Below are 56,074 nucleotides of genomic sequence, written 5' to 3' on the forward strand. Positions count from 1 at the left end.
AGCAGCGCCGGCCGCGAACCGGCGTCCTTGCCTTGAGAGTTGATCATTCTGGTCACACGACGAAGCTAGGGGCCGGGCGGACCGTCGGTAAGATCCGATTCCATGCCTCTGGAGTGGTCCGGTCTGACGCCCGATCTGCTGTTGGTCATCGACCGGGACAGCGGCGAGCCGCTGCGATCCCAGCTGGAACTGCGGCTGCGGGACGCGATCCGGACCGGGCGGCTGCAGATCGGCGAACGACTGCCGTCCTCCCGGGAACTCGCCCGGATGCTCGGGGTTTCGCGCGGCCTCGTGCAGGAGTGTTACGCGCAGCTCCAGGCCGAGGGATACCTCGTGACACGCGTCGGCTCGGCCACCCGGGTCGCCGCCGGAGCGGGTGCACCGCCGGCGGCCACGTCACCGCCTCCGCCGCCGCCGGCCCCCTTGGTCGCCGACTTCCGGTACGGCGTCCCCGACCTGAGCAGCTTCCCGCTCGCCGACTGGCTGTGGGCCACGCGCGAGGCGGCTCGCACCATGCCGACGGCGGCGCTCGACTACGGCGACCCGCGCGGAAGTGCGGCACTGCGCGAGGTTCTGGCCGGTTACCTGCGCCGCGTACGCGCCGCCGCGGCGGATCCGGAACGGATCGTCATCTGCTCCGGCTATGCGCAGGGCCTCGGTCTTGCCCTGTCCGCCCTGGCCAGGACGGGTATCCGTACGGTGGCGTACGAGGACCCCGGCTCACCGGCCACGATGTCCTCCGCTGCGGCCTCGGCGGGCATGTCGGCCACTCCCGTACCGGTCGACGAGCACGGCATCGACGTGCAGGCACTCGCCAGGACCGACGCCCGTGCCGTCGTCCTGACCCCCGCGCACCAATGGCCCACCGGCGTCGCCCTCGCGCCAGAGAGGCGGCTCGCACTGATCGAGTGGGCCAGGACGCGGGAGGCCGTCGTCATCGAGGACGACTACGACGCCGAATTCCGCTACGACCGGGAGCCGGTGGGCGCCCTGCAGGGACTCGCCCCAGACCGCGTGATCTCCATCGGCACCGTCAGCAAGTCCCTCGCGCCCGGGCTACGCATCGGGTGGATGCTCTGCCCGACCGCGCTCACCGAGCTGATCATCGAGCACAAGCAGTCGAACGACCGCGGGTCCCCGACGCTCGATCAGCTCGCCCTCGCGAGACTGATCGAGTCAGGACGCTTCGACCGGCACTTGCGCCGCATGCGGACGACCTACGCGGCACGTCGGACCGCCCTGATGGCAGCACTGGCCGAACATGCCCCTGACGTCGTGGTGACCGGTCTCGCGGCGGGCTTCCACGCCGTGGCACACCTCGACGGACCGGCCGACGAGCAGGAACTCGTCTCCGCCGCACGCGCCCGGTCCGTCGGCCTCTACGGAATGAGCACCTGCCGCTCCTCCCGCGCGACGGAGCCGGTGCAGCTGATCCTCGGGTTCGGCAACGTCGGCGAACGTGCCGTCACGGCAGGCATCACCGCGATCGGCGACCTGCTCAGGGGCCGATAGCCCGCGTCCCCAGCCGGTCCGGCGCTCGGCGACCACCACCCCCCGTCTACGGTACGAAGATGCTCGCCGCACTCGAGGAAGTCACCCGCTCCGCCGCCCGGCTCACCGCCGCCCTCGACACGCTGACCGACGAGGGGACGCGTGCGCCCTCGGCCTTGGCAGGCTGGACCCGCGGCCACGTCATCAGCCACGTCGCTCAGAGCGTCGGCGCCTACCGGCGGCTGCTCGCCATGGCCCGCACCGGCATCGAACCCGCCCCGAGGACGGATGCGGAGACCTTCGCCCGGGCCGTCCGGGAAGGCGCCGACCGCCCCGCGGCCGAACTCGCCACGGACCTGCGCGGCCGCCTGGCCCGCCTGGCCGAAGACGCCGCATCGATGCCCCCGGAACGTTGGGGCTCCCTGGTCACGGCTCTCGCGGGCTGGCAGCACCCGGCCTGGTACACCCTCCACCGCTGCTGGCGCGAGCTCGAAACGCACCACGTCGACCTGAACGTCGGCTACCGCACAACCGACTGGCCCATCACGTACGTGACCTGGGCGCTCGACGACACCCTCACGGCGCTCGCCGCACGCGACTTCCCGGTCGCCCGAGTCGACGCCCTCGACATCGGCCGGTCCTGGAACCTGTCCCCGAAGGGCCCCTCCATCGCCGGCACCGGCCACGCCCTCCTCGGCTGGCTGAGCGGCCGCGCGCCCGCCTCCCCCCTCACGTCCGACCGCCCCCTGCCGCCCCCACCCGACTGGCCCCTGCCACCGGCCCCATGTCCCAGCCCTCGACACCGGTCATAGCACGGGTGTGATCACCGAAAGGGATGCGAGTGACGGCGGTGGTGAGGGATCTGAAGGCGCCGATGACGAGGAGACGCAGGTCAATCGTCTCCACGGTGGGGGAGAACCGCCGAGGATGGTCCTTTCGACGCCTCAGGCGACGACATGGGGCCAGTGACCTGATCGCCGTTGAGGCAGGCACGGATCGTCTTGCGGTCTCGTCCCAGACGATGTTGCGCGATCGCCGAGATCGTCCACACCTGACGACGCAGTGCGTGAGCATCCACGCCTTCCTCCCGCGGGAGCATCCAGGCCCCCGACCAGGCGAAACCCTCGCACGCAGACTGTCCACGACACACCGATGATCGCCTGAACAGATTTGGGCGATCCAGGAGCCGCGGACCGGAAGAGCGCGGTTCCGCTCGCACCGCATACTGAGCCCTCCGATATGTTCTTCCGGGCTCGCGTCGACGGGTCCCACGCGTATTCGAGGGGGGAAACGTGTCGGGTGAGCGGCTTCATGCCGAGTGGGTCCGGTCCTGGTCGGAGCGGGCCGACGCGGCGCTGACGAACATGATGAAGTCCTTCCTCTCGACGCACGGCTTCCCGCCCGGCCACAACGCCGTAATGCTCGCGACCGACGAGAGCCACGCGGCGACAGGCGCGCTCGTGGACCTGACGCCGATCCCCTCCGACCTGACCACGCTCTACTGGGTGATCAGTGAGGCTTCCCTGCCCGACGTCGACTTCGGGTACTTCATCCACTCGCCTGCGACGGTGGCAGAGCACTTCCGCGGGTACGGCCCCGCTCCGATCGGCGGTGAATCTGTCGCGCTTGTCTTCGCCGGCGACGGCGGGGGCCATCTGTTCGCGATCGGAGACAGCGGACGAGTCTGGATGTCCACCACGGCTTCCTGGTCTGACGATTTCGAGGTCGCCGCGCCCAGCTTGCAGGAGTTCCTCGAACAGCTCGGCCGGCGGATCGCGAACCGTCGTCTCGTGCCGTAGCTGGGAATCGTCAGCAGGTGTGGGGTCACCCCTGAGCAGCGGGTGCCGATTTCAAGGCTGCGGCGGATATTTCGTGACGGACGGTTCTGAGCATCCGCCATGACCGGCAGTGTCCCTTCGCCAGCATGCTGTTCATGGGGGGCGAACGTTACTTTCAGCTGGTTCCGCGGCGTGGAATTCCCCACCCTACGATTCCCCAGGGGGAAGGCGGTCGTGGATGTGCTCCGGAGGTGCCCGGCGTCGCTGCCGGGCGCAAGAATTGCTTAGGACTGCCGCAGAGGGGAGATCTCACGCCGTCGTTGGTGTGGCTCGCAGGCCACCGAGCAGTACGGCCAGGTAGCGGTGCGCGGTGTCGATCCGGTCTGCGGGAGCGCTGCCGTGTACGTCTACGGCGTAGGCGATGCCGCACATGAGCGGGACCAGGTCCGCCGCGGCCAGGTCGGGACGGACCGCCCCGGCCGCGCGGGCCCGGTCGAGGAGCGTGGTGCCTATCGCCCACAGGGACTCCTTGAGTTCCGTGGTGTGCGGCAGGGCGTCGACGGAAGCGGCGGCGACCGGCGCCAGGGAGGCGTCGGTGACCTGCGCCTCGACGGTGTGGGTCAGGAAGCTCTCCAGCGCCCGCCAGACGTCGGCGTCGGCCAGCGCCTGCCTGCCGTGGTCGGTCAGGGCCTCCAGGCGGGGGGTGGCGACGGCCTCCAGGAGCGCCTCGGGCGTGGCGAAGTGGCGGTAGACGGTGCCGACGCCGAGTCCGGTGCGGCGGGCGACGTCGTTGAGCTGCAACGGCGTGCCCTCGTCGACCAGCTCGCGGGCGACGGCCACGATCCGGTCCCAGTTGCGGGCCGCGTCCTTGCGCAATGGTGTCGTCATGTGGACATGCTAATCGGATAGCTCATCCGGATGCTCCCCCCGCCCGTGTCAGGCGGGCCTGGCGGGTCAGGTCGCCACGAGGGGCGCGTACTGCCGGCTGAGTCGGAGCACGGCATCGGCGACGCGGGGGTCGGCGGCCGTACGGAATGGCGCCGCCGGGCGTGCCATGGCGTCGACGAAGATGCCGGTCCGGCCCGTCAGGGACGCGTCGGTGGCGGCCACGATGGAGGACTTCGCGGCCTCGGACGCCGGGCCCGCGGTGGAGCGTTCGAACTTGCGGCGCACCAGCGGCCACAGCAGTCGCAGGGCCGGCGAGACGATCTTCGGGTCGGTCATGGTGCCGTTGGTCATGTCGGTCGCGGCCCCTCCGGGGTCGGCGGCGAACACCGAGACGCCCGTGCCGTCGAGCCGCGACGCCAGGTCGAGCGTGTAGGCCAGGTTCGCGAGCTTGGCGCGGCCGTACCAGTGGAAGCCGTAGTAGCCGCCGGGCGGCTCGACGGCGTCGAACACCCGCTTGGCGACACCGACCGCACCCGAGGTCACGTTCACGATCCTGCTCGGCGCGCCGGCCGTGAGCGTGGGCAGCAGCAGTTCCGTCAGCAGGTACGGCGAAAGGTGGTTGACGACGAACGACGCCTCCACGCCGTCCAGCTCCTGTCGATCCGCGAACATCGCCCCGACGTTGTTCACCAGCACGGTCAGCGGTTCGCCGGATGCGGCATGGTCGTCGGCTATCCGGCCGGCGAGCGCCCGCACGCCGTCGAGCGAGCCCAGGTCGGCGGGCAGGAACCGGCCGGGGCGCGCCGGGTTCACCGCACTGATCCGGTCGACCGCCCGGGCGCCTCGGTCGGCACTGCGCCCGACCACGGTGACCGAGAATCCGGCGGCAGCCAGTCCCAGAGCCGTCTCCAAGCCGATGCCGGCGGTCCCCGCCGTGACCACAGCTGTCTTCCCCATTGCGTTCCTCCAGCCCGGTGATCCGGATAGATCATCCGCTTAATGAAGACGTTAGCACAAGCGGATGAGTCATCCGTTTGTGTTGGCGGACGGGTCCTGCCGCCTGCGATGAAGCCCCCAAGCACCAGACCCCGGAGCCCTCAAGGAGCGCGGGTGCGAGCGCTCCGCAGCAGGGCCGTCTCGCGGGGCGCCGTAGACATCCCCCGGCCGACGTCTCCGGCAGGCACCTGGGGAAGTGCGCGGCGTTTGCTCGAGCTGACGATCACCACACCGAGACGCTTCGGGACCAAGGCCTGGTAGCCGCGGGGATGCTGGAGAACGGGTTCACCGTGCGGGCGATCCGGCCGGCCCTGCCCGCCCGACCGTTGCGGGCCACGGTCGGCGCGGTCGCCGGCGGCGGTCGCGGAACGTCATCGCGGTTGGTCCGGTATCCGGTGTCCTGCCGTTCCCGCCCAGCAAGGACGCGGTGGCTACGACCTCGTGCAGCGTGAGACCGAGGACGAGAGCGCTAAACCGGTCCCGCCCTCCCAAGCGCGCGCAGCTGGAGGCGGAGGTCTGGGGCACCGGCCGACACCGTTCCTGCGCCGGGGGCGAGGGCATGTGCCCTGTCCTCGCCCTGCCCGGCCTGGACCTGTGCGCCGTCTGCCTTGACGGAGAACGGCCCCCATGCGCCCACGGCGGCACGACGTCCGAGTCCCGCTCGCGCTCGGCGTCGCCGGCGATCGCACCTGGTCCCCGACCTCCCGAGTGCCGCACCAGGCGAGCCCCGTGAACTGAAGCGCTCAGTCCACCGCCCAATGAGCTGAAGCACGGATTGCACGCAGGCGAGCTTGTCGTCACCAAGGGCAGGTCAATCAACACAAATGCCGTGTGGCTTCGTGGGTGGCAACGGAGAACGTTGGTCGTGGAGTTCTGGCAGCAGAAGGTGATCAACCGGCTGCGCAATGTTGGTGAGAATCAGTACCACCAACCCCTGCGCCGTATGTGTCAGCCATCAATCGGCTCAAGAACTCCCGAGCCGTCGCCACCCGCTACGACAAGCGGGCCTACGTCTGCCACGGCACCGTCAACACATCAGCAATCCGCCTATGGTTCCGCCTGTGATCTACGAGGCACCCTGTCGTTCTAGAGTCTCGCTGTGGACGTCAACAGCTGGTTCGAGGTCGAGGACCCGGAGGAGTACGGCGAGGAGCCTGGGACTTCGACGAGGCCGAACTCGGCTTTCCGGCAGCCCTGCGGGCCCGGGCCGCTGATTGGCGGGTGCCGTGGGCTCCCAGCCGGGTCGGACGGCCCGAGAACGAGTCGTCGTTCCTCGTCCATATCAGCCTTCTCGATGAGTCGCGCCGAGTCGTGCTCGCCGAGTGGGCCGTGCGCTTTTGCGGCACACACGTGCTGGCCGGGAAAGCCTGCGACCAGCTCTTCAACCTTTACGAGTCGCCCGAGCACGGCTTCTTCCGGGCTTCCGGCACGGTCGAGGAGCTCGCGGAGCGGTGCGCCGGCTGGTTCGAGAGCCTGTTGAGTCGCCCTGTCGGCCGCGTCGAATGGCCGTTCAAGGATGGGAAGCGTGCGACCCGCTGGAGTTCGCCGACACAGGCGAGATCCTGGCGACGCGCGGCTCCGCGTGATCACCGGCAGGTGATCGACGCGATCGCGTTCAAGTACCGCACCGGCACGCCATGGATCGACCTGCCCAAGCAGTTCGGCTCATGGAAAGGCGCCCACAACCGGCTGCGGAAGTGGGCCGCCGACGGCACCTGGGAGAGGGTCTTCACCACCCTGCTCGCCAAGGCAGACGCCGAAGGCGACCTCAACTGGATCGTTTCGATCGACTCCACCATCGTCCGAGCCCACCAGCACGCCGCCGGGGCCCGTCAAAAGGGGCCCCGGCCGGCGAGCCGGACGACCATGCCTCGGACGGTCCCGCGGCGGACTGACCACCAAGATCCACCTCGCCGCAGACAGCCACTGCCGGCCACTGGCGTTCGTCCCCACCCCAGGACAGGCCGGTGACGCGCCCGCGTTTCCCCAGGTCATGGCCCGCTTAAGGGTGCCGCGACCGATCGGGCGCCCCCGGACCACTCCGGAAGTGGTCCTGGCCGACAAGACACCCCATGCAGCTATCGGGTCAAGCGGCGGTGGCCAGTTGGGGCTTCGCTGGTGGGGCGAAGGCGGTGGCTTCGTCGAATTTCTGGCGGGTAGTCAGGCAGTGGTGGAGCTGGCCGATCATGCGGTTGAACAGGTGGCGGAGGGCTGCGTAGTAGCGGTCACCGGTCTCGCGTCGGCGGTTGTAGTGGGCGTGGGCTCCAGGTGAGGCGGTCAGGGCGGCGAATGCCCAGTGCCGGCCGGTCGCTGCGAGTCGGCTGTTCTTGATTCGGCGGTGGCTGACGCGGCGGCTGCGGCCGGATTCGCGGGTGACCGGGGCACTTCCGGCATAGGCTTTCAGGCCGCGGGCGGTGTCGAAGCGGGTGCGGTCGTCGCCGATCTCGGCGAGGATCCGGGCGCCGGTGAGCACGGCCAGGCCGGGGAAGCTGGTGATGATCTCCGCGTCGGGGTGCTGGAGGAAGAGTTCTTCGGTGGCCTGGGCCAGGTCGTCGCAGGCCCGGCAGGCCGCGTCGAGCTGGGCGAGGAGAGCGAGGGTCTGGCGTCCCATCGCGGCTTCGACCAGGCCGGGCTGGCGGAGCCGGTGTCGACGTAGGTGGTCGGCAGCCCCGAGAGGTCCGCGGCCAGCGCGGGCGAGACGTACTCGGGCACCTCGCCCTCGCTGAGGCCGCCGAGGACACTGCGCCAGCCGAACTCGTTCATCTCGCGCGTCCAGACGCCGGGTGTGCCGGCGTACTGACGGCTGGAGGTGCTGGTGTTGCGGTGGTCGAGCATGGGGCAGATCAGCATCTGGGCAGCGATCGCCGGGGTGCCGCGGTCGCGGGCCAGCAGGGTGACGCCGGCAGCGAGGCCGCCGCCCGCGCTGGCGCCCGCGACGACGATCCGGGTCGGGTCGATGCCCAGTTCGGTGGCGTGCCCGGCGATCCAGAGCAGTCCCTGGTAGCAGTCCTCGACCAGTGCGGTGCCGGTGGCCTCCGGTGCGAGCCGGTAGTCCACGGAGACCACGACCGCGCCGAATTCGTCGAGCCACTCCAGGGGGATGTCGATCTGCGCGAAGCGGTCACCCATCACCATCCCGCCGCCGTGCATCCAGTAGACGCAGGGCGCGGCGGTGGTGCGATCGGTGTTCGCGGGGCTGAAGACCGACAGGGGGATCAGGGTGCCGTCCTCGGCGGGCACGGTGACATCGCGCCGGTCGACCTGCCGGTGGGCGAGGAGGGATTCGACGGGCGCCGAGGGGAGCCCGCGCAAGTGGGCGAGTACGTCCGGGCTGAGCTCGGACATCAGCGGCATGTCGCTGAGCAGCTCGTGCAGTTCGGGGTCCAGGGCGGGGCGTGCGACGGTCATGGCCTTCTCCTTCACGTGGGGCGGGTCAGAACGCGGCCTTGCCGCGGACCGGGACGTAGTCGGTGTACGCGGACTCCTTGGCCAGCAGTTCACCGATCTGGGCCACGATGGCCTGGGCGGCCTCGCCGGCGAAGATCCGGTGGTGGTCCTCCTCGCTGGTCCAGCCCTCGGTGACGTGGACGACGTCGGGGTCGGACGCGGAGCGGGAGACGAGGTAGACGGCGCAGTGTTCGCTCGCGCCGGGGCTGCCCTCATCCAGGCCGGTCAGCAATAGGTCGACGAGCCGGTCGCCCATTCCGGGCCGGGCGGTCAGGGTGGCGTTGAAGCCGTATGTGGCATTCATGGAATCCTTCTTCTCTCTGCTGGAGTGAGGTGATTCCATTGAACTGGTCTGACCTGCGAAAACGTTAGAACGATGCTCGCACGCAGTTGCACGATCCTCCCGAATGCGGGAGCCGTGACTCGGAGTGGTGCTGCAATGGACACATGTACCTCGAAGAGCTCCGCACCCTGCTGGCCCGTCATGTCCGCCCCGACTGGACCACGGCGATCGACGGCGTACTGATCTCGAAGGTCGACCGGTCGGATCCGCCGGAGCCCTCCATGTCCGGCACGGTGCTCGCGGTCATCGCCCAAGGCGCCAAACGCCTCGCCCTGGGCGACAGGGTCTACGAGTACGGCGCCGGGCAGTACCTGATCGCTTCCGTCGACCTGCCCGTCACCGGGCAGTTCACCCAGGCCGATCCCGAGCATCCGGCGCTGGGGTTCGGCCTCATGCTGGAACCCTCCGCCGTCGCCGAGTTGCTGCTGCAGGCCGGTCCCGGGGACACCCCCCGCACCGGCACCGGCGTGCCGTCGGGGATCGCCGTCAGCGACGCCCCGCCCGCCCTGCTCGACGCGGTGGTCCGGCTGCTGCGCCTGCTCGACGAACCCCGTGACCGCGCCGTACTGGCCCCACTGGTCAAACGCGAGATCCTGTGGCGGCTGATCACCGGCGAGCAGGGTGCGGCGGTGCGCCAGCTCGGTCTCGCGGACAGCGGTCTCAGCCATGTCTCCCGGGCTGTGCGCTGGATCCGGCAGCACTACGCCGAACCCTTCCGGGTCGAGGACGTGGCACGGCTGTCGGGCATGAGCGTCTCTGCCTTCCACCGCAACTTCCAGGCGGTGACGGCCATGAGCCCCATCCAGTTCCAGAAGCAGATCCGGCTTCAGGAGGCCCGGCTGCTCCTCGCCACTCACCCGAACGACGTCACCGGCGTTGGCCACCGCGTCGGCTACGACAACCCGTCACAGTTCAGCCGCGAGTACCGCCGCCAGTTCGGCGCACCGCCGAGCCGGGACGCGGCCCGCCTGCGGGACTCCGTACGGACGCCGGCGCTCATCCTGCCCTGATGGTGGTGCTCCCGACGGTCGAGGAGGATCGTGCAAGTGAAGGCGAGGATAGTTCTACTATTTGCGCAGGCCAGAGCGATTCAATGGAACGAGAAGTTCTCCCGTGGAGCAGGAAAATGCTTGTCGCTCCGCGACTCCGTCCCATCACATCGCAGAGGTCACACCATGAAGAGAATCCTGATCACCGGCAGCGCGTCCGGCTACGGGCGGGAGACCGCCCTCCACTTCCACGCCCGGGGCTGGGACGTCATCGCCACGATGCGTACGCCGCGCACGGGCGTCCTGCCCGAGTCGGACCGTCTGCGCATCGTCGGGCTCGACGTGACCGAGCCCGAGAGCATCGCGGCCGCGTTCGAGGCGGCCGGCCCCGTCGACGTACTGGTCAACAACGCGGGTGTCCCCTCCATCAGCGTGTTCGAGGGGACCCCGATGGACCGCGTACGGGAGGTCTTCGAGACCAACACGTTCGGCGTGATGGCGACGACGCAGGCGGTGCTGCCCCAGTTCCGCGAACGCGGCTCCGGCGTGGTCGTCAACGTGACCTCCAGCGTGGTGCTGGGACACATGCCGCTCTCGGCCGTCTACAAGGCCAGCAAGATGGCCGTCGAGGGGTTCACCGCATCCCTCTCGCTCGAGCTCGCACCCTTCGGCGTACAGGCGAAGACGGTCGAGCCGGGCGCCTGTCTGACGACGAACTTCGCGGCCAGGGCGACGAACGGCGTCGCGCTGGACGAGCTGGTCCCGGCGCCGTACGCGCCGTGGGCGAGGAAGGCCATGGACGACTTCACGAACCAGGACCTCTTCACCAAGGAGAGCGACGTCGCCGAGGCGGTGTGGCGGGCCGTGCACGACACGACCGGCCAGCTGCGATTCCCGGCCGGTCCGGACGCGGTCCTGCTCGCCCAGGCGAAGTGATCGAGGCTGCGCCGCGACCTGGACGGCCTGCGGAGCGCCTGCGACGGCGCCCTCTGCGAAGAACGGCGCCCGGACCCGGCGTGCGACTCCGACGCCCGGTACCCCATGGCAGCCCTGCAGAGAGCCAGTGCCGCAGCTTGAGGTGCCCCCGGGTTCCGGTTTCGTGTGGCCCGAGCCGACCCTGATCAACCAGAATCAGGACGCGACCTCTGAGCCGCGCGCCCATTCCTCGCGCGGCCGCAGCTTCGCCAGGGTCTGTCGGGCTTCGCCGCGGACCCCGGTGTCGGGGTCCGCAGCCAGCTCTCGGTACTGCTTGATCAGCCGGTCCGCACTGTCGGTCGTCATCCATTCGGGATTGCAGTCCAGGGCAGCACCGAGATGGTCCACCGCGTCGTAGTTCCCCGCCTGGCTGTAGGCCAGCAGGACATGGCGCAGGCCGATGGTGTCTTTGCGTTCGAGCAAGGCCTCGGCCGTTTCCTGGATGACCCAGGTGTCCTGGGCGTCCAGGAGAAGACGGTGGATGACGTCCGCCACCTCCTCGATCTTGTCCGAACCCGCGAGCTGCCGCCCAGCCGCCCCGCGGACAGACCATTCCGGCGAGTCGGCATCCTGAATCGCGGTGCTCAGTTCTTGATCATCGAAGGGCGCCATGCCCCCAGCCTGCCACGGAATGTGTCGATGCCGAGTCGTCGACGACCGCGCTGTCACCACAGCGACGTCCTTCGCGGCCGCCGACGACCTCGCGCCGGCGGTGCCGGAGCAGCGCGGGCGATGGCGGCGGGCGGCATGAGTCCCGTGCCCTGTCGCGGCCGGCTTCGTTGAGTACGGCATGACGATCTTCAACCACCGCGTCCTTGCCTCCGCCGCTGTCGCCGTCACCGCCGTCCTCGCCTCGGCCGGGGCTGCTTCGGCCGACAGCGTCGGCAACAACCTTCCCGGGCTCGGACTCCTGTCCCAGAGCTTCGGAAACGGCGATCAGCAGGACACTGCCGCCCACACCCTGCCCACCCACAACGCTCTCAACAACGTCACCCTCCCCTGATCGAAGCTGTCCCTACGCCCTTTCCAGCAAGGCACTTGATTGCAGGTCCGGGCGCCGCGGGGCGTGGTAACCCTCGGACCGCGCGGCGGACGGGACCACCGGCTGTGTAAGGCGTGCTGACCGAGCGAGCCGCGACGGCAGAAGGGCGCCGCGCGCTATTCGGCCAGGCCCGATGGCTTTGTGCCATTCGTCAGCAACCCGCCTCCACCATCACCAAGGTGCCGCTAGACAAGATGGCTGGCGGCACCATCCAGCCGTCCGTGGGGTGAAGCCGATCGGCGGGAGGTCGGGGCGGTGGGTGACCATCAACGTGGCGGTGCGGCTCGCAGTCGTCGTCATCTGGCGGCTTCGGCGGCGTACGGAGGCCCGCAGCCGCTTCGACGAGAAACTGACCGTCGTCATCGTCCTGGCACTGGGAGTCCTGCTCGCCCCCACCCCGGCCGGTCAGGGGATCCTGAACATCCTGGGGCAGCTCACGAGCAGCGTCACTCAGGCCAGCCGAGGAGCCCCCGCCCACACACCGCCCGGACAGCAGCCGCCGGCGCGCACTGCGGATCACCGGCCCAGGGGGCGGGGGAGTGATGGCGGCACGTCGACGGCGCCGGCGCTCGAAGAAGCAGGCCCGCAGGCAGCTGCAGGGCTGGGGCGCGGTGGCGGCGCTGGCCGCAGCGGTGTGGGTCGCCGCGAACTGGTCGACGGTGTGGCCCGTCCTGGTGACGATGCTTGCCGCGGCCGCACTGGGCGGGGCCGGCTGGGCACTGCTGCGGGCGCACCGCGAGGCGGTCAGCCGGGACCACGCGTGGCGAGCACAGGAGGAGGCCCGGGCACGCGAGTTGTCCATGGCCCAGGTCGACGCCCTGACGTGGCAGGAATTCGAGAAGTACATCGCGGAGCTGTGCCGGCGGGACGGCTGCACGAAGGTCGTCGTCAGCGGCAAGAGCGGCGACCTGGGCGCGGACGTCGTCGGCTACCTGGCCGACGGCCGCAAGCTGGTCATCCAGTGCAAGAAGTACGCGCCGCACCGAAGCGTGCCCTCGCAGGACATGCAGAAGTTCGTCGGCACCGCCCGTCTTGAGCACGGCGCGGACGTCGCCCTGTTCGTCACCACCTGCCGCGCGTTCACGAAGGACGCGCTGGGTCTGGCGCTGCGCCAGGACATCGTGGCCCTGCACCGCGACCTGCTGGGTTCCTGGGTCAAGGGCGCTCACCTGGAGAGCCTGATCCCGCTGAACGGCAGCGGCGGCGGCACCAGGCGGCGCCCCTCTGCCTGACCACGACACGCTGCTGAGTGCAAGGCGACCGCGCCAGGTTACGTGCACATCGCACGTGCCTGGGGGAAAAGACGGGTTCGGCTGCCGATGTTGCCATGGGGCTTCGCGGGCTTCGGGGAGCGTGGACGGCGAGATGGCGCGGACTGTGATGTCTGGGTCGCCTGTCCGAACCACAGCCGTACGAGACTCTGTGAGGCGTACCTTCTGCAGAGCTGCTCGCGATCCTGCAGCGCCTGCACGGTCTCGGTCGGCGGCCCCGGGGAGGGGGTCTGAGCAGGTATGAACGGCGAGCAGGCGTTTCTGGCGGGTGAATTCGTCGGTCTGTACGCGCGCCGGTCCGCCCGCCTGCTGCGCGACGCCCACGAAGCGATCACCGCCGTCCACCGGGCCTGCTTCGAGGCCGGCGCACAGGTCGCCATCACCGCCGGCTACCAGGCCACCAACGAAGGCTTCGGCCGCCTGGGCATCTCCCGGGCCGAGACCACGACCCTGCTGCGCCGCAGCGTGGGCCTTGCCCGCGAGACCGCCGCCGGAAGCGGCTGGGTCGCCGCTTCCGTGGGACCGTACGGCGCGATGCTCGCCGACGGCTCCGCATACCGCGGCGACTACGGCCTCACCGTGGCCGAACTGACCCGCTACCACCGCCCTCGCCTCGAGGTCCTAGCCGAGGCGGCCCCCGACGTCTTCGCCGTCGAGACGATCCCCGACACGCGGGAGGCCGAGGCCGTAGTGACCGCCCTCGACGGCCTCGGCATCCCCGCCTGGCTCGCCCACAGCATCCGCAGGACGACCACGAGCGCCAGCCAGCCCTTGGCCGAGGCCTTCGCCCTGGCCCGCAGCAGCACCGCCGTCGTCGCCACCGGCGTCAACTGCGCCCCCGCCACCGAGGTCGCCCCGGCCCTCGCCATGGTCGCCGACCTGCCCGGCGTCGCCCACCCCGACGGCGGCGTCTGGGACCCCCAGGCCCGGACCTGGCAGGGCGCCGAGGACGAGATCGCGAGCCTCGCCCCCGCCTGGCTCGCCGCAGGCGCGGCTCTCGTCGGCGGCTGCTGCCGCGTGGGCCCCACCGGGATCAAGGAGCTGGCCGCTCGCCTCCGCTCATCGACCGAAGCCGACTCAAGGCCGAGCCATGCCCGTTGTCCGTGCAGGTAAGGCCCCGACCCATGTCGTACGCGAAGGGGACCGGCCCGCGACCTACCGTGCCCCCTTCTCGTACGGCGCTCCCACGAGGACCTGCTCAGCGTCACCTCCGTGTCCTGTCGCGCGGAGCAGCGCTGAACCGACCACTCCACGTACCCGCCCAGCATCAAGGGACGCCCTCCATGCCGAAGCGCACAGCCCTCCCCGTGATCGACCTCTCCGTACCCGACCGCGGCCAGCTCCACCGGGCCGCCCGCGACGTCGGCTTCTTCCAGCTCGTCGGCCACGGCATCCCCCGCCGAGCAGACCCGCCTGCTGAGCACGGCCCGCGAGTTCTTCGCTCTCCGCAGGCCGACCGGCACGCCATCGACAACCTCAACTCACCCCACTTCCACGGCTACACGAGGATCGGCAACGAGCAGACCTCGGGGCTGCCGCGACTGGCGGGACCAGGTCGACATCAGCAACGAGCTGCCCGCCCGCATGCAGGGACCCGGCGAGCCGCCGTACTGGTGTCTGGAGGGCCCCAACCAGTGGCCCGACGCCCTGCCCGCACTGCGCGAGGTCACGCTTGCGTGGATGGACCGCCTCAGCGCCCTCGCCCGCCGGCTGCTGCACGAACTGCTCGCCGCCGTCGGCGGCCCCGAGGACTTCTACGACGACGCCTTCTCGGGCAACCCGCGCCACCACCTGAAGCTGGTCCGATACCCGGGCCGAACCCCGGAAGGGGACGACAGGGAGTGGGCGTCCACAAGGACTACGGCTTCCTCACCCTGCTACTCACCGACGAGGTCCCCGGCCTCCAGGTGGGGTCGCCCGACGGGGCTGGCCGTCCAGCAACAGATTCGCAGCGCTCACGCTCCTGCTCCCTGGTTGCGTGGGGATGGTCCTTTTCTGAAGTCCCGGGAACGCCCGGCGGCCAGCTGTTCCCTGCGCCTACGGGGATGGTCCCCGGAAGTCGCCGTCGGCGATGTCCGCCGTGGGCTGCTCTCCGCGCCTTCAAGGATGGGTGCGGTGAGTGTTGACCTTGTCCATCTCCAGTGCTGTGACCGGGAAGGTCCACCGGGGTGGGAAGTGATGGGTCTGGCTGTCTCGTTCGGGTCGTGGTGTCGCCGTCAGTTCATCGTCGAGTGCCGGTGATGAGAGCGTCGACCTCTTCGGCGAGAGTGGTGATGTCGACGGGCCGGCCGGTGTCGACGATCAGAGCGTGCCCGCCCAGTCCGAGCGGCCCTGGGTGGGTGGCCCAGACGGTGAGGCGGTCACTGATCTCCTTGAGGGTGAGGTCCTGGTCGAGGTGGCCTGGGTGGCGTTCGCGTGTCCGGAACCGTTCAGCGACAAGTCCGGTATCGCAGTCGCAGAACACCTCGACCAGCTGGGCGTCGAGCTGGCGGAGCCGGGCGGGGGCGGTGTCGCGATGCCACCAGTTCACGAGGACGGCTCGCCCGGCGTCGGCAGCGAGCGCGAACAGGATGTCGTCGCTGGCCCGGCTCAGTCGGTGGCGCCATGACTGATCGCCGACGCCGAGGGAGTCGTAAAGCGATTCCAGGATCACGTCTTTGTCGATGACCGGTAGGCCGAGTTCCGCGGCAAGTCCGCGCGCCAGAGTGCTCTTGCCGCTGGCCGGCAGACCGGAGACGATCACGAAGGCGTTGTCGATCATCACGTCAGTGTGTCGCAGCCTGACTTCCGGGCTGCCCGCAGGGTGAAGTCGCGCTGCTTCCGTCCTGCTCAGGTCGCTCTTGGTAGTGGTCTGCCGCCCCAGCGAATGGCTTTCTCGATGCGGATGCGGATGCGGGCGCGTTCGCGTCGCTGCGCGGGCAGGACGTCGGGGTGACGGGCGTTCTTGTTGCGCCAGCGCAGGTAGGCGTGCAGGACCCCGGTCTGGACGGCGTGGTTGGGATGGTCGGGTCGAAGCACAGCTCGACCTCGTTCTTGGCCGCCCACCGTTTCATCCGCCCGCTCGCGTGGGCGGAGACTGGCAGCGCTGACGGCCGGGTGTTCGCGGTTGGGTCTCCGACGGAGGCTGCCGGGGCCCGCAGACACCCCCGGCGGCCGGAGCGGGTGGCCGGGCTCCTGGCCCTGCGGCCGGGCATGAGGGCCGGGCTTCCGGCCTCAACCTAGGTGGGGGTGTCTGTCGCGGTGGTGCGGACGTCGAGAGGGATGCCGCCGGTGCGGTAGCCGTGTTCGTCGAGGAGGTGGCCGCTGAGCTTCAGTGGCCATAGTGCGACGGCGCGGTCGGTGATGTGCAGGCCGGGGACGCGTTGGGTGAGGCGTGTCTCGAAGCGCTGTACGTCGGTGAGGGATTTCACCCAGGCGACGATGAGGATGTTGTTGCGGCCGGTGACGCCGGCGCACAGGCGTACTTCGCGGGCTCCGGTGACTGCGCGTGAGACGCGTTCCAGTTCGCCCGCGGCGGCGCGTCCCCATTGGATGACGGTGACGGGCCACTCGGACAGGGGGCGTGCGACCTCGCAGCGGGTGTGGAGCATGCCGGCGGCGAAGAGGCGGCCGACTCGTCGGCGGACGGTGTCGGGGCTCGCCCCGCAGGTGTCGGCGAGTGCGCGGTAGGTGGCGCGGCCGTTCATGGAGAGGGCGGCGACCAGGGCGTGGTCCAGGTCGGTGAGCGGGAAGACGGGTGCCCCGGTTCGGGCGGTGTGGGTGTCGGTGAGGCGGTTGATCTGGGTCCGGTCGAGGGCGCGCAGCCGCCAGCGGCTGCCTTCTGTGTAGACGGTGCTGGCGAGGTGGGTGCGGCTGGCGGTGACGCCGGGCATGGCGCCGATGCCGCGGGTCATCCAGTGGGTGAGTGCCGCGAGGTCCGGTGCCATGACGGTGAGCAGCAGGTCGCGGTCTCCGCTGACGTGTTCGACGGCTGTGACGTGGGGGAGCTGGGCGAGGGAGTGGGCGACGGTCAGCAGGCTGCCGCCGGCGCAGTCGACTTCGACGAAGGCGAGCAGTCCTTGTCCGGCGGAGGCGAGGGCGGGTGAGGGGGAGCAGCTGATCCAGGCGGCGCCGGCCTCGGTGAGCCGCTGCCAGCGTCGTGCCACGGTGACGGCGTCGAGGCCGAGTACGGCGCCGATCTCGTTCCATCCGGCCCGTGGGGCGATCTGCAGTGCGTGAACGAGGGCCTGGTCGACGTCGTCGAGCGCCCGTACCGCACCGTGTCCGGAATGCTGCGTCATGCGATACCGCCTCGCGTTTTTCCTGCGATTCAGAGCCGGTGGGCTGGTGAGTACTTCAGCCTTGCCCCACCGAAAGCCGGAACCATACCAGGAGGTCGACACCGCATGTCTGTACTGGAACGTGCCCGGGAGCTCCAGCCCGATCTCGTGCGGCTGCGCCGCTCGCTCCACCGCGAGCCGGAGCTCGGTCTCCGGCTGCCGCGTACGCAGGAGAAGGTCCTTGCCGCGCTCGAGGGTCTTCCGCTCGAGATCACGCTCGGCCGGGCCCTGACTTCCGTCACGGCCGTGCTGCGGGGTGGCCGGCCCGGTGGGGCGGTCCTGCTGCGGGGTGACATGGACGCTCTGCCGGTGGATGAACTCACCGGGGTGGAGTACGCCTCCAGGGTGCCGGGCCGGATGCACGGCTGCGGGCACGATCTGCACACCGCCGGACTCGTCGGCGCGGCGATGCTGCTCGCGGACCGCAGGGAGAGCCTCCGGGGCGATGTGGTGTTCATGTTCCAGCCGGGTGAGGAGGGACACAACGGCGCGGGCGCGATGATCGACGAGGGTGTTCTGGACGCGGCGGGCAAGCCGCTCGATGCGGCCTTCGCACTGCATGTGTCGGCCAACCGGCTGCCGGGCGGCTGGGTCGCGTCCCGGCCCGGCACTGTCATGACGGCGTCCGACGTCCTGCGGGTGACGGTACGCGGTGAGGGAGGGCACGGTTCGGCTCCGCACCATGCCAAGGACCCGGTGCCCGCGGTCTGCGAGATGGTGACCGCGCTGCAGAACTGGGTGACGCGCACCTTCGACGTCTTCGACCCGGTGGTGGTGACCGTCGGACGGTTGCACGCCGGTACGCAGCACAACGTCATCCCGGACAAGGCCGAGTTCGAGGCGACCGTACGCAGCTACTCGCAGGCCAACCACGAGCGGCTGGCCCAGGGGCTGCCGCGTCTGGTGCGCGGGATCGCGGCCGCGCACGGCCTGGAGGCGGACGTGGAGTACCAGATGCTCTATCCGGTCACGGTCAACGAGCCGGCCGCGACCGAGTTCGCCCTGGAGACGGCGCGCGACCTGTTCGGCGCGGGCGAGGTGTGGCACGCCCCGCAGCCCGCCAGCGGTTCGGAGGACTTCTCCCTGGTGCTGAACGAGGTGCCCGGCGCGATGCTGATGGTCGGCGCGGCGCCCGAGGGCGTGGACGTGGAGAAGGCGCCGCAGAACCACTCCCCGCGGGCCGTGTTCGACGACCGGGTGCTCCACCGCCAGGCGGCGCTCCTCGCCGAGCTCGCGCAGCGACGGCTCGCCGCAGGGGCGTCCGCATGACAGCGCCCGCCGCGACGCGGGAGGCGGCGGCGCCCCGGGTCACCGCCGTCGTGGGTCTGCTGGTCGTCTTCGAGCTGGTCAGCGGCTTCCTCCAGGGCTCGGGCCCGGCGCTGGTGCCCGCCGTGCAGGACTGGCAGTCCATCAGCGCCTCGCAGGCGCAGTGGTACATGGCGGTGCAGTTCCTGGCCGCCGCGGTGGGGGTGCCGGTGTTCGGGCGCCTCGGCGATCTGTACGGGCACCGTCGACTGGTCCGGACCGCGCTGGTCTGTATCGCGGCCGGCACTGTCCTCGTGGCCTTCGCACCGAATCTGACGGTACTGCTGGTGGGCCGCGCTCTCATGGGCCCGCTGGCGGCGCTGCTGCCGCTGGAGATCGGCCTCGTACGCGACCGGCTCGACCTGGCCGGCGCGCGGCGGGCGGTGGCGCTTCTCGTCGGCGCGCTCACCTTCGGCTCGCTCCTCGGCCACGGCCTGGCCGGCCCCCTGCTCGAACTCACCGGGGGCGTCCAGGCGACGCTCTGCGTCCTCGCCGCGATCGCCTGCGCCTGTGTGGCCCTCTCATACTGCGCGATCCCCGAGTCCCGAACGCGCGCGCCCGGCCGGATGGACTGGGCAGGAGCGCTCCTGCTCGGCCTGGCGCTGGTGCTGTTCCTCGGCACGACGGCGCGCGGCCAGGCGTGGGGCTGGACCTCGCCGCTCACCCTGGGCGGCCTCGTTCTGTGCCTGTCGCTGCTGGCCTGGTGGGTGCGGCTCGAACAAGGCCGGCCGCACGCTCTGGTCGACGTCCGGGCGGTGGCCCACCCCCGGTCCGCGCCGTATTACGTGTCCGCCTTCGCGTTCGGCGCCGTGATGCTGGGCGGGCAGGCGGTCGGCATCTCGTACATGGCCGCCTCGACGGCCGACGAGGGCTACGGCTTCGGGCTCACCACCTGGGAGATCAGCGCGTGGGGCGGGGTGCCCTACGTCCTGTCCTTCGCGGGGGCGAGCCTGGTGGCCCGAGTGGCGGCCCGTACTGGCTACCGTCGCGTCCTGCTGCTCGCCTTCGCGCTGATGGCGGCCGGCAACGTGGGGCTGATCGCCGGCCACACCACGCTGGTGCTGTTCGTCCTGGCATCGGCCGTTTCCGGCTTCGGTATGGGCCTGGCCCTGGGCGGCCTGCCCACGCTGATCGCGGAGCGCAGCACCCCGGACCGCACGGCCAGTGCGACGGCCGTCTACAACAACCTCAAGACCCTGGGGGGCAGCCTCGCGGGCGCGGGCTCGGCCGTCGTCCTCGGCTCCCTGGTCGTCGGGGACACCGACCTCCCGGCGCTTGCCGCCTATCTGACGATCTGGGCACTGAGCGCGCTGCTGTGCGTCGGCGCGGTCATACTCCAAGTTCTGACCAACCGGCAGACGGATGCCCCGGCTGCGGCAAGCAACCGCCGCTCAGACACCCGTCCGCACAGCGACGCGGGCACGCCCCCCGGTGCGTAGCGGGCGCTACCGGAGATCTGTCCCGGCGCCTGGACGAACAGCTGCCGGTTTCGTCAGTGAGCCCCTGCCGACCTGGTTGCGCAATCGAGTGGTTGCGGTGGTGGGCAACGAAACCTCAGGTAGATGGGTTGTCGGCCAAGATCAACTTCGCTGCCTGGAACCCGGAGTCATTGCCCACCCATCCGGGCTGCATCTGTCCACTTCCGCACCGGGCTGTTGCGACGACAGATCGGCACCCGGCGACTGAGCGCCGGCGGCCGCCAGGCGATGACTTCCCTGGCCCACCCAAGACCGAGCGGCAACTGGTGGGTGGGGCAGCCCAGGCGGGCCCGAACGCAAGGCAGGCACGACCCTGAGGGATCATGGAGTTTTGACGCTCTGTGATCACCCGGCGGGCTCGTGCCTGCGGTCCCAGATGCCCTTCGGAACCCCTGTGGGACCACTTCGCCGTTCTGCTGCCGCGTGGAAGGGATTCGCCAAGAGCCATCCGCTGTTTCCACCGGCGACGGATGCCGGACCGGACCGTCTTCGGGTACACCGTACTCGCGCTGGTCCACGACTCCGGCTACGCGTCGTGGACTTGCACCTCTACCTCGCCGCCGCTCTCGTCAGGCTCCGCATGCTCATCCGACGCTCGACGAGCTGCTACCGCTGGGACGGCCGCCCCACCACCCGACGCCCCAAAGAGATTCATCTGCCGGTCGGCCTCAGCCCCAGTCCTGCAGCTGCTGGAGCAGGTCGGCGTCGCCGTCGATCCGCAGCGAGCCGGCCGGGATGCGCATGTACATGAGCAGGGCCATCTCGCTCGCCGTGCCGTAGATGGCGGCGGTGGGCTTACTCTCGGCGGCGTCCGCCGCGGTGAGGCGAGTGAAGCGGGAGCCGGCGGCGTCCACCGTCTGGCGCCAGGAGCCGGCCTCGGCTGCGTGGTAGTCCATCGTGGCGGGCTCGCCCGGCCACGGGGCCGTGACGGTGCAGACGGTGGCGAGGAACTCCTCGATGGCGTCGACCGCCTCGGTCGTCGGCAGCTCCTGCGGGTTACCCGAGGCCAGCTGGGCGTCGTAGGTGTGGATCAGCGATTCCGGGACGCGGCGGCGGGCCACGGCGGCCACCGTGTGCGGCGAGGCCAGCGGCTCCCACCAGGCCCAGCAGCCCCGGTCCGGGCCGGCCTCGCGCAGAGCAGTGAGCAGCTGCTCCGTCGAGTCGGCCAGCCAGGTTATGAGCTCCTCGCGCTCCTTGGGCGCCGCCAGCCCGTCCTTGCTGGGCCGTTCGTCGCCCGGCGCGGTGTTGAGCACGATGTATGCCCAGAAGCGGTCCCCCTCACTGAGGTGGTTGGCCAGGTCGTACAGCGTCCAGCCCGGGCAGGACGGGACGTCGGCGTCGAGGCTGGGGGCCGCTGCGACGGCGGCGCGGAACGCGGCGGAACGCTCGTCAATCATCCGCAGCAGGGTGGGGAAGTGGAGATGATCAGTCACGCGGACCTTGTATCACCCGGACCGGGACTCTCGCACTCGATTAGGACCGACGGCAGGTGGATCACTTGAGGCGTCGGGTGGTGGGCGGCCGTCCAGTGGTAGCGGCTCGTCGAGCGTCGGATGAGCATGCGGAGCGTGACGAGAGTCGCGGCAAGGTGCAGGCAGAACTCGACGACCGCGCCCCCTTCCGCCCTGTGGACGCCAGGCAGGAAGCAGAAAGAACCAGCGCGGGACGTGCAGGCGCACGAGCTGATGCGCCGACTGCTCTACGCCCGCCGGACCGAGTACACCGACCTGGCGCAAGAGGTGTGCCGCGAGATCGACGAGCTGGCCGGGGTGAGCCCGCAGCTCCAGCGCCAGCTGGACGCCGCCCGGCGCAACGCGCTCCTCTGGGCGAAGAAGGAGACGGAGGCCCGTCGGGAGCTGTTCGCCCGCCTGAACCAGGCCATGGCCGATCAGATGACCAGGAGCGTCAAAACGCTCCTGACGGAAAGCAAGACGGCCACCCGGGACGGCCGGACCGAGGAGGAAGAACACACGATCCGCGCGGCCGCCTACCTGACCGCAGTCGAGGCGGCCACGTTCGCGCGCCTGGACACCCTCCTCGCGGACATCAGCTGCCTCCCGGCGAACGAGGACCCATGGTTCCTGAAGTCCAGGCTCGAGGCGCTGCTCCGGGCAGCCACCGGGGCCGGCAGGATCGGGGAAGACCGGAAGGCTCAGCTCGAGCTGTGGAGCACACGCCTGCGATACCTGCCTTTCCCGCCCCGGTCGACCATGCCGCTCAGGCAGCAAGAAGGTGTGCCGCTGCACCGCCAGGTCGGTCGGGCGTACTGGACGACGAGGCCGTGCCCCCGGTGCGCGGCGGACTGCGGCCAGCAGTGCGTGGTGAACGACGGGCCACGTGCCGGCCGCGTACGGCAAGTACCGCACGCCGATCGGCTGCGGACCGTCATCAACGAACTCCAAGAGCAGCAGAAAAAGCACGTGGCGGTCCGGACCACGTGGCGGGCGTACGACGTGACCTGTCCCGACTGCGGCCAGGAAGCCGGGGCCTGGTGCCTCACGCCTGGCGAACCGCACTCCTCGCGGTCCAAACGGGCCAGGAAGTCCACCGAACAGCAAGGGCCAAGTCTCTGAGGACGGTCGGGTACGTATGGCATGTTCGGGACGTCGACACCGAAATCAAGTCGTATCGGCTATTCGTGAATGGCCGCCATGGATTGCTTGTCGCTCTCACTATCGGCGCGTTCGTATTCGGCGGGGTCGCCTGTGCTTCCGGAGTCGAAGGCGTCAATCCCGTACGGACACAGGAGAGCCCGGCGTCGGCTCCGACCACCCCTGCTCCCGCCACGGAGCAGACGAGGTCGGTAACGCCGTCACCGAAGCCGGGTAACGAGCGAGCGGACCTTAAGAGCTTCGAGATCGATGATTCAAGGGCGTTCGGGGCCGACCGCATCTGGGTCGTGTGGACGGTCGTCAACAGCACTTCGGCGAAGGCGAACTATAGGTGGGGGTGGGAAGCCGTTGATGCCCATGGTGTCCGCGTCGCCAAGGGCACAGAGCTCGCCGTTGGTGTGCGGCCAGGAGAGAAGTCCATCGGCGGCTCCCCTACGACCCTTGAGACCGCCAATGTGAAACTGCGCATCACGGCGTTCGACCGCACAACCACGCCGTGAAGGCGGGCAGGCGGCGGGCGAGGTCGGCGGCGAGCTGCCCGGCCCCCTGGCCGCGTCCGTCCGGGTCGAGCCGTTCCAGGACCGGGAGCAACTCGACCGTCTCGCGCGCTTCGGTGGCGGTGAGCAGAGCGAGGCGGCTCATCGGAGTAGGTGCCACCAGGGCGCCGGTCACGGGATCGGTGTCATGGTCCACCCCGTCTTCAACGGCACCCGCCCAGCCAGGGCACGGGTAAGCGAGCCAGGCAGGATATGGGCCAGGCCGCACCGGAACGGCACCTTCAGGCAGGATGGATGACCAACGAGGCTCCAGAGCAGCGTGGTTGAGACGTCAGACGTCTCCATCAACAGCTCGGGTGCCTCGCTCGTTGCGCTCCTGAACGGTCGCCTGATCGGTGGCCACCTCGAAGAAGCTCAGTCTCCTGTAGGCCTCAACCGATGTCGCGTCGCATCGCAGTACCCGGCGCATGCCCGCGGGCGGGGAGTGGCCTCCCGTGCTCTGCAGGCACTGACCAACTGGGCTTCGACACCTTCGCGGACGGGATGGAGCGTCTCGAACTCCTCCACCAGGTGGACAACCTGGCAACGTGCCGGGCTGCACAGAAGAGCCACTACGACTTCCACACCCTCCTGCCCGCGGCACCGCCCTCCTTCCCCGCGATGGCCACCGGCACATGCGGTGCGCGAGTGCCTGAGACCTCCCGGCTTCTGCGGATCGGCTGAGACTGCTCATGCCGAGAGGGTCTCGGAGCGTTCAACGAGGTGGCCGCGTTCGAAGCGGGCCCCGGCACGGACCAGCGCGACGAGGTGGGGTGCGTTCACAGCCCGCCAACAGTCCTGGGCTGACTCGACCAGCTTGAAAAGCCAGCCGGGCGGCCCGGCTACCGCCCCCTTCGTCACCTTGGTCCGCAGCCGCACGGTGGCGAACCTCGACTCGATGGGCTTCGTGGTCCGCCGATGAATCCAGTGCTCGGCGGGGAGGTCGTAGAACGCCAGCAGCTCACCCTCATCGTCCACGATCTTCTTGACCGCCTCGGGGTACTTCGCGTTGTACTGCTTGGAGAAACCCGCCCCCAGCCGAAACCTTCGTCCGTGAACGTCCGGCCGAGGCCCCGCCGACCCGAGTGCACGCATTGCTGGACGACTACACTGATCCGCTCATCACCGCCGTGTCGGCGGTCATTTACCACGCATCGCTGCGCTACGGCGGCAAGTTCCAGGTCCTCGCGGACGGTCAACGGCTGCTGACCGACGACAAACTCGATGTCCTGGAACGCGGGGCGACAGCTGTGGGGCTGGTACAAGGCCTGATCAAGCAGAGCCACCTTCAGAGCCTGGTCCGCGGCCGTTCGGTGGACCACCCTTCCCTTCAGCTCGCCGGCCTAGTGGCAGGCGCCGGCCGGGCGGTTGCGCGATGGCACGACAGCCAGGACGACATTGGAGGACAGGATTTCCGTCCATGGTCGCGCCACTCGTGGATCCCGCAGCCTGCTCATGGACGGGAAGCCCGAGGATTTCACGCGTGTCGACACCACGCGCGCGAAACGCCGCTGACGCCGTCCAACGCCTTGGAGCCGCCTTTGGTTCGAACGCCAGATCGGACGCTCGTCTGCTTCCTGTCGGCCCCCTCCGTAGGCAGTTCTGCCCCGCTCGACCCCACCGGCAACGAAACAACGGAACGTTGTTTCTTTGGTTCGTGGGATAGGGTGGTGTCATGTCGGACGGCACAGGGACACCCGCCCCCCGCAGGAAATCCGCCTTCACGGACCGCGCTCCTGCCAGCGATACCGCCGTGTCTTTTCCGTCGGCCGAAGGTGCTCTCGGTAAGAGCCTGCAGCATGACGTGGCCCTTTTGGAGGGGCTGCTGGCGCACGCGGCCCCTACCGGTACGGCAGGGCAGCACACGGTCCCCGACGAGGACGTTGCTGCGGCTCTGGGGCTGTTCGAGGACTTGCGTACCGCGCTCGACCGGCTGGAGACGCAGGTCGTCATCGAGGCCCGCCGTCGCGGGATGGAGTGGCGGGAGATTGCGCGCCATCAGGGGATGAGATCGTCGCAGGCCGCGTCTCAGCGCTATCAGCGGCTGGTGACCCGTCTCGAAGAGATCCGTCAGGGCATTCGGTAAGAAGAGGCAGGAGACACCCCTTTCCCCATGAGCAACCAGCCTTCCGACCCGCTTGCCGCCGTCGACGCCCTCCTCGCCGCCGTCGAAGCCGGCCATGTCCTGCCGGCCCCGGCGGAACGGATCCGGCTGCGTGAAGCGGCCGGCCTGACCCAGGCCGCGGTGGCGCAGGCCCTCGGTGTGCGCATCGCCAGCATTCAGGCGTGGGAGGAAGGCCGTGCCGAGCCGAAACCCGAACGCCTCCCGGCCTACCGCCGCCTCCTCGAGGGTCTGGCTCAGCGCCACCCCGTTCCCACCACCCCGCATACGCTGCACGCCGCATCTCCAGCCGGCACCACACACCCCCAAGCGGCGCCCGCCCACACCCCCCGCCACGTGCCGGCCTGCGCACCAGCCCTCCGGTCCGCCCGCCCCGCCCAGCCGGCCGCGGCCCCCGCGCCCGCAGCCGCTGCAAAGAAGACCGCCGCGGCTGTGTTCGACTCCCGTTTCCCGAGCGGGCCGCTCGCTGTCCTGGACGGTGACGGGGCGGCGTACGGCGTCGGCGGGATTGTGCTGGACTGCCCGGCGACCTCGATCGTGGACCTGGTCGAGTGGACCCTGGGCCAGTCCGGCCTCGGGGCACCGAGGCTCCACCGCTACGGGACGGATTCCGACCCCCTCGTCGTCCTGACCGCGACGGCGGCTGCGAAGTTCGCTCTGCCCGAACGCCTGGAAGACCGGCGCGGCCTGCGCCTGCCCCCGGACCATCCGGTCGTCAGACAGGTGACGAAGGCCAAGTGGCAGCTGACCCAGCGCGGCTTCGGCCCCTGGCCCCGTATCTACCGCAAGGCCCAGGGACGCGACCGCCAGTGCGTCCAGCTCGCGATCCTGCCCTGGGACGCTCTCGACTCCCGCTCCTGGCCCGGTGTCACCGAGGCGGAGATGCACCCGGCCGACATCGCCCGCGTCCTTGGAATCTACGCACAGCGCGTCATCACCCCCCGCGGATCCACGGCCGTCTGCGGCCTGGAGCTGATGACCGCGCTGCGCCCGCCGACCCGCCCGGTGCGCGAGGAGGAGACCGGCAACTGGACCCGCGGCCACCACGCCGGAAGCCTCGGGACCGAGCCGCTGCCACCGGCACCGCCGGAAGCCCGCCCCGAGCACCCGGTCGTCGTGAACTCCGGCTGGACGGGCGGCTTCGTCAACGAAGAGGCGTACCAGTGGGTTCGCGACATCGACCTGCTCACCGGTGATGAGGCTGCGCTGCCGTACGCGGTCGGCCTCGACCTCAACACCGCCTTCCTCGCCTCCACCGCCCGCCTGATGGTCGGCCTGTCCGAACCTGATCATTTCGTGCGCCCGAAGTTCTACCCTAAAGTTCCCGGCTCCTGGCTCGTCGACCTTTCCCACATCGACCTGGACCCGCGTCTTCCGTCGCCGTTCACGCCGACCGGCCAGCGGCCCACAGGACCGGCCTGGTACCAGACACACACCGTCGCCTACGCCCAGGAACTCGGCTACGACGTCGAGATCCTGGAGGCGTACCTGCGCCGCGAGAGCGGTGCCTACCTCGACCCGTGGCACGACCGGCTCAAGACCGCCTACGCCCAGACCCTGGCCGATCTCGGCGTCACCCCCGACCTCACCGACGCGGAGTTCCTCGCGGCGATGGAGGTCCACAAGCAGGTCGACCCGGCAATGGCCGCCGTACTTGCGGCTATCAAGGCGACGGTGAAGGGCGGCATCGGCAAGCTCTTCGAGGGACCCCAGGGCGCGGGCTACAAGGACGGCGAGGAGTGGCCGGCGATGCAGCGGCCGACCTGGGCGCCCTGGATCCGCAACGCGATCATCTCCAAGACCAGGGTCAACATGCACCGCAAGCTTGCCAACATGGCCAAGTTCACCGGCATGTACCCGCTCGCGGTCCTTTCCGACTGTGTCGTCTACCCCGCCGCGAGCGCCAGCCCGCTCGACTTCCTCCCCTACGCCGAGTCGGGCAAGCCGATTCCTGGTGCCTTCCGCCTCGGCTCCACACCGGGCCGGGCGAAGCTGGAGGGTGCGCAGCCCATGACATGGGCGGTCGACCTGATGGAACAGGGCTACAACCCCGCCCGCCACATCAAGGGCGGCGACGCCGTATTCGACGAGGGCGAGTAGTCGTGCCTCAGTGCCCTGGCCCGGGTCAAGTGGTTTCGTGCACACGACCACCGGAAAGCGCGCGTGGAAGCGGGGCACTGCTCCGTGCACAGCCATGGCCCGGCTTCATGCTGCGAGCCGAGCCGCTGCTCCGGCGTCTCTGTGCGGGGTGAACTCGGCTGTGCTGGCCGTGATGGTTCAGACCTCATCTGTGGAAGGGAACTGACGCCCTGTGGGACAGATTGACGATGCCCTGGAGCGGGCCGATCGCGAGCATGTCACCAAGGAGCCGCCCATGACGCTTCAGGGTCGGATCAACTTCTTGCTCAAGTATCTGAGCGCGAAGGAGATCGGCCAGGAGATCGGCGTCACCGCCGACTCCGTCAACAGGTACCGGCGCGGTGCCCGCAAGCATCCACCCGGGGATGTCGCGGCACGGATCGACGCGGCGGTGCGGGCCCGGTGGCAGCCTCGTGTCCGTGGGCGTCGGCGCAGGCATGCGGCGGCAACGGGCGGGATCACTGTGGAGACCCGTGCTCGTTTCGGCTACACGGCCGGGCCGGGCACGAGCGACGACGGCCGTTTCCGCCGTCTCACCGTCCATCTCCCTCCGGCCTTCGCACAGCGTCTGTTCGAGGCTCGTGAACAGGGTGTGGGCGAGCAGCAGATGAGGCAGATCGTCGCGGAGGGGTTCAAGGAGGTCTATTTCCAGGACGGCGGCCGGCGCGCTGGGGGGCTGTCGGACGTGACTCTGAACGACATCGACTACCTCGACGTGGAGTACTGATCCGGAGACGAGCCGGCCACTGCGTGTGCGTCTCACTGTGCGGAAGCGCGATGGTTGCCACCATGGCGCGGTGGTTGTCACCGAATCGCCTTGGCGGATCTTGACGCGCTGGGCTGTCCGCTGCCGGGCACGGCGGCTGGGGTTCGCAGTCGTGGACGCTGCTGAGCTGGTGGGCCGCGCCGATCATGACCTTGCGGATGGCCTTGGCCTGCCCGAGGTGGTGGTCGCCGATCTGTGGTGCTCGATACGGGTTTTGCAGTAGGTCGCGTCCAGGTGCACGTACGAGAACGGACACGTTTCAAAGGGCGGCCGGGACTGCGGTGAGCTGACCGGCCGGGTCCTTACGGATCCGCGGGACCTCGCTCTTGGAGCATCAGTCCTTGGCGTTCACCTGCCCGCCGTCGAACTCCGTGGGAGCGGTCATCGATGGTCGGATCGACGGGGGCGCCGCCGCTCGGTGTTCAACCGGCGGTCTCCATAGTGGATACGGTGTTGCTGTTATGGTGCTGGCCGAGGAGGTGGATGTTTCAGTGGCAGCAGCTGATCCTGCGCGAGCGACCCCGGCATCGGCTCGGCGCCCGGGGCGTCCGCCCGTGCCGCTGGAGCGCATCGTCTCCACCGCGCTGCAGATCGTGGACGACGAAGGGGCCGACGCTCTCTCGATGCGGACGCTGGCCCAGCGCCTGGGCTCGGGCACGGCGACGCTGTACCGGCATTTCGACAACCGGACGGCACTGGTGGCCCATGTCGTGGACCGCATGTTCGGCGCCGTGGAACTGAACGGCGACGAACTCCGCGCGATGGGCTGGCAGCAAGCGCTGCGGACGGTCGCGCACACCATGTTCGAGGCCCTGGCCCGGCACCGGAACGCGGCGCGCCTGATGGCCGACGAGATCCCCCTGGGGCCGAACGCCATGGCGCTGCGGGAGCACTGTCTCGCGGCGCTGCTCGACAGCGGCTTCCCGCCGCGGCTGGCCGCGCACGGCTTTGCCACCCTCGCCCGCTACGTCCTCGGATTCGCCATACAGGTCAGCGGTCATGGCGGCGGCGGGCAACTTGACGATGCGCAAGTGTCCGCCGTCTTCCAGAGCGTCGATCCGGCCTTGTTCCCGGCAACGGTCACCGTTGCCGGGTCGATGCCCGTTCCGATCGAGGAGGAGTTCTCCTTCGGGCTCGAACTTCTTCTCAGCGGGCTTGCCCACCTGCGCGACGACGCCTGACCAGCCAGGACGATGCGAATCTGAGGCCGTCGGCGTGTGAAGTCACAGCGCGGGGCAGCATTGCTTTCAGGGCGAAACTGCCGGAGGGGCCCATCCGTGGAGGCGTGGACTTGATCCGCGGCGCTTCAGGCGAACGAGGCCGCGAGGTATGAGGCGACAAGCACCGCGCACACGGTGGCGGGCGCGAGTTTGGCATGTGCTCCAGGGCGTCGCGCAACGCCTGTTCAGCGCGGGCTGGCCGGTGACGACGCGGCCGGAGAAGTCGACGGCCTCGGCGTCGGGCGCATCGATGACGTCGCCGACGGCTGCCATGGTCTCGCCGTCGAGAGGATGTCGACATGCTCGGCGTCCGGCCGGTGGGGCGTCATCGGGATGACCTGCGCCCCGCGCAGCAGTATGCGGCTCATCCCGTGGCCCGCGGACCGGGGTGGGTGTGGCTCGGCTGGGACATGGTGCGGCTCCTTGTCTGCGGCGTCATTGCCCGCACGGCGGCCTGTGTGGTGGTGAGGAGATCCCGGGTGGCGATGTGCCCGATGTAGCCGTCGGGACGGATCAGCAGCAGAGTGTCGCCGGTCAGGCCGTAGGCACTGCGCAGCGTGTTCTCGGGGTCGGAGAAGGCGCGGCCGTCGCCCGCGGTCGGGCCGACGGTCAACCGCTTCAGTGGGGCGCCCGTCGTCGGCCAGTCGAGGAGTTCGAGGTCCCGGGCGGCGCCGGGGCCGTAGGCGATGGCGGTGAAGTGCGGTCCCTGGAAGAGGTTGAACAGGCGGGTATCGGCGCCGTCGGCGCCGAGCAGTCGGGCGTCCGGGGCGCGGTCACCCACGCGCAGCGCGCCGGTGTCGCTGCCGTCGCCGTCGGCGGGGGCGAGCGGGCCGCCGTAGTAGGTCAGGGAGAGCTGCTGCTCGTCCTTGCCGCGCTTCATGCTGGAGGGATCGAGCTTGGCGATGCCGCCCCACTTCTCCGTGGACAGGCCCAGGACGCCGGCGGCGATCGGCTGCCGCTCGGTTTCGTAGGTGGCAAGCAGGTCCGGGTCGGCTCCGGCGAGGACCTGGCCGAGCTTCCAGCCGAGGTTGTAGCCGTCCTGGATACCGGTGTTCAAGCCCTGGGCACCGGCCGGGGTGTGGACGTGCGCGGCGTCGCCGACGAGGAAGACACGTCCGCGGCCGTAGTGCTCCGCAAGACGGATGTTGGGCCGGAACACGGACTTCCAGTGGATCTCGTGCAGCTGGATGTGCCGGTTGCGGGTGTGGGAGTGGATCCGGCCGATGACGGCGCCGATCTCCTGGGGCGGCTCCTCGTCGGGCGTGAGCCGGATCATCCACTGGAACACGTCGCTGTCGGGGAGCGGGCAGGCGGCGATGAGCTTTCCGCCGAGGCCGGGCCACATGTGCCACCGGTTGCGGGCCAGGCCGCTGACGGAGGCGTCCACGATCAGCACGCGGTCGGACTCGTCCGTCGTCCCGAGGAAACCGATGCCGAGCTGCTTGCGCACCGCACTGGAGCCGCCGTCGGCCCCCACGGCATAGCGGGCGACGATCTCCTCGGCCCCGTCCGCGCCCACCACCTTGGCGAGCACCGTGTCCTCGTTCTGCGTCAGCTCGGTCAGCTCCTTGCCGAACTCGACCTCGCGGCCGAGCTCACCGAGCCGGGCGTGCAGGGCGCGGTCCGTGCGGAACTGCGGGATCAGCCAGGTGTTCGGGTACGGGACGTCCGGGGTCGCCTCTTTGTGGGGGAACATCTTCCACGGCACGCTGAGGGGTCCGGCATGGAGCCCGAGCTTGGGATAGGTGTCTCCGCCGGCCAGTACGTCGTCGAGAGCGCCGAGGTCTTCGAGGACTTCGAGGCTGCGGGGCTGGATGCCCTTGGCGCGCGAGCCGTCGAAAGCGTGGGGGGACCTGTCGACGATCCGGACGTCGAGTCCGCGGCGTACGAGGTCGATCGCCAAGGCGGAGCCCGAGGGGCCGGCACCGATGATCAGTACGTCGATGGCCTGCGGGTGGTTGTTCATGGGTCGAGCCTTTCGGTGCGTGCGGACACGAACGGGACGAGCTGGTCGGCGACGTCGCGCGGCCGTTCGAATGGGGCCATGTGCCCGCATTTAGGAATGATGTGATGTTTCTGGGGCTTCAGCAGGGCGCGCGCTGTGTCGAAGTGCGTCGGCGGTGTGACGGTGTCCGCGTCGCCCCACAGCAGCAGCATCGGAATGCCCAGCGCCCCCGTCTGCCGGAAGAGGTCGTCGCGGCCGGTGACGGGCAGGTGCTGCAGGGTGTCGAAGACCGCGTACAGCGAGCCCTCGAAGCGGAGGGTGTCGAGGACCATCTCGGTCAGTTCCGCGCCGAGCCCGGGGTCGCGGACGTTGTGCCCGAGGTGTCCCTGGAGCAGCTGGAGGCCGCGACGGCGGGCGACCACTCCGGCCAGCAGGTCGCTGCGCAGCAGCCGGTCGGGGGAGGCCGACCGCGGTTTCGCGAGCCCGGCGGGTCCGACGAGGGTGAGCGTGGACACCGACGAGCGGTACTGGGCCGCGTACGTCATGCTGACCAGCGCGCCCATGGAGGTGCCGACCAGGTGCAGAGGCCGCGCCGTCAGGCCGAGCCGGTCCGTCAGCTCGGCCAGCTGCCGGGTGAACAGCGTCTCGTCGTACCGTGCCTGTACCCGGTCGGAGTAGCCGCGGCCGTAGGCGCTGCAGGTCAGGGTCCGCAGCCCGCGGGCGTGCAGCTCGCTGACGAGGCCGTCCCAGTAGAACAGCGGGATGGTCAGACCGCCCGCTATCAGGACCACGTCCCCGTCCTCGGGCCCCGTCAGCTCGTAGTGGGTGACGCCGTCGGACAGCTCGATGAAACTGCCGCGCAGCGCCTTGCGCGAGTCGGCGGTGAGCTTGCGGTCCTCGCCCGGGGCGACGAAGTACTTCATGGAACGGGCCTCCTTGCCCTCAGGTCGTGCCGGCGCAGGAGCCGAGGAACTTCGCGATCGCGTCCGCGACCCACTGCGGTTCCTCCTCCGGCAGCAGATGTCCGCCGTGGGGGTGGACGAGCTCCTGGGTGCCGGGGATGTCGCGGGCGAAGTGCTGGCCGTCGATGCCAGCGCTGCGCAGCACCAGCGTGGGCACTGTGATGCGGGGGATCCGCGCGCTGCGGTCCGGCTGGTCGGTGTTGCAGAAGTCGACGAAGGCCGAGCGGTTACCGGGGCGGCTCATGAGCTGATGGGCGCGGTCCACCATGGCGTCGTCCACGATCCGTGCATGCGGCCCGACGGCCTCGCGCAGGTTGCGCTCGATGGCACCGCGCGGCATCACCCGCCTCAGCAGCGGCCGCACCAGCGGGTTGCGCGCCAGGCGCATCCCCGCGGGCACCGCCTTCTCCGGGTAGCCGGTGGCGTTGACCAGCACCAGGCCGGTCAGCCGCTCCGGATGATCCAGCGCGACGTTCCAGGCGATGTTGCCGCCCAGGGAATTGCCGGCCACCGCGTAGCGCGGCACGCCCAGCGCCTCCAGGAAGCCCGCCACCGTCGCGGCGTACGCCGGGATGCGGTAGTCACGGTCCTTACGCGGGCCCGTCAGCCCGAACGCCGGCAGGTCGGGGCGGATGACGTCGAACGAATCCGACAGCAGATCCGTCACGCGGTCGAAGTGCTGCAGGGATGAGGCACTGCCGTGCAGCAGCACGAGTGCCGGGCCGTGCCCGCCGCGCTTGTAGTGGATCCGCAGGCCGTCCAGCTCGACGAACCGGGAATCGGGCTGGGGCTCAGACCACGTACTCATAATGGATACACTGTTGCCGATATGGTGGTCCTGTCAAGTGGAAGCCCTTGCCGTGGGCACGGCGCTCCGTCTCGGCCGACTCCTGCGCGACGGCCCCGAACGCGACGACGCAGAGGTGGCCGACCAGGTCACCGAGGATCCGCTGCGGATGTCCCGAGATCTGCCGGCAACCACTGTCCGACCTGGAAACGGCGGCCGACTGCCGAAGGCCGCGACACCGAACGAAAGGTGTGCAGTACATGACACTCCGACGCGTTCTCGGCGGACTGGGCGCCGCAGCGACCCTCGGCGCTGCCGCGGCGATCAGCACGCGTCGCCGCGCTCTGGCGGCAGTCCCCCGCGAGCTGCGGCACCCCCTGCTCTACCTCCCGCTGAACTTCGGCAACCCGGTCACTCTGGCCATCGCTCGCCGCGTCGTGCCCTTGGCGGGAGCCGCCTCAAGGCCCGGCGTCCGCATCGAGCGGCGCACGCTGCCGGCCACAACCGACGACCTCCCCGTCGAGGTGCTCACCTACCGGGCATCAGGCCAAGCGCCGCACGCAGCGCTGCTCTGGATCCACGGCGGAGGAACCGTCATGGGTGCCGCACGGCAGGAGAACACCTGGTGCAGCCGCGTCGCCGACGAACTCGGCGCTCTGGTCGTCAGCGTCGACTACCGCCTCGCACCCGAAAATCCGTACCCCGCAGCTTTGGACGACTGCTTCGGTGCGCTCCGCTGGCTTCACGCCAGTGCCGCCGCCCTCGGCATCGATCCCACCCGCATCGCCGTCGGCGGCGAAAGCGCCGGAGGCGGACTAGCCGCCGCCGTGGTCCAGCGCGCCCACGATTCAGGAGTGCCGGTCCGCTTCCAACTCCTCGTCTACCCCATGCTCGACGACCGCACGGCTCTACGCGTCGACCCTCCCAACAGCGCCGTCTATACGTGGACCCCGGACTCCAACCGCTTCGCCTGGACCTCCTACCTCGGCGGCCCGCCACAGGACCGCGACGATCGCCCCTACATTGCGGCGGCAAGGCGGAGGAACCTCGACGGGCTGCCGCCCGCGTGGATCGGCGTGGGCGACCTCGACCTGTTCCACGACGAAGACGTCGACTACGCCCGACGCCTGAACGAGGCCGGCGTCGCATGCGAGCTGCGGCTCGAACCGGGCATGTACCACGGCGCTGATGCCTTGCTCGACGGCAAAGCACCATCGATGACCGCTTTCCGCGCTGCCGCCCTCGACGCTCTGCGAACTGCCCTGGCAAAGCCCTGACCGCCCCGGACATACCGAACCAGCCTCGGCGACCAGGCCAGCTCGGGTCGCACGCCGAGTGCTTCAGTCGGCGGATGAGCCCTTCAGTTGTTGAGGTTTGCGGTCAGTCGTTGCCAGCGCCGGTGTTCGGTGAGAAGGGTGCTGGTGGTGAGCACGGTTACGGGGACCGCTGTCCAGGCGGGCGGCGAGCCATGAGGGGATCACAGCTGCGGTGAGTTGGAGCAGCAGCAGGATCGTGGCCCAGGCGGGCACCGCATTGATCACGTTGGCCTTGTCCCCCCCCCAGGTGGGGAAGAGAGTGGGAAGACCGATCAGGACAACGACGGACAGGGCGGCAAGCGGCCGCGGGTGGCCGGCCAGGGCCCAGGGGGTGGCCACCCGGGCGACGAGCTCGGTTGCGAAGCGCAGCGAGGACGGACGCGGCGCGGTCGTCCGGTCGCCCCGAGGTTGTTTCTCCACCAGCGGCGTCGGTCACCTGCGGACGGTCTCACGGCGCGTGGCCGGCTGTCAGGGGTTCTGGGGCGCCACCGTCCCACCATGGATTGCCGCATACCGCGCGCAGCCGGGGGCGCTCGGGACTACGGCGGGCGGACAGATAATGCTGTGTGACCGCTGTGGTCCCGTTCGGCTAGCTGTGCGGGGTCATGTTGTGGGGTTTCAGCCGTTCAGGCGGCTGAAGCCGGCTTGGATGGTGTGGACCGTGACGGGGGCACCGCCGAGCATCTCGGCTTTCTGGCGGAGCTGGTTCACCACTGCCGGGCTCGGTGTGCCGTACAGGTCGATGGACCTCATCCGGATGAACGGACCGAAGCTGCGGAACTTCGGCCCGCCGATCTCCAGGTGGAGCTCCATCGACGCCGTGTCGGGATGGACGGCGATGACGCTCATCGTCGATTCGGTCTCGTCGATGTAGAAGTGGTAGGCGATCAGCTGCGGCTCACGCTCCTTGGCGAACGCGGCCAGATCGCGCATCCTGACCCTGACGTCCTCGACGCTGCCGTCGAGAATGTCCGAGCGGTCGATGTAGAAGAGGGGCTCCGTCATGGCGTTTGACGTTAGCGCCGGACCTGCTCGCCCGGGCCGCGCGACGCGCGGCCCGCGCTCCGGCAGCGCGGCACACTGCTCGCGCATGGCTTCGCCGCGCTGGACGAGGAAGACGACTCTGTCGAGTTCGCGGATTTGCGGTCCTGGGGCGCCCACGCCTACTGGTGGCCCCTTGACTGGAGACTGGCCAAGAACCCGTTGGCTGATGCCTGGACCGCCGGCACGGTCGAGGGGACCGTGCAGGCTGTCGCGGCTGAGGCCGCCTTCTGGCGACCTCGAGTGCACCGGAGGTCCGGAGTCTCTGCGGGGAACACGGGGTGACCGCGCGCCTGTTCACCGGCGGCCGGTGCTTTGGCACCCTCTGAAACCTGCTGTCCCCGCCCCCCGGGCACAGCGCGGGGCCTACCGCTGGAGCCGGCACCGGCGACCACGGCGGTGACCAGGACGGCGGCCCTGCCGGGCTTCCCGCCCGTGTCGACCGAGGCGGGCCTGACCGAGCCGGCGGCGTCGATGTCGGCTGGCGGGGCGGCCCGTTCACCACCCGAGCCGGTGCGCCCGGACTCCGGCCCTCGCGGAGGGCGGGACGGGAGGTGTCAAGGCTCCGTGGGAGCTTGTAGAGCAACGCCTGGCCCAATCGAAGGCGTTAACGCGCCCCGGCGTCTTGTGAAGGAAGGCAGACACGGGGCTCTGCCATGGGATCTCGGGCGGCGCGTGCCGGCCTCAGCCGGTGCCGGGTGAGGAGTCGGTGACCCCCGAGGAGGGAGAGGAGGGGTGGGAAAAGCCTGTTGTCGCTGCCCAAGGAGGGGGCGCGGTTTTGTTCCCTGCCCGTGGTGCGCCCATCTGGCTGTTTGGGCCGGTCGGTCTGCTGGGGGGTGTTGGGCTCACGAGGGTTCTGGGGTCGGGTGCGGGGGGGGCGTTGTGGGAGGCTCTCTGGCTGTTTTTCCTGGTGGATGGCGGGGCTGAGAGGCGAGGGGCGGGTACTCGCCGCGGGCGCGAGGTGCTGGGCTGGGAGAGTCCTCGGTCAGGATCTGGCGGTAGTTCGGCGGGGGTGCCGGGGGCGGTGGAGCTGGCAGGGCGAGCGGCGGGCTGGCGCCGGGTTGGAGCTCCTCGACGTCGTCGTACGGCTGTACGGCTCAGCAAAGGAGTGCTCCGGATCGTCGTGTGCGACGACGTGGACCTGCCCGATGGCTGGTTCCAGGAAGCTGTGATCGGAAGTCTGGCGTCCGGCGCTGGGGCGGTCGCACCGCGGTTGGCCCCGTGGCTGGCTCGACCGCGCTGCCAAGCAGGCCCGGCAGTACCGGACTGGGTGCTGCCGTCCGAGCGTGAGTACGCCCACGAGCGGAGGCAGGTCAGCTGCGCACGGGGCAGAGTCGGCGACAGGCGCCCGCCCGCCGGGCTTTGCCGGAGCCCATGTGTGCGGGTGCCAGCTGGCCCGGATGCCCGCGGGCGACAGTCGGCGTGTGAGAGGCAGGCCGGCCGTGCTGATCGGGCTGGAGCACGACACGCCCGGTGACCTGGCAGCCGACGTCGTCGGCGAGAGCCTGCGCGAGCGTGGCGCCGAGGCCCTGGCGACGGTCGGCCTCAGCCACCCGGATCAGATCGATACATGTGTGCCAGGTGCCGTCCGCGTCAACGGACTCTGGGCTCTCGGCCCTGTTCGAGGGGCGGTGACGTACGGCCCGCAGATGACGGAGCGGGGTGAGGGTGCGGGGATCGGGTCCCGGCGTACGGAGGTCTCGCCGTGGAGCCGGTCCGCGCCGAGGCGCTCATCCTGCCCCGCCCGGCATCTGTCACCTCGTGGATCGTGCGTCGGCGTGTAACGCTCACGGACCGGGAAGGGGGAAATGTCAGGATCGCCGGCCGGGGCATGGTCCGGGCATGTGACCTGGCCAGGTACTTTCGCGGCTTGCTGGACCCGGCGGCATGCGGCTGGAGTGGATCTGCCGGGCCGGGCAGGAGGCTCCCGCCCTGGTCAGCTCGTTCGCCGGCTTTCTCGCCGGGATTTCGACGCCGTGACTGCCGGTGTCACTTTCGGCCACAGCTCTGGCAGGGGTGAAGGAAACGGAAACCGAGTGAAAACGATCAAGGGAGTCATGCACGGCCGGGTCTCGTTTCGTCTTCTACGAATCCCCGTCCCGCTCCAAAACCGGCGCCCTGCCTTGCTGTCGGCGCGCCGCTCGGCGTTTGGTCTTTGCCCGTACGCGCTCTCGCAGCAGGGCCTGGTAGTGCGCCGACTTGTGATCGCCGAGGTCGTAGTACTCGCAGAGGTCGGCCATCGTCTCGGCGTCCTGCGCGCTACCGGTGAGACCGGCCTGCATGAGCAGCCAGAAGCCCTCCTGGACCATCGCACGGTACTCGTCATGCGCGCGCGCCGTCGGCGACGCATCGTCGTAACCCGAGCCGTAGGCCGCACTCAGCAGCGTCTCCAGGAACTCGCTGCGGACCGCTGGCGAGACCTCACCGGCCAGCGCCGCGAGGATGACACCGATCGCCGGCCCGGTGCACTCGGCGATGAAGCAGCTGTCCTCGACATGTCCGGAAAGGCCGTAGCCGAACGCGTCGTGGGGACTCTCAGCGGTCAGAAGCGTCTCGAACAACAGCGGCACATGCTCTGCCGAGTCACCGCAGGCGCAGCTCAGCGCGGTCCAGTCGTGCCGCGCCAGCTCGGCGCGCACCAGTTCGCTGACGCCCATTCCCGTCCCGTTCGCCGGCCTGCCATTTCCACGAGCGGCCATGATCCCGCATCCGGTCCATGCCCTCCCCGCGCCGGGCAGGTCACGCAAACCGAGGGCACGGCCGTTTCCGACGAGCCCCAACCACCGCACGGCTACTCGACCGGCTCCAGGAAGAGCCGGACACGACGACGGACGGACAGCTCTGCTACGGGACGTACAGCGCCCTGCCGCACTACACGCAGAGGCAGGTGCGCCTGATGCTTCGGAAGATCAGGTGGGCCGCTTGGTCCGAACAAGATCAAAGGGGGCGGCTTTGAGCCTCATCCTCCCGGTGCGCTGGAGGTCCGCGCCCGGCGCCCCTGCGGCTGTCGGTGGTGCCTGGGAGGCTGGCCGGTATGGATGGTGACGAGCAGCTGCTGCGCGGCCGGGTCTACGGCCGTGACCACGATGATCCCGACCCGGGCCCGCGGCCGGACCGGACCTACGCCGAGCTCGTCGGCGGCCCGTTGGACGGTCTGCTGCTGGACATCCACGGCCGGCGGGCTGAGGAGGTCGAAGACGGTGTCGCCCTGGCCACCGAGTTGTCGAAGTGGCCTGGCGGCCGCGCGCTGTACGGGCCGCGTGCCGGTGATCCGCGCGGACCGGGCCCGGGGATCGTCTGCCGCTTCCACTACACCGGCGACATGCCCTGACCGGCGTCTTCCCGCAGGGGAGGGCGGGTCGTCCGCAGCCCCCGGAATACTCGCCTCTTGGGCAGGTGGTGCGGGTGGCCCTGCCGCTCCTGCGCGCTGCGGCGAGAGGGTTCGTGCGGCGCCTTGCCGCACTCTCGGGGTCTCGCAGGCGGAGCACGCCCCCGGTCTCGCGGCCGCGCCCCGGCTGGGCCGGCCCGTCCGGTCGTGGGAGGAAGGGAGCTCGTGGTTGAGGTGTCCGGGAGCACGGCACGGAAGGTGCGGCGGTATGCGTGGGGGTGACGCCGATCCGCTGGGGGTATGGAGGTGCCGGCGCGGAGACACCGGTGCCGAATCCGGCGCGGTCGACGGCCAGGTCGACGGGCCAGTCGGTGGATTGCAGCAGGTGCCGGGCCAGGTCGACGCGCTGGAGGATGAGCCACCCCCCGGGGCCGGTGCCGACCTCGTCGCGCAAGCGCCGGGTGAACGTAGGCACGCTGACGCCCGCGTGGGAGGCCATGCCAGCCAGGGTGCCGGGTTGACTCGGCCTGGTCACACTGCCGCGGCCACTCCCGCTGCCCGACGTCCCCCTGTACCTGTTGTGGCACCAGCAGCAGCACCAGCACCAGCGCTACGACGATGACCGCGCCCGCACCTGGCTACGCGAAACGGCGCCGCCGAAACCGCCCAGGCAGTGTTCAGCTGACCCCGTACTCGTCAACACCGTCTATTGGCCCGAGCGTGCGACGCCCCATGCCATGTCAAAAACGACGCCGCTACTCGCGTACAAAGCCCCCGCGGGGGTGGACCCGCCCCGCCCCACCCGAACGTCGCCCCCGGCTCCTGCTCCCTGCTCCCTGCTCACGCGGGGATATCCCTGGAACCGATTGTTTCTAGTGCCCGGCGGCGCCTGTCCCTGCTCGCGCGGGGGTGGTCCCCTGTGCGAGGGGCCGGGCTCGTGGACTGCCTCCTGCTCGCGCGGGGGTGGCCTCAAGGGTCTCTCTTGCGAGAACGGTCGCATCTGCTGCTCCCCGCTCGTGCGGGGAATGGTCCCGGCCAGCAGGCCGGTCAGCTGCGCGGCGTCGACGGCCTCGTCGAGGATCCGCCTGCGGGCGAGTTCGCCGCTGGCCGCCGGCTCGTGCACCGGGGCGACGAGCCGCTGGGGATGGGTGGCGGCCGCAGCCCTGTGCGCCGGACCCGGAGCGCAGATCCGGTAAAACCGTGATGCGAGGGCACGCGGGCCGCCACGATGGTGGCGTGAGCGAACAGGACGCGGGGCCGGGGGAGTGGCCGGTGCTTGTGCGGGTTCCGGTGGAGCCGGTGGAAGCCGCGGTGGAGGCTGATGCCGCCCATGCGGTGGCCCGCTACAGTGCCCTGGCGGTACGCGGCCCGCTGTTCGGTGTCGCCTCACAACACCGGGCTCGGGACGCCCTGCGGCGATGGCGGGTGGTCGTCGGGGTCACCCAGGGCTGTCCGCAGCAGGCCCGCGACGCGCTGAACTCCCTGCTCTGGTTCCGCGCGAAGGACGAGGCGAAGAGCAGGCAGGAACGGCGTGCGCTGCTGGCGGCGGTGGCCCGGCTGGAGAAGGAGTACGTCGACGAGCTCACCGTGCTCGGCACCCGCTACCGCGTGGTGCGGGCCGAGGAGTACGCGGCGGTGGACGAGCACGGCGGCATCGAAACGCCGCGTCCCACCGACCCCGAACCCCTCGCCCCCGAGTGGAGCCCCGGCGCCGGCGCCGGCAGTCCGCGGGTCGACGACGGCCTGGTCCTGGACCCGGACGCGCCGCTGTCCCCGCCGCAGGCGGCGGAGCGCATCGCCCTGCGCCCCCTGGCCTACAGCGGCCCGAACTTCCCCGCCCCCGTTCTCGCCGACTCCGCACGGGCCGTGGAAAGTCATCCGGACGTCCTGCTGATGCCGGCGGCGTTCCTGATCGTCGAGCGGACCGGCGACGGCCCCTGGTCGCCGGGCAGCGGCCTGCAGGCCACCGCCCACGACGCACGCCGCACCCTGGACTTCGCCCTGACCTGGATGGAACCACGCACCCGCGGCCTGATCCCCTACGACGCCGACCGCACCGTGGATGCCCGCCACCCGCCCGCCGGAATCACCGAAGCGACAGCCGCCAAGCTCAAGGAACTGGCAAAGGCCGCTGACAGACTGCGTGCCGGCCGCTGCGACCAGGTCGAGGCCCACGGCACCATCTACCGGATCGCCCGCTCCCGACGCCTGGTGCGCTGGGGCCGCGGCGGACCGGAAGGCCCGCGCCCGTCCGACATCAGCATCCACGCCCCCGCGGTGCTCCACCCGCGCCTCGATGAGGACGGCACCGTCCATTTCGACGAGCCCGCGGGTGACGAATCCGCCCGGTGAAGCGGGAGCGGGGTGGCCCCCCGCTTCAGCTGAGGAGGCCGATGTCGGCGTCCGGGGCGGGAAGATCGCAGGGATTCCTCCGCCCAGCTGTGGGTGCTCCGGTCCGCGATCCACAGTGGCCTGCGCAGAGAGGAAATCCACGTCGACGAATGGGTCTCCCATAAGCCGGGCCGCTACAGCGCTTACCCATTCGTCCTGCAGCGACAGCCAGACGGGGGGAAGCCCTGGGGCGTTGCTCTGTCCCGCGGCTCAGCGTGGTCGGCCGGGAGGGACGGGGCGAGACCATGGCCAGGGGGTTGTGGCCGAGTTGAGCCGGCGAGGTCTTCGCGGACACCATGGCGCCAGACCTTCTGGAGAATCCCGGAGCAGCGCAGTCGATCCTTCGCGAGCCTCGCCCGCACGACCTCGTCTTCCTTGGCCTCGCTCGGCCTTCTGCCGGGCTTCCCCGTTGCTGGTGATGAAGCGGGTGCCGGGGTAGAAGGAGAGGTTTCCGCCGGAGGCGGCTGCCCAGATGGTGGGTGGCGTCGGGGGTTTCCCGTCACGCGGCCGATTGGAGTCCGAGGGACTTCGGCCCGTCTTCGATCGTGCCTCGGGCCCCCGCCGCCTCCGAGCGTCCCGCCCCTGACGCGTGGGCGAGGGCCGCTGCAGACAGCGCCACCGGGGCGTAGTCGCCGTACCCTCGCCTTGCTCGCGGGCCTCGCCGTAGCGCGTCCGGCCCGCGTCTGCTGCTGCACGGTCCGGCTCCTGTGGATTCCGTCTTCGGTGATCCCGATAGGTCTGTGTGGCTTCGCTCATGAAGACGGACAGCGTTTGTCGATGGCTTTGGGCATTCAATCGATGATCACCGGGCCTCAACATGTCGACGAGATTTGACGGCACTGGAGGACTCCCCGGATGCCGCTTGTGCCCGGACTGCCGCGAGGTTCAGGCGACGGATGGACGCCTTGGATCGATCGGAACGATCGCGTGCTCGTCGAAGAGCTGTTCAAGGGCCTCGTGGCCGTGCTCACGGCGGAATGCCATCTCGGCTGCGGTGACCGGCAGAGCCCAGAGAATTCGGGCATGGCCGTCCGGCAGCGGGCAGTGCTCCAGGTCAGGGCCGTGCAGGTAGGGGAGGCTGATCAGCAGGTGGTCGCAGCAGGACCCGGGCAGCCACGGCTCCCCGATGGGCAGGCTGTGTTCGAGATCGAGATGGTGATCGGCGTGGTAGTAGGCGGTCATGGCCAGGAGCTCAGCGAAGCGTTTGTCGTGGACGGGCGCGGTGAGGACGAATTCGAGGCCGTGGCCGTCCGTCTCGACCGTGGACCAGCAGCAGCCGGCGGTGATGTAGGCCCAGCTGTCGGCGCGCGGCCCTGGGCTGACGGTGAGGATCCGCAGGTCGGGAACCGCTTCCCTTGGCCCAGGTCCCAGGTCGTAGTCGCTGACTGTGATCATGTGGCCGGTGAAGAAGTCGCGAACGTGGGCCTCGACGCCTGCTATCGCCCGCTGGTTGCGCTCGCTCTCGAACATGATGGAGAGGATCTCACGACGGGCCCAGGTGTCCTGGCTGGAGTCCGCCCCCGCCGCAGGCGGGGGCGGACTCGGATGGATGGTTCAGCTGGCCTTGACCGGTTCCTCCGCTCGGGCTCGGGTGCTGGCGAGGCGGTTGGAGTCGGTGCCGGTCTCGATGATGGTGCCGTTGAAGGTGAGCCGGTCGACGATGGCCGCGCAGAGCCGGGGGTCGGTGAAGGTCTTGGTCCAGCCGCCGAAGGACTCGTTGGAGGCGATCGCGACGCTGTTCTTCTCCTCGCGCTCGGTCAGGAGACCTGGAAGAGGAGTTCGGCGCCGTGAAGTCGAGTTCCATGTAGCCGAGTTCGTCGATGCAGAGGAGGTCGACGCGGCCGTAGCGGGCGATGGTCTTGTTCAGCTGCTTCTCGTCGGCGGCCTCGACCAGCTCGTTGACCAGCTTCGTGGCGAGGGTGTAGCGGACGCGGTAGCCCTTCATCGCGGCCTCGGTGCCCAGGGCGATGAGCATGTGGGACTTGCCGGTGCCGGAGTCGCCGATCAGGCAGAGTGGCTGGCTTTTCTTGATCCACTCGCAGCTGGCGAGGGTGTGGATGGTGGCCGGGTCGATGTTCGGGTTGGCGTCGAAGTCGAAAGACCGCAGGGACTTCTCCCGCGGGAAGCCGGCTGCCTTGATCCGCCGTTCCGAGCGGCGGCGGGCCCGGTCGTCGCACTCGGCCATCAGCAGTTCGGCGAGGAAGCCGCGGTAGGTCATCTGGTCCTTCATCGCCCGGTCGGCGATGTCGGAGAACTCGTTACGGATCGACGGCAGCCGCAGCAAGCGGCAGGCGGAGTCGATCGCGGTGTCGCCGGCCTGCTCGGTCAACCCCCGCTGTCGGGGCATGGTCACTGCGCTTCTCCCTCACGGTGGCCGCTGCCGCTGGTGCGGCGGCGTCGGAGCAACTGGTCGTAGTGAGACACCGAGGGCAGCGGCCTGGTGTCCGGCGGAAGATGCGCCAGGCGCCACTCGTGCAGGGACGTCACCGCCGCCGGCGGCTGGCCGGGGACCCGGACATCCGGCGTGGGCTCGGTCTCGGCCTGGGCGGCCTTGCGGGCCTCCAGCGCGACCGCGTCCGCGGTCATGGCCCCGGCCCGCAGGGCTGCGGCCAGGCCGGCGACGACGTGTTCGTGCGTCATGTGGCGTCCGAGCAGCAGCACCTCGATCAGCGCGCGGGTGCCGTCCCGCTCGCCGTGGATCTTCATGGCCTGGGCCCACCAGGCGTCATGGACCGGGGTGAACTTGCCCGCCGAACGGGCCTGTTCGAGAGCGGTCGAGCCGGGGAAGGCGCCGGGTTTGCCGACCAGGACCTCCAGGTAGTGGTCCAGCTCCAGACGGACGACGCCTTTGGCGATCAGCCGCTCGTGCCGGGCCACTTCCACGTTCTGGTCGTAAACCACCAGGTGAGAGGCGTGAAGGATGACCCTCACCCGCTTGCCGATCAGCCGGATGGGGACTGAGTAGCGGTTCGTGCGGACCGGGATCTGGCCGTAGCGGTCGACTCGCGGGGTAAACAGACGCCCGGTCTCGAACGGCTCCTGGGGCAACGGCATCAGCAGCGGTCGTTCGAGCGCGAAGTCCTCGGCGATCGTCCTGGACCTGGAGCCGATCCGGCGGGCGTCGTCCTGCCGGTCCCACTGCTCGACCATCTCGTTCAGCTCGGCGAGCGAGGACGCCTCGGGGACCGGGACGAAGTGGTTGCGTCGGAAGTAGCCGATCTGCCCCTCGACGCCGCCCTTCTCATGGGCGCCCTCGACGCCCGGGCGGCAGTAGAAGCTCTCGATTCCGTAGTTCGACTTGAACGCGATCCACCGGTCCGCCTCCACCCTCGCCCGGCTCAGCCCAAGCACGCGGGCGACGGCCGCCTTGAGGTTGTCGTAGCGGACCTTGGTTCGCGGGACTCCGCCCAGCGTCCGCAGCGCGTGGACGTGGCCTTCGAAGAACGCCTCCTGGCCGCAGGAGGCGAACACCCGGTGGACGGCCTTGCCGGAATACGACAGGCGGAAGGAGAACAGGTAGCAGGTCACCAGCTCGCCGGCGAGGCGGATCGTCACGTCACCGAAGTCGACCTCCGCCTCGTGACCGGGCTGGTGGGTCTGCGGGACGAACGCCTCCAGCGGCGCCTTGCCCGACTCGACCAGGATCTCGGGCTTCCGGGCCGCCACGTAGTAGCGGACCATCCCGTAGGAGACGTCGGCGCCGTGTTCCTCGACCAGCCGATGGAAGATCCGGGTGACCGTGTGCCGCTGCTTGCGCGGCGCGTCCAGGTCCGCCCGCAGGATCTCATCGATCACCGGCTTGTAGCGGTCCAGTCCGGTCGCCCGCGGCGGCAGCTTCTTGCGCGGCTCCGGCCAGGACGAGTCCAACGCCTTCCGCACCGTCCGCCACGTCACACCGTGCTTGCGCTCAAGCTCCCGCATCGACATGCCGCCACGGTGGTCACGCCGGATCGCCGCGTACAGCTCGACCTTCGACATCCGCGGCATAACCAGCACCTTTCACCAGGAGCATCTCGATGCTGCCCTGGCAAGAACCCCGGTGCCTCCCAAACTCGTCGACATCACCCATCCGTGGAACAGGGCGCCTCCCAAACCCATCGACAAGCGACGTCGCTACTGCTCGATAAAGCCAGGCTGTGGCCCTGGAAGCGGCCGTCGGCCTGAAGGGGGCTGTCGGCCAGGGGGACCAGTTCGGTGGGTGATCTCAAGGATCGCGCCGGGTTCTGGTCGGGGGCAGGAGATGGTTTGGGAGCCGGCGGCCCAGGTGGTGTCGATGGTCAGCCGCCGGGACGATCGAGGGGTAGCTCTCGTGGGGGAGCCTGATCGTGCGTGCAGGCGATGCAGTGTCGTTGAGGTTCGACGAGGGTCAGGGCCATGCCGATCACACGTTTCGCGCTTCCGCTCGGCGACACCGAGCGCCCCGTCCCCGTCTGGGCCCTGCGACTGGCCAGGGCCCTCCCGTTCGTCGTGCTGCCGCATTGTCTGTGGCGGCTGCCGTTCGCCGTCGACTTCCGTATGGGCATGATCGACCCGGAGGCCCCGGCGGCCGCTCCGTGGTGGGTTCCGTTCTACGTCGTCGGGCTCAGTGTGCTCACCGAGGCACTGGCGCTGCTCACCACCGGCTTGATGAGCGGGTGGGGCGAGGGCGAGGTGGTGCCGCGCTGGGTGCCGTTCATCGGGGGGCGGCGGGTGGCGCCGCTGGCAGCGGTGATACCGGCGGTCCTGGGCGGCCTGGTGCTGGTGGCGATGTTCGACCTCTACCCGCTCGCCTGGGCGGGCGTCTTGCCCGAGGCGGGGTACAGCAACGGATGGTGGATGGCCCTGGCCCGGGTGTGCATCAGCCCGGCGATGCTGTGGGGGCCGATCGTGCTGGCCCTGGCCTGGGCCTACTACCGGCGGCGCCGGCCTGCATCTGCCGGTTCCGCCCCTGCCACGAGGGCGAACCACGCAGATGGATGACAACCCGGTATGCACCCCGGGGGTTGAGGGTTGTCCCCTTGCTGCTGGTCACGGGTGAGATGGTCTTGGTGCGGGTGGTGTGATGAGGGTGTCTGAGCCGTCCTGGACGGCCCGGTTCACCGGGCTGAGCCCGCGCGCCTCCGGCAGGCTGGTGAGATTGTGCGGCGCGAGGGTGTGGACGCGGTCCGCAGGGGCCGGCCGTGGAGCCTGCCCCGGGAGTTCCGGGCACTGCCGGTCGCGGCGTACTGGCGAACGAACCTGACGATGCGCCGGCTCGGGCCCTGTGCGGGGTGTCCGAGTCGGCGGCGGAGCGGATCACCGACCACCTCGGGCCGATGCTCGCGCTCCAGCCCCGCAAGCGGTTCGCCAAGGACATCGTGCTCATCGAGGGGTGCACCCTGGTCCCCACCCGCGGCCACAGCATCGCCGAGCGGTCGAAGAACACCGGTACTCCACCCACCCCCAGGTCGTCATCGACGCCGGCACCCGCCTGGTCGTCGTGGTGGGCCGGCCGCTGCCCGGAAACCGCAATGACTGCAAGGCGTGGGTGTGGTCGGGGCGGTTCTCGTCGGTGTTCACCGCCGGCGGCGGGCCGGGCTCGGCGTGCGGGAATTGCGCCTGCCCGTCCGGGGTGATCAGGAGCGGAGGGAGACGGCCGGTGGTGTTCCATGCAGCGTCCAGCCGTTCGGTGCGGGTTCGGTGCGGGTTCGATGCGGGCGAGGCGGGCGAGGCGGGCGAGGCGGGCGAGGCGGGCGGTGGTGACCGGTAGGTCGGTGATGGTCTGCAGGGCGCGGTCGAGCCGGTGCAGGGTGGCGCGGGGCGGGGGGAGCCGCTCGTCGAGCAGGGCGCGCAGCATGCTGCGGGGCTGGGGCCATCGCGGCGGCCGCATGCAGGTCGGGCCGATGACAGCGGCGCAGGCGTTCTCGGGCGGCCGGATCACGTCGTACCGGTTGGCGCCGAGGCGGCCGGGGGCGGTGTCCGGGCGGCAGATGGCCGGAGGGTGCGCCGGCGCCGTATGCGGTCCACCGGCGGGGCTCTGCGACGCCCGAGGTCCTGGCCCAAGGTCGAAGAGGATCGGGAGCGCCCGGGGGAAGACCGACAGGATCCGGACCGGTCTGCTGCACCAGGCGGCGCAGGACGTCGTCGGGATCCCTGTCTACTTCACGAGCCCTGTTGACGACGTCCGGCGGGGGGTTGTGGGCGAGCGTCCGTGGCGGGTGAACGGTCAAGGAGAAGCCGGCCGGCTCGGGCGAGGACCTGGGCTTGGGTGTGTCCGGGATGGTCGGCGGCGACCAGGTGGCTGCCGATGGCCATGCAGAAGGCGAGCAGGCTGCGGGCCTCGACCTCCTCCGGATCGGGGCAGAAGGTGCTGATCGCATCACGCAGCAGCTGCATGCGCCGGTTGTCCACGCGGCGCAGACGGTCGGCGACCGCCCGGTCGCGGCGTGCCCAGTCGCGGACGGCGAGGTCGATGGGCAGCAGACGGGAGCCGGAGAAGGTGAGTTGCCCGGCGAGCTGCACCCTCTCCAGGAGGTCGTCGCTGACCCGCTCGATCCGGTCGATGACGTCGTCGACGCTCTCTCGCTCCCAGGCGTCGAGCATCTCGGTCAACAGCGCCCCGCGGCTGGCGAAGTACCCGTAGAAGCCGCCTCTGGTGACGCCGAGCGACTTCGCCAGGGCATCGATGCGTACGGCCTCCACGCCGCCCTTCGCCAGTGCGCGCAGTCCTTCTTCGACCCAGGTCTCGCGCGGTGTGCGCAGCGCACCCATCGTGTGGTCCACCTCATGCAGTCGCTTGTTGTACAGGGCCGTATAACGGCCTAGTCTCACGTTGTACATGACTGTATAACCGTTGGGGCGGGCAGCGGCGTGCGGGACGGGACGGCGTCCTGGGCGGAAGTCCCAGACCCTTGCCCTCTCGTTGCCGTGATCACGAGAAACGGAGAACTCGAATGATCAAGTGGGCGGGTTGGATCATCACGCTGGCCGGTGTCGGGCATACGCTGGGCAGCCTCGCCGAAGCGGCTCCAGATCACGCCGGGACCTGGTTCGACGGCGGCTGGAACCTCGGGGACTACCCCGAGATGAGCGACGCCACCGTTGCCTGGTGGTATTCGGTCTACAGCTTCGGCCCGCCGCTTCTCCTCATCGGCCTGACCGTGCTCTGGTTCGCCCGTCGCGCAATGACGCCGCCCCTGTTCATCTCCTGGACCATGGTGGCGTGGGTCGTCCTCGGTTTCGCGGTCGACGGGCCCTCGCCCTTGTTGATCATCCTCGTCGCGGCCTGCCTGCTGCTGGTCGCAGCCCGACGTGGTGAAGGTCAGAGGGACACCCCTTCCGCGGCTTAGGCAGCGGCATCTGTCCGCTGAGCACCGTTCCGGGCGACATCGTCCGCAGGCGCCGAGCCGACTGCGGACAGCTCGCTCCAATCCCAGGCCGACCATGCGGCCGTACGCCGGCGGGTGCGACCGCAGCGCCCCAGCCGACGACCCGCTGCGCGAGCCTGGACCGAGAAGCGGACCGGGCATTCGGCGGATGGATGCCGAAGAGGCCGGAGAACCCGACCGGCTCCGTGGCTTCGGCAATCGGCCACGCTCAGGCCGTCGCAGGCCCTCTCGCCCTGACGCCGAAGGACACGTTCCGCAAGGTGGACGACACCTGGCTGCTCACCACGCCGAGCCAGGGCGCCCGCCGGTAGCAGAACCACACCGAGGGCACCCCGTCGCTGAGCATCCGGTCGAAGCGGGCCTTGATGCCGTGGGTCGTGATCGCGGACAACTGAGCTTCCAACGCGATGCGCCACCGACCGCCGGGATCGCCGGCTGGCACGTCCGCCCGCCACGCCTCGTTTGGGCCCGTCACCTCGCCGGCCGCTATCGCGCCGGCCTCCTGCGCCGCCGTCAGCAGACACCACTTCAGGTACAGGTGCTCAGGTGCCCTCGTCCCCCGGCAGGCAGTCGTCCGGCGCGCCGGGCTGGTGCGCGAAATGTGGCACCTGCCGCCTAGACAGTCGAGCGTGCATCAGCCAGCCGCAGCCCCTGCACGTGAGCCGTGACGGCTTCACCCTGTAGACGTCGCCCCACGATCGACCGCATCCCAGATCGGGAAGACAGGCGTGGAGCCGTCCTCATTCCTCATGTTCGGCATGGAACATCAAGCTCGCCCCCTCAAGCCACGGACTGCTCGCAGCACCTGGTGTGACTTGCCCCGCGCACAGCTCTACCCCTCCTCCTCCGATGTCCGTCCAGGCCTGGCGCAGCGGGAAACCGCCCTCAGCACGGCCGCGCCCGAGCTCGTCGGACGTCTCTGGTCCGTGTGCTCGACGAGGACACCGGTCCGCCTGGACGTCGTCCCCAGCACACCTGCAACGCGCAGCTCACCGCAGGTCACTCTGGCGGAGGGATTCCGCAGACTCTGTCCGCCATCCGTGTCCGCCGGGCGCAACGGCTCCAGCTACGGAGAGGGCAACCGACGGACGAGGTCGGCGGCGAGCTGCCCGGCCGCCTGGCCGTGGCCGTCCGGGGCGAGCCGCTCGAGGACCCGGAGCAGCTCGACCGGCTTACGAGCTTCGGTGACAGCGAGCAGCGCGAGGCGGGGCTCGTCGGAGTAGGTGCCTGTGACGGGATCGGTGTCATGGTCCACGCCGTTTTCAACGGCGACCGCCCGGCCAGGGTACGGGTAGGTGACGGAGGCCGTTTCGTACGCGGGTCAGGCTGCTCCGGCCGCCTGTGGACCACCCTTGTGGGTCCAGCTCTTCACCGGGTGCCTCTCGCCCTCGATGGTGGCGGTCAGGGTGAGGACGGTGCCGAGCTGCGATAGCCGTTCCTGAGGAGGGGCGAAGACGACCATCGCCCCCTCGGTCCACTGGATCGCGTATGAGGCGATGCGACTGTTCCACCGTGACCTGGGGCAGTTCTCCAGTCGCCGGATGGTCCGGCGCGGGGAGGGAGAACCCTGATGAGTCGAGATCTGAACGCCGAGCTGTCCCGCATCTACGAGCGCTGCATCGAGCAGGTGCGCACGATCGCCGCGCTCGACCCGACCAAGCCTGTCGAGGAATGGGGCCGCTACACCTGCACGTCCGCCCACGAGTTCGCGACGGACGTCGAAATGGCGTGGATCGAAGCTCACCCCAAGCACGAGGCGCGTGACACCTACTCGGCGATCATGGGCGGCGTTCCCGTCGAGCGTGAAAGCGTGCTCGGGGACTCGCCTACGCGATACATCACGTACGGGCTGACGTCCTTCGGCCGTGTCCTGCAGTGCATCGAGGCTATGCGCGTCGGCCGGTTCGACCCGCACGTGCCAGGTGGCATCCGAAACGACGAGAGCTGAACCGGTACTTCTTCGCATGAGTGACCTGAGGCTGTGGGCGATCGAGCAGCTGGAGGAGGGGGCCTGGCGGCGGGTGGCCTTGCCGAGCAGCTGCCTGGTTTGGCCCGTCGGTTCCCACACGCCGGGATTGGACCAGTCGGGTTGACCCCGGCCGGACCCATGTTGCAGGGGCGCGGCCCCGTGCCCAGCCCCGCATACGGTGGTGTTCCAGCTGCGGAGGTGGGCGTTGAATGGATCCGATCGTGATGGCCGCAGGTACGGCGCTGGTGTCCGCCATGGCCACCAGTGCGTGGGCGGATGCCCGGGACGCCGTTGTCGCGTTGTGGCGGCGGGGACAACCGGAGCGGGCCGAACAGGTCGGCGCGGACCTCGAAGCGGTCCGGGCCGACGTGCTGGAGGCGCGCCAGACGGGAGACCACGCAGCTGAAGAGGCACTGGCCGGCACCTGGCGGACCGAACTCCAACGGCTGGTCCGCACAGACCCGTCGCTGGCGGCCGACGTCCGGCGGCTGCTGGACGAGCGGCTCGCCCCGGCACTGCCCCGGGAGGAGCGGACGCGGATCGGGAAGCTGGTGATGAAGGTCGAGGCGTCCGGGCACGCACGTGTGTACCAGGCGGGCCGGGACCAGCACGTCACCGGGCATGACTGATGCCCCGAAGATGAGCGATTCCGAGGACGGCGAGCCGGGCCTCCACGCCTGGGGCTCCGACCGCAGCCGGATCTTCCAGGCGGCCCGGGACCAGTACGTTGCCGAGCGGGATCTGCACGTGTACTACGAGGACGGTGTGCGGCGGACCCGGCGGAGTGTCCGGGGCGCGGCGGACGGCGGGCAGTGCCCATACCCGGGACTCGTGGCCTTTGGCGTCGAACAGGCGCGCTGGTTCTTCGGCCGGGACCGGCCGACCGCACAGCTGCTGATTCAGGTCGACCGGCGCCTGTTCACTGGCGGGCCGCTTGTGGTGTCGGCCCCCTCCGGTGCCGGCAAGTCCTCTCTCCTGCGGGCCGGCCTGCTGCCTGCGATCCGGCGCGGTGCGCTGCCCGTCGCGGGCTCCGCCGCCTGGCCCCAGGTGCTGATCACGCCCACCGCACAGCCGATGGCCGCACTGGCTGCGGGGTTGGAGGAGAGCGCGGGGTTGAGCCTGCGCGAGGCCGAGGCCGCTGCGAGCTCCGCGGCGGGATCGACAAGGCTCCGGGCGGCGCTGCGCGGGGCCGGTATGGGGGAGGGGCGGCTGGTGATGGTCGTCGATCAGTTGGAGGAGCTCTTCACTCTGGGCGCCGGCGAGCGGGAACAGCATGCTTTCCTCGACCTGCTTGCCGCGCTGGCGGAGGCCGGGCCTGGCGGACAGGGCCCCGACGCCGTGGTCGTGTACGGGCTGCGCTCCGACTTCTACCCCCACTGCGCCGGTTTCCCGCAGCTGCGCGACGCCCTGCGACACGGTCAGCTGCTGCTCGGGCCGATGACGCGGGACGAACTGCGGGAGGCGATCCGGTTTCCGGCCCAGGATGTGGACCTGGAGGTGGAGCCTGGCCTTGTCGAGCTTCTGCTGCGCGACCTGGGGGCCGACACGTACGGCGCGGACGCGGCGCCGAGCGCCGCTCCCCAGGGAGACCGGGAGACGGAAGGAGACCGGTCCGAGGCGACGGAGTTGTCCGAGACCTCCGAGGCCGGCGCCTATGAGGTCGGGCGGCTGCCCTATCTGGCCCACGCCCTGCGCGCCACGTGGCAGCAGCGGCACGGCCATAGCCTGACCGTCGACGGGTACCGGGCCACCGGCGGCATCCATCAGGCCATCGCGACCACCGCCGAACAGCTCTTCGGATCCCTGGATACTGAGGGGCAGCAGGCTGCCCGCATTCTCTTCCTGCGCCTGGTGAGGGTCGGCGAGGGGATCCACCAGGACACCCGCCGCCGGCTGTCCCGCACCGCCCTGGAGGACCTCGGCGTCGCCCCCGGCGCCGTCACCACGGTCGTCGACACCTACACCCGGGGGCGCCTGCTGACCCAGCGGCAGAACACCGTCGAGATCACGCACGAGGCCCTGCTGCGCGCCTGGCCTCGCCTGCGCCGCTGGATCGACGCGGACCGGACCGGACTCCTCATCCGGCAGCAACTCGAACAGGCTGCCGCTGAGTGGGCCGCCGCCGACCGCGATCCCGGCCTGCTCTACCGAGGCATCCGCCTGCAGGCGGCCCGCGACTGGGCCGACCGGCCGGGCAACGCCGACCGCCCAAGCCCCGCCGCGGCCGCGTTCCTGAGCGCGTCCACCCGCGGCGCGCGGCGCTCCGCGCGCGTCCGGAACATGGTGATCGTCGGCCTGACAGCGCTGGTCGTCATCACCTCTGCGGCCGCCGTCATCGCCCTGCAGCAGCGTTCCACCGCCCGGGAGCAGCAGCGGGTCGCCACCGTACGGCAGCTCCTCACTCAGGCCGACGCGGCCCTGGAGACCGACCCCCGCACCGCGTTGCGCCTCGGCATCGCCGCCCACCGGCTCCATCCCGATGCGGACACCTCCGCGGCGCTGCAAAAGACGCTCACCACGACGGCGTACGCCGGCCGCCTCATCGGTCTGAACAGCGAGGTGAACTCGGTCGCGTACGCCCCCAGCGGCCGCTACCTCGCGGCCGCCTTCGCACAGGGCGGCGTGATGATCTGGGACGTGCAGGACCCTATGCGCCCCCACCCGTTGGGGGAACGTCTCACCATTCCGGGAGCCGATGGCGCCTCCGCAGTGGCGTTCTCGGCGGACGACCGCAGGGTGGTGGCAGCCGACCAGGGCGGAGCCGCCGCGGTCTGGGACCTGGCCGACCCACGGCATCCCCGCCGGACCGGTGCCGTGCCGGCCGCTGACAGCGAAAGGGAGACGCTCGCGTGGCTGTCGCCGGACGGCACCCTGCTCGTCCGTTCGAGCGAGGCGGCACCAGGCCTTCAGCTGTGGGACATGACCGATCCCGCGCGGCCCCACCCGTCCGGAGCGCCGGTCGCCGACCGCGCCGCACCCGTCGAGAGGGTCGCCTTCTCACGGGACGGAACGGTGATGGCCACGGCCGCCCGAAACACCAAGGAGCATCCGGTTACCCTCTGGGACATCCGGCGGCGCCAGGCTCCCCGGCCGCTCGGTCGGCTCGCTCCCGCCCGGCCCGACTCCGTCTACTCCCTCGCGTTGTCCGCCGACGGCAGGACGCTGGCGCTCGCCGGAGCCCTCTCCGGCATCAACATGTGGGACGTCGGCGATCCGGCCCGTCCGCGTCCGGCCAGCGACCTCTCGCGGTTCCTGCTCGACGGCAGGGCGATCTTCGCACCTCGGGGAACCACCCTGGCCACCATCGGAAGCCGGGACACCGGGCTGCAGCTATGGGACGTCCGCGACATCGACCACCCACACCGGATCGACAGACTCACAGCCGGCCGGGACGACAGTGCCATGGCCTTCGCACCCGACGGCCGAGGAGCCGCGAGCGGGAGCGGCGACGGCGTGATCACGCTATGGAACCTGGAACGCGCCGGTCACCCACGGGCCTTCGGCCCCCCATTCGTCCACTCCACCGAGCATTCCCCGACCGGGGCCGGGTTCCGGTTCATCGACACCCTGGCCCTGTCGGCAGACGGCACAATGCTCGCGACCGGCGCCCGGGACGGCGACGTCGCCCTGTGGGAGACCACCGACCCGGCCCGCCCCCGCAGGCTCGCCGCCCTCCCCGGGCACACCGGCCGTAATGTGCGCGCGGTCGCCTTCGCCCCCGACGGCCGGACGCTGGCCACGGCGGACTTCGAGGGGACCGTCATCCTGTGGGACCTGACTGATCGCGCCCGGCCCCGCCGTCTGGCGCCCCCGCTCACCGGCTCGGCACTCGGCATCACGTCCCTGGTGTTCTCCGGTGACGGGCGAACCCTCGTGGTGAACAGTTCAGAGGGCGCGACCTTCTGGGACCTGCGGGACACGGGCAGGCCGCGCCGCCGGGCGAAGACGCTCGGCCAGTGGAGCGTGATCAACGTCTGGCGGGTCCGCGATGACCGCGTCCTTGCCCTCGTCGCCGGGTCGGGAGCACGGTCGGCGACGCGCAGCCCCCTCCCTCAACCGACCGTCGTGGTCTCGGACAGCGAAGGCGTGCTCCTGCTGGCGGATCCGAGCGCCACTGACCCGTTCGGCGACCCGGGCGACCCGAACGGCGCCCGGCTATGGGACATCACCGATCCCAGCCACCCGCATCAGCTGGGGCAGGCGCTCCTGGGCCACGAGCAGGCGGTGGGCGGAGCGGTGATGTCCCCAGCGGGAGACCTCCTGGTCACCAGAGACCTGAAGGGGACCGCCATCCTCTGGGACCTCAAGGACCCCACCCACGCCCGGCGCCTGGGCGATCCGCTCACACACGCCGGCGACCACGTTCTCGCCATGGCCCTCTCCCCTTCCGCCGACATCATGGCGACTGCCGGCGACGACGGAAACGTCCTCCTGTGGGACCTCGGCAACCGAGCCCGGCCCCAGCAGCTCGGAACGGCCTTGGCGAAGAACCTCGACGGCGCCCAAGAAGTCGCGTTTTCCACCGACGGAAAGCTCCTCGCGACCGCCGGCAGCCGCGGCGACATCGTCCTCTGGGACCTGAGACCCACCCACGACCTGCGCAACCACCTCGACCGGATGGCCTGTCTGGTCGCCGACGGTGGGCTGGAACCCGACGAATGGACCCGCTACCTGTCCTCTCCCGGCTACCGGAACACCTGCCCCGACTGAGACCCGCCCCCAGGGACGCTCGCAGGTTTCCCGAGCTGCACGGCGTCGAGACCACCGCCCGCCGGTCCGACCTCGCCGCACACAAGCGCGTGGCAGGCGACGGGCGAGGTCGGCGACGGGCTGCCCCGCCGCCTGGCCGCACCCGTCCGGGTCGAGCTGCTCCAAGACCTGGAGCAGCTCGGCTGTCTCGCGGGCTTCGGTGGCGGTGAGCAGAGCGAAGCGGGGCTCGTGGGGGTAGGTGCCAGTCACGGGATCGGTGTCGTGATCCACCCTGTCTTCAACGGCGCCCGCCCGGCCAGGGCACGGGAGGCGACGGGGGACCGTTGCGTACGCGGGTCAGGCTGCTCCGGCCACCTGCAGACCACCCTTGTGGGTTCGACTCTTCACCAGGTGCCTCTCGCCGCAGATGGTGGCGGTGGCTTTGTTCACGAGTCTCGGCTCTGGTCCACTTCAAGTGGACCAGAGCCGTGGCTGCGTAGGTGAAAACGAGGAACGAATGTCGGTGATGCGGATCTCGAATTTTCCCCACTGCTGCTCTTCGCCCCAGTTGGTTCACGAAGTG

At 70.2% G+C, this 56,074-nt stretch carries 46 protein-coding genes and 11 pseudogenes (1 of these 57 running past the window's edge); 30 read left to right on the forward strand and 27 right to left on the reverse strand.

Annotation, left to right across the window (positions count from 1 at the left end; genetic code table 11):
- A protein-coding gene (locus ABT041_RS16850) for an MFS transporter (protein ID WP_351184820.1) crosses the window boundary here: on the reverse strand, window positions 1-47 show its 5' end (the start). Its footprint begins 1,129 nt before the window's first position; the window shows 47 of its 1,176 coding nt (coding positions 1-47); the start codon lies at window positions 45-47; its stop codon lies off the left edge, out of view.
- Window positions 48-102: 55 nt separating this feature from the next.
- Here ABT041_RS16850 and pdxR point away from each other — a divergent pair, with 55 nt between their 5' ends.
- The 3 genes from pdxR to ABT041_RS16865 all read left to right on the forward strand — a co-directional run bounded on the left by pdxR (window position 103) and on the right by ABT041_RS16865 (window position 3,290).
- Window positions 103-1,512, forward strand: coding sequence for a MocR-like pyridoxine biosynthesis transcription factor PdxR (pdxR, locus tag ABT041_RS16855; RefSeq protein WP_351184676.1), 1,410 nt, complete (start codon window positions 103-105; stop codon window positions 1,510-1,512).
- A gap of 59 nt (window positions 1,513-1,571) precedes the next feature.
- On the forward strand, window positions 1,572-2,303 hold the full coding sequence (locus ABT041_RS16860; protein WP_351184678.1) for a maleylpyruvate isomerase family mycothiol-dependent enzyme: 732 nt from the start codon (window positions 1,572-1,574) through the stop codon (window positions 2,301-2,303).
- 480 nt (window positions 2,304-2,783) lie between these two features.
- Entirely contained in the window at window positions 2,784-3,290 is a 507-nt protein-coding gene (locus tag ABT041_RS16865; RefSeq protein WP_351184680.1) for an SMI1/KNR4 family protein, read from the forward strand.
- 288 nt (window positions 3,291-3,578) lie between these two features.
- On the opposite strand, the gene ABT041_RS16870 is transcribed toward ABT041_RS16865, so the two are convergent.
- Together ABT041_RS16870 and ABT041_RS16875 are read right to left on the reverse strand one after the other, a co-directional pair.
- Window positions 3,579-4,157 (reverse strand): TetR/AcrR family transcriptional regulator, encoded by a 579-nt coding sequence (locus ABT041_RS16870; protein WP_351184682.1) that lies wholly within the window; start codon window positions 4,155-4,157, stop codon window positions 3,579-3,581.
- A gap of 66 nt (window positions 4,158-4,223) precedes the next feature.
- Window positions 4,224-5,114, reverse strand: coding sequence for an SDR family NAD(P)-dependent oxidoreductase (locus ABT041_RS16875; RefSeq protein WP_351184684.1), 891 nt, complete (start codon window positions 5,112-5,114; stop codon window positions 4,224-4,226).
- Window positions 5,115-6,107: 993 nt separating this feature from the next.
- Here ABT041_RS16875 and ABT041_RS16880 point away from each other — a divergent pair.
- Window positions 6,108-6,218: pseudogene (locus ABT041_RS16880) on the forward strand (IS5/IS1182 family transposase); the annotation flags it as partial.
- Window positions 6,219-6,692: 474 nt separating this feature from the next.
- Window positions 6,693-7,218: pseudogene (locus ABT041_RS39045) on the forward strand (IS5 family transposase); the annotation flags it as partial.
- Window positions 7,219-7,239: 21 nt separating this feature from the next.
- Here the strand turns inward: ABT041_RS39045 and ABT041_RS16895 are convergent.
- From ABT041_RS16895 to ABT041_RS16905, 3 genes are read right to left on the reverse strand one after another with little or no spacing between them, the layout of a single operon-like run.
- Complete coding sequence (locus ABT041_RS16895; protein WP_502976503.1) at window positions 7,240-7,626, reverse strand: transposase; 387 nt, start codon at window positions 7,624-7,626, stop codon at window positions 7,240-7,242.
- Window positions 7,554-8,561: an alpha/beta hydrolase fold domain-containing protein gene (locus tag ABT041_RS16900; RefSeq protein WP_502976504.1), complete on the reverse strand. Its 1,008-nt coding sequence runs from the start codon at window positions 8,559-8,561 to the stop codon at window positions 7,554-7,556. Before ABT041_RS16900 ends, ABT041_RS16895 begins: the two co-directional genes overlap by 73 nt.
- A gap of 25 nt (window positions 8,562-8,586) precedes the next feature.
- Window positions 8,587-8,904 carry a putative quinol monooxygenase gene (locus ABT041_RS16905; RefSeq protein ID WP_351184686.1) on the reverse strand — a complete coding sequence of 106 codons (318 nt, stop codon included), beginning with the start codon at window positions 8,902-8,904 and terminating at the stop codon, window positions 8,587-8,589.
- A gap of 143 nt (window positions 8,905-9,047) precedes the next feature.
- Here ABT041_RS16905 and ABT041_RS16910 point away from each other — a divergent pair, with 143 nt between their 5' ends.
- The gene (locus ABT041_RS16910; RefSeq protein ID WP_351184688.1) at window positions 9,048-9,953 is read left to right on the forward strand and encodes an AraC family transcriptional regulator; all 906 of its coding nucleotides are present in this window, start codon (window positions 9,048-9,050) and stop codon (window positions 9,951-9,953) included.
- Between the two features lie 165 nt (window positions 9,954-10,118).
- Entirely contained in the window at window positions 10,119-10,868 is a 750-nt protein-coding gene (locus ABT041_RS16915; protein WP_351184690.1) for an SDR family oxidoreductase, read from the forward strand.
- A 195-nt stretch (window positions 10,869-11,063) separates the two neighbouring features.
- Here ABT041_RS16915 and ABT041_RS16920 read toward each other — a convergent pair whose 3' ends face one another.
- On the reverse strand, window positions 11,064-11,519 hold the full coding sequence (locus tag ABT041_RS16920) for a hypothetical protein (RefSeq protein ID WP_351184692.1): 456 nt from the start codon (window positions 11,517-11,519) through the stop codon (window positions 11,064-11,066).
- Window positions 11,520-11,697: 178 nt separating this feature from the next.
- Here ABT041_RS16920 and ABT041_RS16925 point away from each other — a divergent pair, with 178 nt between their 5' ends.
- The 5 genes and pseudogenes from ABT041_RS16925 to ABT041_RS16945 all read left to right on the forward strand — a co-directional run bounded on the left by ABT041_RS16925 (window position 11,698) and on the right by ABT041_RS16945 (window position 15,346).
- On the forward strand, window positions 11,698-11,910 hold the full coding sequence (locus ABT041_RS16925) for a hypothetical protein (protein WP_351184694.1): 213 nt from the start codon (window positions 11,698-11,700) through the stop codon (window positions 11,908-11,910).
- Window positions 11,911-12,208: 298 nt separating this feature from the next.
- A pseudogene (locus ABT041_RS16930) lies at window positions 12,209-12,412 on the forward strand (hypothetical protein); the annotation flags it as partial.
- Window positions 12,413-12,491: 79 nt separating this feature from the next.
- A complete protein-coding gene (locus tag ABT041_RS16935) occupies window positions 12,492-13,181 on the forward strand; it encodes a restriction endonuclease (protein ID WP_351184696.1) in 690 nt (229 codons plus the stop codon).
- Between the two features lie 279 nt (window positions 13,182-13,460).
- A complete protein-coding gene (gene mmuM / locus ABT041_RS16940) occupies window positions 13,461-14,333 on the forward strand; it encodes a homocysteine S-methyltransferase (protein WP_351184698.1) in 873 nt (290 codons plus the stop codon).
- Between the two features lie 170 nt (window positions 14,334-14,503).
- Complete coding sequence (locus tag ABT041_RS16945) at window positions 14,504-15,346, forward strand: 2-oxoglutarate and iron-dependent oxygenase domain-containing protein (RefSeq protein WP_502976506.1); 843 nt, start codon at window positions 14,504-14,506, stop codon at window positions 15,344-15,346.
- A gap of 95 nt (window positions 15,347-15,441) precedes the next feature.
- Here the strand turns inward: ABT041_RS16945 and ABT041_RS16950 are convergent, their stop codons facing one another.
- The 3 genes and pseudogenes from ABT041_RS16950 to ABT041_RS16960 form a co-directional block, all read right to left on the reverse strand.
- A complete protein-coding gene (locus ABT041_RS16950) occupies window positions 15,442-15,981 on the reverse strand; it encodes a P-loop nucleotide/nucleoside kinase family protein (RefSeq protein WP_351184700.1) in 540 nt (179 codons plus the stop codon).
- A 68-nt stretch (window positions 15,982-16,049) separates the two neighbouring features.
- Window positions 16,050-16,315, reverse strand: a pseudogene (locus tag ABT041_RS16955) (IS630 family transposase); the annotation flags it as partial.
- A 123-nt stretch (window positions 16,316-16,438) separates the two neighbouring features.
- Window positions 16,439-17,500, reverse strand: coding sequence for an Lrp/AsnC family transcriptional regulator (locus ABT041_RS16960; protein WP_351184702.1), 1,062 nt, complete (start codon window positions 17,498-17,500; stop codon window positions 16,439-16,441).
- Between the two features lie 105 nt (window positions 17,501-17,605).
- On the opposite strand from ABT041_RS16960, the gene ABT041_RS16965 reads away from it, so the two are divergent.
- The 3 genes and pseudogenes from ABT041_RS16965 to ABT041_RS16975 all read left to right on the forward strand — a co-directional run.
- Entirely contained in the window at window positions 17,606-18,808 is a 1,203-nt protein-coding gene (locus ABT041_RS16965; RefSeq protein WP_351184703.1) for a M20 metallopeptidase family protein, read from the forward strand.
- The gene (locus ABT041_RS16970) at window positions 18,805-20,283 is read left to right on the forward strand and encodes an MFS transporter (RefSeq protein ID WP_351184705.1); all 1,479 of its coding nucleotides are present in this window, start codon (window positions 18,805-18,807) and stop codon (window positions 20,281-20,283) included. Before ABT041_RS16965 ends, ABT041_RS16970 begins: the two co-directional genes overlap by 4 nt.
- A 562-nt stretch (window positions 20,284-20,845) precedes the next feature.
- Window positions 20,846-20,968, forward strand: a pseudogene (locus ABT041_RS16975) (IS5/IS1182 family transposase); the annotation flags it as partial.
- A 22-nt stretch (window positions 20,969-20,990) separates the two neighbouring features.
- Here the strand turns inward: ABT041_RS16975 and ABT041_RS16980 are convergent.
- Window positions 20,991-21,755: a maleylpyruvate isomerase family mycothiol-dependent enzyme gene (locus tag ABT041_RS16980; protein WP_351184707.1), complete on the reverse strand. Its 765-nt coding sequence runs from the start codon at window positions 21,753-21,755 to the stop codon at window positions 20,991-20,993.
- A 61-nt stretch (window positions 21,756-21,816) separates the two neighbouring features.
- Window positions 21,817-21,931 (reverse strand): annotated as a pseudogene (locus tag ABT041_RS16985) (IS5/IS1182 family transposase); the annotation flags it as partial.
- Between the two features lie 601 nt (window positions 21,932-22,532).
- Here ABT041_RS16985 and ABT041_RS39050 point away from each other — a divergent pair.
- Window positions 22,533-22,895 carry a zinc finger domain-containing protein gene (locus ABT041_RS39050; RefSeq protein WP_502976510.1) on the forward strand — a complete coding sequence of 121 codons (363 nt, stop codon included), beginning with the start codon at window positions 22,533-22,535 and terminating at the stop codon, window positions 22,893-22,895.
- A gap of 507 nt (window positions 22,896-23,402) precedes the next feature.
- Here ABT041_RS39050 and ABT041_RS16995 read toward each other — a convergent pair.
- Window positions 23,403-23,576 (reverse strand): hypothetical protein, encoded by a 174-nt coding sequence (locus ABT041_RS16995; RefSeq protein ID WP_351184711.1) that lies wholly within the window; start codon window positions 23,574-23,576, stop codon window positions 23,403-23,405.
- Window positions 23,577-23,894: 318 nt separating this feature from the next.
- Here ABT041_RS16995 and ABT041_RS17000 point away from each other — a divergent pair.
- Window positions 23,895-24,126: pseudogene (locus tag ABT041_RS17000) on the forward strand (GNAT family N-acetyltransferase); the annotation flags it as partial.
- A gap of 34 nt (window positions 24,127-24,160) precedes the next feature.
- Here the strand turns inward: ABT041_RS17000 and ABT041_RS17005 are convergent.
- Window positions 24,161-24,496 (reverse strand): annotated as a pseudogene (locus tag ABT041_RS17005) (transposase); the annotation flags it as partial.
- A 649-nt stretch (window positions 24,497-25,145) separates the two neighbouring features.
- On the opposite strand from ABT041_RS17005, the gene ABT041_RS17010 reads away from it, so the two are divergent.
- The 4 genes from ABT041_RS17010 (at window position 25,146) to ABT041_RS17025 (ending at window position 29,678) form a co-directional block, all read left to right on the forward strand.
- A complete protein-coding gene (locus tag ABT041_RS17010) occupies window positions 25,146-25,556 on the forward strand; it encodes a hypothetical protein (protein WP_351184713.1) in 411 nt (136 codons plus the stop codon).
- A gap of 27 nt (window positions 25,557-25,583) precedes the next feature.
- A complete protein-coding gene (gene tap / locus ABT041_RS17015; protein WP_351184715.1) occupies window positions 25,584-27,692 on the forward strand; it encodes a telomere-associated protein Tap in 2,109 nt (702 codons plus the stop codon).
- 211 nt (window positions 27,693-27,903) lie between these two features.
- On the forward strand, window positions 27,904-28,458 hold the full coding sequence (tpg, locus tag ABT041_RS17020) for a telomere-protecting terminal protein Tpg (RefSeq protein WP_351184717.1): 555 nt from the start codon (window positions 27,904-27,906) through the stop codon (window positions 28,456-28,458).
- Between the two features lie 593 nt (window positions 28,459-29,051).
- Window positions 29,052-29,678 carry a TetR/AcrR family transcriptional regulator gene (locus tag ABT041_RS17025; protein ID WP_351184719.1) on the forward strand — a complete coding sequence of 209 codons (627 nt, stop codon included), beginning with the start codon at window positions 29,052-29,054 and terminating at the stop codon, window positions 29,676-29,678.
- 403 nt (window positions 29,679-30,081) lie between these two features.
- Here the strand turns inward: ABT041_RS17025 and ABT041_RS17030 are convergent, their stop codons facing one another.
- Genes ABT041_RS17030 through ABT041_RS17040 form a run of 3 tightly spaced genes read right to left on the reverse strand, consistent with a single transcriptional unit; the run spans window position 30,082 to window position 33,432 of the window.
- The gene (locus tag ABT041_RS17030; protein WP_351184721.1) at window positions 30,082-31,683 is read right to left on the reverse strand and encodes an FAD-dependent oxidoreductase; all 1,602 of its coding nucleotides are present in this window, start codon (window positions 31,681-31,683) and stop codon (window positions 30,082-30,084) included.
- Window positions 31,680-32,585, reverse strand: a complete 906-nt coding sequence (locus ABT041_RS17035; protein ID WP_351184723.1) for an alpha/beta fold hydrolase — start codon at window positions 32,583-32,585, stop codon at window positions 31,680-31,682. Before ABT041_RS17035 ends, ABT041_RS17030 begins: the two co-directional genes overlap by 4 nt.
- A 19-nt stretch (window positions 32,586-32,604) precedes the next feature.
- Window positions 32,605-33,432 carry an alpha/beta fold hydrolase gene (locus tag ABT041_RS17040; RefSeq protein WP_351184725.1) on the reverse strand — a complete coding sequence of 276 codons (828 nt, stop codon included), beginning with the start codon at window positions 33,430-33,432 and terminating at the stop codon, window positions 32,605-32,607.
- Between the two features lie 239 nt (window positions 33,433-33,671).
- On the opposite strand from ABT041_RS17040, the gene ABT041_RS17045 reads away from it, so the two are divergent.
- Window positions 33,672-34,688, forward strand: a complete 1,017-nt coding sequence (locus tag ABT041_RS17045; RefSeq protein WP_351184727.1) for an alpha/beta hydrolase — start codon at window positions 33,672-33,674, stop codon at window positions 34,686-34,688.
- Between the two features lie 63 nt (window positions 34,689-34,751).
- On the opposite strand, the gene ABT041_RS17050 is transcribed toward ABT041_RS17045, so the two are convergent.
- The 3 genes from ABT041_RS17050 to ABT041_RS17060 form a co-directional block, all read right to left on the reverse strand.
- Entirely contained in the window at window positions 34,752-35,147 is a 396-nt protein-coding gene (locus ABT041_RS17050) for a hypothetical protein (protein ID WP_351184729.1), read from the reverse strand.
- 198 nt (window positions 35,148-35,345) lie between these two features.
- Entirely contained in the window at window positions 35,346-35,732 is a 387-nt protein-coding gene (locus tag ABT041_RS17055) for a hypothetical protein (RefSeq protein WP_351184731.1), read from the reverse strand.
- Window positions 35,733-37,852: 2,120 nt separating this feature from the next.
- Window positions 37,853-38,425 carry a hypothetical protein gene (locus ABT041_RS17060; RefSeq protein ID WP_351184733.1) on the reverse strand — a complete coding sequence of 191 codons (573 nt, stop codon included), beginning with the start codon at window positions 38,423-38,425 and terminating at the stop codon, window positions 37,853-37,855.
- 377 nt (window positions 38,426-38,802) lie between these two features.
- Between ABT041_RS17060 and ABT041_RS17065 the strand changes: the two genes are divergently transcribed.
- Window positions 38,803-39,099 carry a hypothetical protein gene (locus ABT041_RS17065; protein WP_351184735.1) on the forward strand — a complete coding sequence of 99 codons (297 nt, stop codon included), beginning with the start codon at window positions 38,803-38,805 and terminating at the stop codon, window positions 39,097-39,099.
- A 382-nt stretch (window positions 39,100-39,481) separates the two neighbouring features.
- Here the strand turns inward: ABT041_RS17065 and ABT041_RS17070 are convergent.
- Window positions 39,482-39,595, reverse strand: a pseudogene (locus tag ABT041_RS17070) (AraC family transcriptional regulator); the annotation flags it as partial.
- 737 nt (window positions 39,596-40,332) lie between these two features.
- Between ABT041_RS17070 and ABT041_RS17075 the strand changes: the two are divergent.
- Complete coding sequence (locus tag ABT041_RS17075) at window positions 40,333-41,448, forward strand: DUF5954 family protein (protein ID WP_351184737.1); 1,116 nt, start codon at window positions 40,333-40,335, stop codon at window positions 41,446-41,448.
- Window positions 41,449-42,372: 924 nt separating this feature from the next.
- On the opposite strand, the gene ABT041_RS17080 is transcribed toward ABT041_RS17075, so the two are convergent.
- The 3 genes and pseudogenes from ABT041_RS17080 to istA form a co-directional block, all read right to left on the reverse strand.
- Entirely contained in the window at window positions 42,373-42,957 is a 585-nt protein-coding gene (locus ABT041_RS17080; protein ID WP_351184739.1) for a suppressor of fused domain protein, read from the reverse strand.
- An 84-nt stretch (window positions 42,958-43,041) separates the two neighbouring features.
- Window positions 43,042-43,840, reverse strand: a pseudogene (gene istB / locus ABT041_RS17085) (IS21-like element helper ATPase IstB).
- Window positions 43,837-45,465: an IS21 family transposase gene (gene istA, locus ABT041_RS17090; protein ID WP_351184822.1), complete on the reverse strand. Its 1,629-nt coding sequence runs from the start codon at window positions 45,463-45,465 to the stop codon at window positions 43,837-43,839. Before istA ends, istB begins: the two are co-directional and overlap by 4 nt.
- A gap of 396 nt (window positions 45,466-45,861) precedes the next feature.
- Here istA and ABT041_RS17095 point away from each other — a divergent pair, with 396 nt between their 5' ends.
- Both ABT041_RS17095 and ABT041_RS17100 read left to right on the forward strand, forming a co-directional pair.
- Complete coding sequence (locus tag ABT041_RS17095) at window positions 45,862-46,446, forward strand: hypothetical protein (protein WP_351184741.1); 585 nt, start codon at window positions 45,862-45,864, stop codon at window positions 46,444-46,446.
- An 82-nt stretch (window positions 46,447-46,528) separates the two neighbouring features.
- Window positions 46,529-47,047 (forward strand): annotated as a pseudogene (locus ABT041_RS17100) (transposase family protein); the annotation flags it as partial.
- A 560-nt stretch (window positions 47,048-47,607) separates the two neighbouring features.
- On the opposite strand, the gene ABT041_RS17105 reads toward ABT041_RS17100, so the two are convergent.
- Complete coding sequence (locus ABT041_RS17105; RefSeq protein ID WP_351184824.1) at window positions 47,608-48,216, reverse strand: TetR/AcrR family transcriptional regulator; 609 nt, start codon at window positions 48,214-48,216, stop codon at window positions 47,608-47,610.
- Window positions 48,217-48,398: 182 nt separating this feature from the next.
- Here ABT041_RS17105 and ABT041_RS17110 point away from each other — a divergent pair, with 182 nt between their 5' ends.
- Window positions 48,399-48,794: a DUF6463 family protein gene (locus ABT041_RS17110; protein WP_351184743.1), complete on the forward strand. Its 396-nt coding sequence runs from the start codon at window positions 48,399-48,401 to the stop codon at window positions 48,792-48,794.
- A 247-nt stretch (window positions 48,795-49,041) separates the two neighbouring features.
- On the opposite strand, the gene ABT041_RS17115 is transcribed toward ABT041_RS17110, so the two are convergent.
- Window positions 49,042-49,224: a hypothetical protein gene (locus ABT041_RS17115; RefSeq protein ID WP_351184745.1), complete on the reverse strand. Its 183-nt coding sequence runs from the start codon at window positions 49,222-49,224 to the stop codon at window positions 49,042-49,044.
- Window positions 49,225-49,899: 675 nt separating this feature from the next.
- Window positions 49,900-50,088, reverse strand: a complete 189-nt coding sequence (locus tag ABT041_RS17120; RefSeq protein ID WP_351184747.1) for a hypothetical protein — start codon at window positions 50,086-50,088, stop codon at window positions 49,900-49,902.
- A 315-nt stretch (window positions 50,089-50,403) separates the two neighbouring features.
- Between ABT041_RS17120 and ABT041_RS17125 the strand changes: the two genes are divergently transcribed.
- From ABT041_RS17125 to ABT041_RS17135, 3 genes are all read left to right on the forward strand, one after another.
- Window positions 50,404-50,781, forward strand: a complete 378-nt coding sequence (locus ABT041_RS17125; RefSeq protein WP_351184749.1) for a hypothetical protein — start codon at window positions 50,404-50,406, stop codon at window positions 50,779-50,781.
- Between the two features lie 230 nt (window positions 50,782-51,011).
- Window positions 51,012-51,431: a hypothetical protein gene (locus ABT041_RS17130; protein ID WP_351184751.1), complete on the forward strand. Its 420-nt coding sequence runs from the start codon at window positions 51,012-51,014 to the stop codon at window positions 51,429-51,431.
- A 10-nt stretch (window positions 51,432-51,441) separates the two neighbouring features.
- Window positions 51,442-55,512, forward strand: coding sequence for an nSTAND1 domain-containing NTPase (locus ABT041_RS17135; protein WP_351184753.1), 4,071 nt, complete (start codon window positions 51,442-51,444; stop codon window positions 55,510-55,512).
- Window positions 55,513-56,074: the final 562 nt, after the last annotated feature.

The organism is Streptomyces sp. NPDC002825 (genome assembly GCF_040295385.1).
Taxonomy (GTDB): domain Bacteria; phylum Actinomycetota; class Actinomycetes; order Streptomycetales; family Streptomycetaceae; genus Streptomyces.

Coding starts and splice junctions, on each gene's coding strand:
- ABT041_RS16910 (WP_351184688.1), top strand. CDS start 9,048: ATGTACCTCGAAGAGCTCCGCACCCTGCTGGCCCGTCATGTCCGCCCC.
- mmuM (WP_351184698.1), top strand. CDS start 13,461: ATGAACGGCGAGCAGGCGTTTCTGGCGGGTGAATTCGTCGGTCTGTAC.
- ABT041_RS17010 (WP_351184713.1), top strand. CDS start 25,146: ATGTCGGACGGCACAGGGACACCCGCCCCCCGCAGGAAATCCGCCTTC.
- ABT041_RS17105 (WP_351184824.1), bottom strand. CDS start 48,216: ATGGGTGCGCTGCGCACACCGCGCGAGACCTGGGTCGAAGAAGGACTG.
- ABT041_RS17110 (WP_351184743.1), top strand. CDS start 48,399: ATGATCAAGTGGGCGGGTTGGATCATCACGCTGGCCGGTGTCGGGCAT.
- ABT041_RS16935 (WP_351184696.1), top strand. CDS start 12,492: ATGGCGGCACGTCGACGGCGCCGGCGCTCGAAGAAGCAGGCCCGCAGG.
- ABT041_RS16965 (WP_351184703.1), top strand. CDS start 17,606: ATGTCTGTACTGGAACGTGCCCGGGAGCTCCAGCCCGATCTCGTGCGG.
- ABT041_RS16860 (WP_351184678.1), top strand. CDS start 1,572: ATGCTCGCCGCACTCGAGGAAGTCACCCGCTCCGCCGCCCGGCTCACC.
- ABT041_RS17045 (WP_351184727.1), top strand. CDS start 33,672: ATGACACTCCGACGCGTTCTCGGCGGACTGGGCGCCGCAGCGACCCTC.
- ABT041_RS16925 (WP_351184694.1), top strand. CDS start 11,698: ATGACGATCTTCAACCACCGCGTCCTTGCCTCCGCCGCTGTCGCCGTC.
- ABT041_RS17080 (WP_351184739.1), bottom strand. CDS start 42,957: ATGTTCGAGAGCGAGCGCAACCAGCGGGCGATAGCAGGCGTCGAGGCC.
- ABT041_RS17135 (WP_351184753.1), top strand. CDS start 51,442: ATGAGCGATTCCGAGGACGGCGAGCCGGGCCTCCACGCCTGGGGCTCC.
- ABT041_RS17035 (WP_351184723.1), bottom strand. CDS start 32,585: ATGAAGTACTTCGTCGCCCCGGGCGAGGACCGCAAGCTCACCGCCGAC.
- ABT041_RS17040 (WP_351184725.1), bottom strand. CDS start 33,432: ATGAGTACGTGGTCTGAGCCCCAGCCCGATTCCCGGTTCGTCGAGCTG.
- ABT041_RS17055 (WP_351184731.1), bottom strand. CDS start 35,732: ATGACGGAGCCCCTCTTCTACATCGACCGCTCGGACATTCTCGACGGC.
- istA (WP_351184822.1), bottom strand. CDS start 45,465: ATGTCGAAGGTCGAGCTGTACGCGGCGATCCGGCGTGACCACCGTGGC.
- ABT041_RS17060 (WP_351184733.1), bottom strand. CDS start 38,425: ATGGGCGTCAGCGAACTGGTGCGCGCCGAGCTGGCGCGGCACGACTGG.
- ABT041_RS16875 (WP_351184684.1), bottom strand. CDS start 5,114: ATGGGGAAGACAGCTGTGGTCACGGCGGGGACCGCCGGCATCGGCTTG.
- pdxR (WP_351184676.1), top strand. CDS start 103: ATGCCTCTGGAGTGGTCCGGTCTGACGCCCGATCTGCTGTTGGTCATC.
- ABT041_RS16870 (WP_351184682.1), bottom strand. CDS start 4,157: ATGACGACACCATTGCGCAAGGACGCGGCCCGCAACTGGGACCGGATC.
- ABT041_RS16950 (WP_351184700.1), bottom strand. CDS start 15,981: ATGATCGACAACGCCTTCGTGATCGTCTCCGGTCTGCCGGCCAGCGGC.
- ABT041_RS17065 (WP_351184735.1), top strand. CDS start 38,803: ATGGATGGTGACGAGCAGCTGCTGCGCGGCCGGGTCTACGGCCGTGAC.
- ABT041_RS17030 (WP_351184721.1), bottom strand. CDS start 31,683: ATGAACAACCACCCGCAGGCCATCGACGTACTGATCATCGGTGCCGGC.
- ABT041_RS17095 (WP_351184741.1), top strand. CDS start 45,862: ATGCCGATCACACGTTTCGCGCTTCCGCTCGGCGACACCGAGCGCCCC.
- ABT041_RS16945 (WP_502976506.1), top strand. CDS start 14,504: ATGCCGAAGCGCACAGCCCTCCCCGTGATCGACCTCTCCGTACCCGAC.
- ABT041_RS16915 (WP_351184690.1), top strand. CDS start 10,119: ATGAAGAGAATCCTGATCACCGGCAGCGCGTCCGGCTACGGGCGGGAG.
- ABT041_RS16905 (WP_351184686.1), bottom strand. CDS start 8,904: ATGAATGCCACATACGGCTTCAACGCCACCCTGACCGCCCGGCCCGGA.
- ABT041_RS17125 (WP_351184749.1), top strand. CDS start 50,404: ATGAGTCGAGATCTGAACGCCGAGCTGTCCCGCATCTACGAGCGCTGC.
- ABT041_RS39050 (WP_502976510.1), top strand. CDS start 22,533: ATGCCGCTCAGGCAGCAAGAAGGTGTGCCGCTGCACCGCCAGGTCGGT.
- ABT041_RS16900 (WP_502976504.1), bottom strand. CDS start 8,561: ATGACCGTCGCACGCCCCGCCCTGGACCCCGAACTGCACGAGCTGCTC.
- tap (WP_351184715.1), top strand. CDS start 25,584: ATGAGCAACCAGCCTTCCGACCCGCTTGCCGCCGTCGACGCCCTCCTC.
- ABT041_RS16995 (WP_351184711.1), bottom strand. CDS start 23,576: ATGAGCCGCCTCGCTCTGCTCACCGCCACCGAAGCGCGCGAGACGGTC.
- ABT041_RS17130 (WP_351184751.1), top strand. CDS start 51,012: ATGGATCCGATCGTGATGGCCGCAGGTACGGCGCTGGTGTCCGCCATG.
- ABT041_RS16960 (WP_351184702.1), bottom strand. CDS start 17,500: ATGACGCAGCATTCCGGACACGGTGCGGTACGGGCGCTCGACGACGTC.
- ABT041_RS16970 (WP_351184705.1), top strand. CDS start 18,805: ATGACAGCGCCCGCCGCGACGCGGGAGGCGGCGGCGCCCCGGGTCACC.
- ABT041_RS16920 (WP_351184692.1), bottom strand. CDS start 11,519: ATGGCGCCCTTCGATGATCAAGAACTGAGCACCGCGATTCAGGATGCC.